The sequence below is a fragment of the Methanobacteriaceae archaeon genome, from assembly GCA_029219465.1.
In the GTDB taxonomy this organism is placed as follows: Archaea; Methanobacteriota; Methanobacteria; order Methanobacteriales; family Methanobacteriaceae; genus Methanocatella.
The window spans coordinates 1-57,671 of the sequence record JAQXTL010000015.1; the positions used below are offsets into that span (position 1 = coordinate 1).

61 protein-coding genes (1 of these 61 running past the window's edge) are annotated in these 57,671 nt (G+C 28.3%); 45 read left to right on the forward strand and 16 right to left on the reverse strand.

The window, feature by feature from the left end; genetic code table 11:
• Positions 1-223, forward strand: a 223-nt coding sequence (locus PUD86_07285; protein ID MDD6777081.1) for a transposase family protein, incomplete at its 5' end; no start/stop codon positions are given.
• A 265-nt stretch (positions 224-488) separates the two neighbouring features.
• The gene (locus tag PUD86_07290) at positions 489-2,714 is read left to right on the forward strand and encodes a sensor histidine kinase (protein MDD6777082.1); all 2,226 of its coding nucleotides are present in this window, start codon (positions 489-491) and stop codon (positions 2,712-2,714) included.
• Between the two features lie 18 nt (positions 2,715-2,732).
• Here the strand turns inward: PUD86_07290 and PUD86_07295 are convergent, their stop codons facing one another.
• The 3 genes from PUD86_07295 to comD all read right to left on the reverse strand — a co-directional run bounded on the left by PUD86_07295 (position 2,733) and on the right by comD (position 4,155).
• Positions 2,733-2,993 carry a MarR family transcriptional regulator gene (locus tag PUD86_07295; protein MDD6777083.1) on the reverse strand — a complete coding sequence of 87 codons (261 nt, stop codon included), beginning with the start codon at positions 2,991-2,993 and terminating at the stop codon, positions 2,733-2,735.
• A gap of 129 nt (positions 2,994-3,122) precedes the next feature.
• Positions 3,123-3,659 carry a sulfopyruvate decarboxylase subunit beta gene (gene comE / locus PUD86_07300; protein MDD6777084.1) on the reverse strand — a complete coding sequence of 179 codons (537 nt, stop codon included), beginning with the start codon at positions 3,657-3,659 and terminating at the stop codon, positions 3,123-3,125.
• 4 nt (positions 3,660-3,663) lie between these two features.
• Complete coding sequence (gene comD / locus PUD86_07305; protein MDD6777085.1) at positions 3,664-4,155, reverse strand: sulfopyruvate decarboxylase subunit alpha; 492 nt, start codon at positions 4,153-4,155, stop codon at positions 3,664-3,666.
• A 154-nt stretch (positions 4,156-4,309) separates the two neighbouring features.
• Between comD and cofH the strand changes: the two genes are divergently transcribed.
• Both cofH and PUD86_07315 read left to right on the forward strand, forming a co-directional pair.
• Positions 4,310-5,428: a 5-amino-6-(D-ribitylamino)uracil--L-tyrosine 4-hydroxyphenyl transferase CofH gene (cofH, locus tag PUD86_07310; protein ID MDD6777086.1), complete on the forward strand. Its 1,119-nt coding sequence runs from the start codon at positions 4,310-4,312 to the stop codon at positions 5,426-5,428.
• Positions 5,429-5,440: 12 nt separating this feature from the next.
• Complete coding sequence (locus tag PUD86_07315; protein MDD6777087.1) at positions 5,441-6,025, forward strand: thymidylate kinase; 585 nt, start codon at positions 5,441-5,443, stop codon at positions 6,023-6,025.
• Here PUD86_07315 and PUD86_07320 read toward each other — a convergent pair.
• Positions 6,018-6,275, reverse strand: a complete 258-nt coding sequence (locus PUD86_07320) for a hypothetical protein (protein ID MDD6777088.1) — start codon at positions 6,273-6,275, stop codon at positions 6,018-6,020. The genes PUD86_07315 and PUD86_07320 overlap by 8 nt on opposite strands.
• Position 6,276: 1 nt before the next feature.
• The gene (gene priS / locus PUD86_07325) at positions 6,277-7,254 is read right to left on the reverse strand and encodes a DNA primase catalytic subunit PriS (protein MDD6777089.1); all 978 of its coding nucleotides are present in this window, start codon (positions 7,252-7,254) and stop codon (positions 6,277-6,279) included.
• A 105-nt stretch (positions 7,255-7,359) separates the two neighbouring features.
• On the opposite strand from priS, the gene PUD86_07330 reads away from it, so the two are divergent.
• Positions 7,360-7,875 carry a hypothetical protein gene (locus PUD86_07330; protein MDD6777090.1) on the forward strand — a complete coding sequence of 172 codons (516 nt, stop codon included), beginning with the start codon at positions 7,360-7,362 and terminating at the stop codon, positions 7,873-7,875.
• Between the two features lie 2 nt (positions 7,876-7,877).
• Here PUD86_07330 and priL read toward each other — a convergent pair whose 3' ends face one another.
• On the reverse strand, positions 7,878-9,206 hold the full coding sequence (gene priL / locus PUD86_07335) for a DNA primase large subunit PriL (GenBank protein ID MDD6777091.1): 1,329 nt from the start codon (positions 9,204-9,206) through the stop codon (positions 7,878-7,880).
• A gap of 178 nt (positions 9,207-9,384) precedes the next feature.
• On the opposite strand from priL, the gene metG reads away from it, so the two are divergent.
• From metG to PUD86_07360, 5 genes are read left to right on the forward strand one after another with little or no spacing between them, the layout of a single operon-like run.
• Positions 9,385-11,373 (forward strand): methionine--tRNA ligase, encoded by a 1,989-nt coding sequence (metG, locus tag PUD86_07340; protein MDD6777092.1) that lies wholly within the window; start codon positions 9,385-9,387, stop codon positions 11,371-11,373.
• A 17-nt stretch (positions 11,374-11,390) separates the two neighbouring features.
• On the forward strand, positions 11,391-12,968 hold the full coding sequence (locus tag PUD86_07345; protein ID MDD6777093.1) for a DUF530 domain-containing protein: 1,578 nt from the start codon (positions 11,391-11,393) through the stop codon (positions 12,966-12,968).
• A 7-nt stretch (positions 12,969-12,975) separates the two neighbouring features.
• Positions 12,976-13,440: a hypothetical protein gene (locus tag PUD86_07350; GenBank protein MDD6777094.1), complete on the forward strand. Its 465-nt coding sequence runs from the start codon at positions 12,976-12,978 to the stop codon at positions 13,438-13,440.
• Between the two features lie 36 nt (positions 13,441-13,476).
• A complete protein-coding gene (locus tag PUD86_07355) occupies positions 13,477-14,490 on the forward strand; it encodes a multidrug transporter (GenBank protein MDD6777095.1) in 1,014 nt (337 codons plus the stop codon).
• A gap of 12 nt (positions 14,491-14,502) precedes the next feature.
• Positions 14,503-15,171 (forward strand): 2,5-diamino-6-(ribosylamino)-4(3H)-pyrimidinone 5'-phosphate reductase, encoded by a 669-nt coding sequence (locus tag PUD86_07360; protein ID MDD6777096.1) that lies wholly within the window; start codon positions 14,503-14,505, stop codon positions 15,169-15,171.
• On the opposite strand, the gene PUD86_07365 is transcribed toward PUD86_07360, so the two are convergent.
• Positions 15,163-15,627 carry a DUF2115 family protein gene (locus PUD86_07365; GenBank protein ID MDD6777097.1) on the reverse strand — a complete coding sequence of 155 codons (465 nt, stop codon included), beginning with the start codon at positions 15,625-15,627 and terminating at the stop codon, positions 15,163-15,165. The genes PUD86_07360 and PUD86_07365 overlap by 9 nt on opposite strands.
• Positions 15,624-16,289: a histidinol phosphate phosphatase domain-containing protein gene (locus PUD86_07370; protein MDD6777098.1), complete on the reverse strand. Its 666-nt coding sequence runs from the start codon at positions 16,287-16,289 to the stop codon at positions 15,624-15,626. The genes PUD86_07365 and PUD86_07370 overlap by 4 nt, the downstream gene beginning before the upstream one ends.
• An 86-nt stretch (positions 16,290-16,375) precedes the next feature.
• Between PUD86_07370 and PUD86_07375 the strand changes: the two genes are divergently transcribed.
• The 4 genes from PUD86_07375 (at position 16,376) to PUD86_07390 (ending at position 19,204) form a co-directional block, all read left to right on the forward strand.
• Positions 16,376-17,599, forward strand: coding sequence for an FprA family A-type flavoprotein (locus tag PUD86_07375; protein ID MDD6777099.1), 1,224 nt, complete (start codon positions 16,376-16,378; stop codon positions 17,597-17,599).
• Positions 17,600-17,645: 46 nt separating this feature from the next.
• On the forward strand, positions 17,646-18,152 hold the full coding sequence (locus PUD86_07380; protein ID MDD6777100.1) for a flavodoxin: 507 nt from the start codon (positions 17,646-17,648) through the stop codon (positions 18,150-18,152).
• Positions 18,153-18,223: 71 nt separating this feature from the next.
• Positions 18,224-18,484: a winged helix-turn-helix domain-containing protein gene (locus PUD86_07385; GenBank protein MDD6777101.1), complete on the forward strand. Its 261-nt coding sequence runs from the start codon at positions 18,224-18,226 to the stop codon at positions 18,482-18,484.
• A 105-nt stretch (positions 18,485-18,589) separates the two neighbouring features.
• Positions 18,590-19,204, forward strand: a complete 615-nt coding sequence (locus tag PUD86_07390; GenBank protein ID MDD6777102.1) for an Ig-like domain-containing protein — start codon at positions 18,590-18,592, stop codon at positions 19,202-19,204.
• Positions 19,205-19,242: 38 nt separating this feature from the next.
• On the opposite strand, the gene PUD86_07395 is transcribed toward PUD86_07390, so the two are convergent.
• The gene (locus tag PUD86_07395; protein MDD6777103.1) at positions 19,243-19,815 is read right to left on the reverse strand and encodes a class I SAM-dependent methyltransferase; all 573 of its coding nucleotides are present in this window, start codon (positions 19,813-19,815) and stop codon (positions 19,243-19,245) included.
• 93 nt (positions 19,816-19,908) lie between these two features.
• On the opposite strand from PUD86_07395, the gene PUD86_07400 reads away from it, so the two are divergent.
• From PUD86_07400 to PUD86_07435, 8 genes are all read left to right on the forward strand, one after another.
• Positions 19,909-20,223 (forward strand): nucleotide pyrophosphohydrolase, encoded by a 315-nt coding sequence (locus PUD86_07400; protein MDD6777104.1) that lies wholly within the window; start codon positions 19,909-19,911, stop codon positions 20,221-20,223.
• Positions 20,224-20,238: 15 nt separating this feature from the next.
• Positions 20,239-20,373: a hypothetical protein gene (locus PUD86_07405; protein MDD6777105.1), complete on the forward strand. Its 135-nt coding sequence runs from the start codon at positions 20,239-20,241 to the stop codon at positions 20,371-20,373.
• 14 nt (positions 20,374-20,387) lie between these two features.
• Positions 20,388-22,226 carry a type III-A CRISPR-associated protein Cas10/Csm1 gene (gene cas10 / locus PUD86_07410; protein MDD6777106.1) on the forward strand — a complete coding sequence of 613 codons (1,839 nt, stop codon included), beginning with the start codon at positions 20,388-20,390 and terminating at the stop codon, positions 22,224-22,226.
• A 63-nt stretch (positions 22,227-22,289) separates the two neighbouring features.
• Positions 22,290-24,176 carry an ATP-dependent DNA helicase gene (locus PUD86_07415; GenBank protein ID MDD6777107.1) on the forward strand — a complete coding sequence of 629 codons (1,887 nt, stop codon included), beginning with the start codon at positions 22,290-22,292 and terminating at the stop codon, positions 24,174-24,176.
• 71 nt (positions 24,177-24,247) lie between these two features.
• The gene (locus PUD86_07420; protein ID MDD6777108.1) at positions 24,248-25,687 is read left to right on the forward strand and encodes an AAA family ATPase; all 1,440 of its coding nucleotides are present in this window, start codon (positions 24,248-24,250) and stop codon (positions 25,685-25,687) included.
• Complete coding sequence (locus PUD86_07425; protein MDD6777109.1) at positions 25,680-26,744, forward strand: hypothetical protein; 1,065 nt, start codon at positions 25,680-25,682, stop codon at positions 26,742-26,744. Before PUD86_07420 ends, PUD86_07425 begins: the two co-directional genes overlap by 8 nt.
• A 54-nt stretch (positions 26,745-26,798) precedes the next feature.
• Positions 26,799-27,689, forward strand: coding sequence for an SseB family protein (locus PUD86_07430; protein MDD6777110.1), 891 nt, complete (start codon positions 26,799-26,801; stop codon positions 27,687-27,689).
• Between the two features lie 9 nt (positions 27,690-27,698).
• Positions 27,699-28,274, forward strand: a complete 576-nt coding sequence (locus tag PUD86_07435; GenBank protein ID MDD6777111.1) for a hypothetical protein — start codon at positions 27,699-27,701, stop codon at positions 28,272-28,274.
• 31 nt (positions 28,275-28,305) lie between these two features.
• Here PUD86_07435 and PUD86_07440 read toward each other — a convergent pair whose 3' ends face one another.
• Positions 28,306-28,605, reverse strand: coding sequence for a hypothetical protein (locus PUD86_07440; protein MDD6777112.1), 300 nt, complete (start codon positions 28,603-28,605; stop codon positions 28,306-28,308).
• Positions 28,606-28,806: 201 nt separating this feature from the next.
• Between PUD86_07440 and PUD86_07445 the strand changes: the two genes are divergently transcribed.
• From PUD86_07445 to PUD86_07520, 16 genes are all read left to right on the forward strand, one after another.
• Complete coding sequence (locus tag PUD86_07445) at positions 28,807-29,097, forward strand: hypothetical protein (GenBank protein MDD6777113.1); 291 nt, start codon at positions 28,807-28,809, stop codon at positions 29,095-29,097.
• A complete protein-coding gene (locus PUD86_07450) occupies positions 29,094-29,387 on the forward strand; it encodes a hypothetical protein (protein ID MDD6777114.1) in 294 nt (97 codons plus the stop codon). The genes PUD86_07445 and PUD86_07450 overlap by 4 nt, the downstream gene beginning before the upstream one ends.
• Positions 29,388-29,477: 90 nt before the next feature.
• Positions 29,478-30,449 (forward strand): NAD(P)H-dependent glycerol-3-phosphate dehydrogenase, encoded by a 972-nt coding sequence (locus PUD86_07455; GenBank protein ID MDD6777115.1) that lies wholly within the window; start codon positions 29,478-29,480, stop codon positions 30,447-30,449.
• Positions 30,450-30,458: 9 nt separating this feature from the next.
• Positions 30,459-31,226 carry a phosphocholine cytidylyltransferase family protein gene (locus PUD86_07460; protein ID MDD6777116.1) on the forward strand — a complete coding sequence of 256 codons (768 nt, stop codon included), beginning with the start codon at positions 30,459-30,461 and terminating at the stop codon, positions 31,224-31,226.
• Between the two features lie 32 nt (positions 31,227-31,258).
• The gene (locus PUD86_07465; GenBank protein MDD6777117.1) at positions 31,259-32,956 is read left to right on the forward strand and encodes a CDP-glycerol glycerophosphotransferase family protein; all 1,698 of its coding nucleotides are present in this window, start codon (positions 31,259-31,261) and stop codon (positions 32,954-32,956) included.
• Complete coding sequence (locus PUD86_07470; protein ID MDD6777118.1) at positions 32,953-35,136, forward strand: bifunctional glycosyltransferase family 2 protein/CDP-glycerol:glycerophosphate glycerophosphotransferase; 2,184 nt, start codon at positions 32,953-32,955, stop codon at positions 35,134-35,136. Before PUD86_07465 ends, PUD86_07470 begins: the two co-directional genes overlap by 4 nt.
• A gap of 42 nt (positions 35,137-35,178) precedes the next feature.
• The gene (locus PUD86_07475; protein ID MDD6777119.1) at positions 35,179-35,607 is read left to right on the forward strand and encodes a universal stress protein; all 429 of its coding nucleotides are present in this window, start codon (positions 35,179-35,181) and stop codon (positions 35,605-35,607) included.
• A gap of 9 nt (positions 35,608-35,616) precedes the next feature.
• The gene (locus PUD86_07480) at positions 35,617-36,003 is read left to right on the forward strand and encodes a hypothetical protein (GenBank protein MDD6777120.1); all 387 of its coding nucleotides are present in this window, start codon (positions 35,617-35,619) and stop codon (positions 36,001-36,003) included.
• Positions 36,004-36,141: 138 nt separating this feature from the next.
• Positions 36,142-37,299 carry a glycosyltransferase gene (locus PUD86_07485; protein ID MDD6777121.1) on the forward strand — a complete coding sequence of 386 codons (1,158 nt, stop codon included), beginning with the start codon at positions 36,142-36,144 and terminating at the stop codon, positions 37,297-37,299.
• A 4-nt stretch (positions 37,300-37,303) separates the two neighbouring features.
• Complete coding sequence (locus PUD86_07490) at positions 37,304-38,446, forward strand: glycosyltransferase family 2 protein (protein ID MDD6777122.1); 1,143 nt, start codon at positions 37,304-37,306, stop codon at positions 38,444-38,446.
• A 169-nt stretch (positions 38,447-38,615) separates the two neighbouring features.
• On the forward strand, positions 38,616-39,431 hold the full coding sequence (locus PUD86_07495) for an amino acid ABC transporter substrate-binding protein (GenBank protein MDD6777123.1): 816 nt from the start codon (positions 38,616-38,618) through the stop codon (positions 39,429-39,431).
• A 28-nt stretch (positions 39,432-39,459) separates the two neighbouring features.
• Positions 39,460-40,110, forward strand: a complete 651-nt coding sequence (locus tag PUD86_07500; protein ID MDD6777124.1) for an amino acid ABC transporter permease — start codon at positions 39,460-39,462, stop codon at positions 40,108-40,110.
• Positions 40,111-40,120: 10 nt separating this feature from the next.
• Positions 40,121-40,804, forward strand: a complete 684-nt coding sequence (locus PUD86_07505; protein MDD6777125.1) for an amino acid ABC transporter ATP-binding protein — start codon at positions 40,121-40,123, stop codon at positions 40,802-40,804.
• Positions 40,805-40,960: 156 nt separating this feature from the next.
• Complete coding sequence (locus PUD86_07510) at positions 40,961-42,346, forward strand: hypothetical protein (GenBank protein MDD6777126.1); 1,386 nt, start codon at positions 40,961-40,963, stop codon at positions 42,344-42,346.
• A 23-nt stretch (positions 42,347-42,369) separates the two neighbouring features.
• Positions 42,370-42,840 (forward strand): hypothetical protein, encoded by a 471-nt coding sequence (locus PUD86_07515; protein ID MDD6777127.1) that lies wholly within the window; start codon positions 42,370-42,372, stop codon positions 42,838-42,840.
• Positions 42,841-42,923: 83 nt separating this feature from the next.
• Positions 42,924-43,394 (forward strand): hypothetical protein, encoded by a 471-nt coding sequence (locus PUD86_07520; protein ID MDD6777128.1) that lies wholly within the window; start codon positions 42,924-42,926, stop codon positions 43,392-43,394.
• 8 nt (positions 43,395-43,402) lie between these two features.
• On the opposite strand, the gene PUD86_07525 is transcribed toward PUD86_07520, so the two are convergent.
• Positions 43,403-44,263 (reverse strand): hypothetical protein, encoded by an 861-nt coding sequence (locus tag PUD86_07525; protein MDD6777129.1) that lies wholly within the window; start codon positions 44,261-44,263, stop codon positions 43,403-43,405.
• 280 nt (positions 44,264-44,543) lie between these two features.
• Between PUD86_07525 and PUD86_07530 the strand changes: the two genes are divergently transcribed.
• The 4 genes from PUD86_07530 to PUD86_07545 all read left to right on the forward strand — a co-directional run bounded on the left by PUD86_07530 (position 44,544) and on the right by PUD86_07545 (position 47,576).
• Entirely contained in the window at positions 44,544-45,017 is a 474-nt protein-coding gene (locus tag PUD86_07530; protein MDD6777130.1) for a MarR family transcriptional regulator, read from the forward strand.
• Positions 45,010-46,395, forward strand: coding sequence for an MATE family efflux transporter (locus PUD86_07535; protein MDD6777131.1), 1,386 nt, complete (start codon positions 45,010-45,012; stop codon positions 46,393-46,395). Before PUD86_07530 ends, PUD86_07535 begins: the two co-directional genes overlap by 8 nt.
• A 48-nt stretch (positions 46,396-46,443) precedes the next feature.
• A complete protein-coding gene (locus PUD86_07540) occupies positions 46,444-46,884 on the forward strand; it encodes a hypothetical protein (protein ID MDD6777132.1) in 441 nt (146 codons plus the stop codon).
• A 62-nt stretch (positions 46,885-46,946) separates the two neighbouring features.
• Complete coding sequence (locus PUD86_07545) at positions 46,947-47,576, forward strand: zinc ribbon domain-containing protein (protein ID MDD6777133.1); 630 nt, start codon at positions 46,947-46,949, stop codon at positions 47,574-47,576.
• A gap of 50 nt (positions 47,577-47,626) precedes the next feature.
• On the opposite strand, the gene PUD86_07550 is transcribed toward PUD86_07545, so the two are convergent.
• Positions 47,627-48,403: an ABC transporter permease gene (locus PUD86_07550; protein MDD6777134.1), complete on the reverse strand. Its 777-nt coding sequence runs from the start codon at positions 48,401-48,403 to the stop codon at positions 47,627-47,629.
• 121 nt (positions 48,404-48,524) lie between these two features.
• Here PUD86_07550 and PUD86_07555 point away from each other — a divergent pair, with 121 nt between their 5' ends.
• Positions 48,525-49,067, forward strand: coding sequence for a manganese efflux pump MntP family protein (locus tag PUD86_07555; protein MDD6777135.1), 543 nt, complete (start codon positions 48,525-48,527; stop codon positions 49,065-49,067).
• 687 nt (positions 49,068-49,754) lie between these two features.
• Here PUD86_07555 and PUD86_07560 read toward each other — a convergent pair.
• Both PUD86_07560 and PUD86_07565 read right to left on the reverse strand, forming a co-directional pair.
• Positions 49,755-50,708 carry a hypothetical protein gene (locus PUD86_07560; GenBank protein MDD6777136.1) on the reverse strand — a complete coding sequence of 318 codons (954 nt, stop codon included), beginning with the start codon at positions 50,706-50,708 and terminating at the stop codon, positions 49,755-49,757.
• Between the two features lie 83 nt (positions 50,709-50,791).
• Positions 50,792-51,874: a tyrosine-type recombinase/integrase gene (locus PUD86_07565; GenBank protein ID MDD6777137.1), complete on the reverse strand. Its 1,083-nt coding sequence runs from the start codon at positions 51,872-51,874 to the stop codon at positions 50,792-50,794.
• A gap of 295 nt (positions 51,875-52,169) precedes the next feature.
• Between PUD86_07565 and cas2 the strand changes: the two genes are divergently transcribed.
• Positions 52,170-52,445, forward strand: a complete 276-nt coding sequence (gene cas2 / locus PUD86_07570; protein MDD6777138.1) for a CRISPR-associated endonuclease Cas2 — start codon at positions 52,170-52,172, stop codon at positions 52,443-52,445.
• Positions 52,445-53,440, forward strand: a complete 996-nt coding sequence (gene cas1, locus PUD86_07575; protein MDD6777139.1) for a CRISPR-associated endonuclease Cas1 — start codon at positions 52,445-52,447, stop codon at positions 53,438-53,440. Before cas2 ends, cas1 begins: the two co-directional genes overlap by 1 nt.
• Positions 53,441-53,695: 255 nt before the next feature.
• On the opposite strand, the gene PUD86_07580 is transcribed toward cas1, so the two are convergent.
• Both PUD86_07580 and PUD86_07585 read right to left on the reverse strand, forming a co-directional pair.
• Complete coding sequence (locus PUD86_07580) at positions 53,696-54,715, reverse strand: linear amide C-N hydrolase (protein ID MDD6777140.1); 1,020 nt, start codon at positions 54,713-54,715, stop codon at positions 53,696-53,698.
• 640 nt (positions 54,716-55,355) lie between these two features.
• Positions 55,356-57,671, reverse strand: partial view of a hypothetical protein gene (locus PUD86_07585; protein ID MDD6777141.1) — the 3' portion only. Its footprint extends 393 nt past the window's final position; only the last 2,316 of its 2,709 coding nucleotides appear in the window; the start codon falls outside the window, past its right edge — the gene reads right to left on this strand; the stop codon is at positions 55,356-55,358.

Sequence of the window (57,671 nt, forward strand, 5' to 3'; positions counted from 1 at the left end):
AAAATCAATCACTCCACGATATAAAAGCTTCATTTATCACTTAAAAGATAAACGAGTTGAAAAAACAAGTAACAAAATTGAAAATGCATTTCAAAAAACAATGCCAAAATCAAGAAAACGAACATTCAAGACTAAACGAGGTGTTTTAAAACGAATCTATCGCAGGGATCTCATTTGGAATGACAATCGCAAAAAGGATTTTGAAAATCAACAAAGTTTTTGAAAGAGTCATATATTGCTTATTAAAACTTTTAAACATTTAATAGAAATTTGGAAATCATTTAAATTAAGTGATAAAACATTGATTTTTGAATAAACTTTTAATAATATTATCTAAAATTAGTTTTTTATTTAGTTAAAAAGTGAATAATTTATAAAATTTTCATAAAATTCTATTATTATGTCATTGTTTAATTTTCACAATCTTTATAATATATAAAGTAGATAATGTAGCATATATTAATTTAAATATGGGTATAGGGATTTGAATGGTGTATAAAGTAAAATATGATGAAAAAAATTACTCCGTAGTCATCACCAAAACTGGAAAAGAAGACTGGTTTACTCCCGGTAAGGTTCTTTATGATGTTAAGCCCTATGACGGTTTTCTAAAGGACATGTCTACAAATTTGGATATTGTAATTCCAGTTAATGATTTTAAAGATTATACACATATTTATTCAAATGTTTTCATTGAAGAGTTAGAGATTAGTATACCTAATAACATTATTGGTACTAGCTTTGGAGACAATTACCGTAAATTGAAGGATATCATATATCCTATTTTTGAACAAGTCTACAAAACCAAAACCAAAAAGAAACTACACTTTTATTTTGAAAATGGGGAAGGTCAGGTAAAATACATATTTTTAGATATAATTTATGCTGAAGAAAGTATTGTAATTGTTTATAATAATACAACTGATCCATTGCTTAATTCCCAGCAGCAAATTCATACATCTAAAGAATTCAATGAAGTTTCTTACAACTATATTAAAGATATCAATGGAAATTATTTCTATGATTCAAATATCTATGAGCTTGTTGAAAGAGAGTTCTGCCAAGATGACTTTAAAAGAGATATTATTTGCGATTTAGTCGTTCCTGAAGATAAAGAATTATATAACTCACTAATTACAGGAGATACTCAGTATAGTAATACAACTCATAATAATGTTTATATCCAAACTAAAAAAGGAACTAGAAAAAGTCTGGTTATTACTTCAAGTAAGTTATATGTTGGTAAAGAATTATCACAAGTTGCAGTTACAATAACTGATATTAGTAAAAATATTGAGAGAAAAAATAAACTTCTCATGAATAAACTGTTAACTATAATTGATAATAAATTAGGTGTTGGTACATACATTAAAGATAAAAAAACTGGTGCATATATTATTTCAAATGCACTTTATGACAAGTTACACCTTTCTAAACCAGAAGCACATAATTTAGATATGAATTATAAGAAATATCTTATTGATGAAGAAGATCATAAATATTTCGATGATTTTTACAATGGTAAAATCCAATGTTTAGAACGTGAAGTAAGATATAAATCTCCTAACTGTGATAAAAATCAACATTTATTTGTTTATTTAAACAGATATATTGAAGATGATAGTGATATATTCTTCATGGGTATTAAAGAGATTAGTCGTGAAATTAAAATTCAAAAGAATTTACTTTCACAAAACCATGAATTAATGTTCTTAACATCTGTAGTAAAAGATATCCAGGAATCCACTTCATTAGCTATTAGTTATATGGATTCTAAAGGTAAATTCCACTGGAGTGATGAAATTTATAGAATTATTGATCGCTATCCAAGACCAGAAGATGAAGATATTAATATTTTAGCACCATTGGTTTCTTATGATGATCAAATTAAAATGGAATCTATAATTTATAATTCAATTGATGATGAATTATTCCATAATGACTTCTTAATAACAACTGAAACAGGAAAAGAAAAGTATATAAGAACTACAGCACGTAAAATCTTTGATGATGAAGGTAATTTCCTTCGTTTAAGTATGTCTGCTCAAGACATTTCCAAACAAAAAGAATACGAAAAACAGTTAGTTAGAAATACTGAAGAGAAAAATGTTTTGGTCCAGGAAGTTCACCATCGTGTGAAAAATAATCTCCAGATTATTATGAGTTTCATCAACTTGGAGAAAAAGTTCCATAAAGGAAACTATGAGAAAATCCTTGATGTAACTGAAAGACGTATTGGTGCACTTGCTTTAATTCACGAACGTACATATAAAGACGAAAATATGAATTATATGAATGTTCCAGTATTCTTAGAAGATTTGGACAAACAATTATATGCTCGTTCAAGAAAAAGAGGATACAAATTTGTCACAAGTATTGATGAAGATTTAACATTCTCTATTAATACTGTTACTCCATTATCTTTAATTATTAATGAGTTAACTGCAAATACATTCAAATATGCTTTTGATGATGAGGATGAATCTTCTAAAATAATTTTTAAATCTTTAGAATTATTTGAAAAAGATGGTAAAAAATTCTGTAAATTTAAATACAAGGATAATGGTAGTGGATTGCCTGAAGGATTTGACTTAACAGAATACAAAGGATTAGGTTGGCAAATTATTACTTCCCTTGCAAGACAAATGGACGCAGAATATGAAATTATCGATGATAACGGCGTTGGAATGTCTTTAACATTCCCTGTCGTTTAAATTTTTTTTAAAATAAGATTATAATTTTTTTGCAACAGATTTTCCTAAATCTGTGCATTTATATAATCTGCCTTTTCTTACATCTTCATTAATACAGATAACTAAATTTTTCTTTTTTAAATCAGAAAGAGCAGATGAAACTTGACTTGTATTTACATTTATTTCTTTAGCAATTTGTGATGGCATTTTCAAATCATTGTTTATTGATTTTAATGTAGCTGTCCTATAAGCAGATACTTTAACAAAACCAAGAAGTTCATATATTTGAGTATTATCCATATTATTATTTTTTTAATTATTCTTTTTAATGTTTATATATTAGTTATATGGATTTATATTCGTTTAATAACAAGTTTTACATATTTATTAAACATTTTATAATAAAAAATAAAAAGAGAAATAGGTTATTTAAATAATATCCATAAACCTATTTTTAATTTCAACAGGAGTTAAATCAATGATTGGTGCTTTTGAGTTTCCGGATTCAGTATTATATACAATAAAACTAGCATCCTCGCTTTTAATAAACTCTTTTAAATTGATATCTTTAAAGTTATAGCTGTTTTTAAATCCTACACCTCTTGCAACATCAACTAAATCTAATTCCTGTGCATAAGTATCCTGATTTCCTGTTGAACCATAAGCACCATTGTCTATAACAATCCATGTTAAATTTCTAGGATTATTAGCAAATACAGTTACTAGAGAACCCATATTCATTAAAAGTGCACCGTCACCATCAATTACAACAATATCTCTGTTTGGCTGTGATAGGGCAAGACCTAAACCGATAGATGATGCAAGTCCCATTGATCCAATCATGTAGAAGTTTTCATTTCTGTCTTTAATGTCATATAATTCTCTTGATGGAAATCCAATGTTACAAACTACTAATTCATCGTCAATGTATTTCATTATATCTTCAATAGCTTCTCTTCTTGCCATATTATCACCAATATTTGATTTCAAGTAAAACACTTGTTGGTTTTCCACTTTCAACAGATAAGTTCCAAGCTTCTTTTACATTTTCATATGCTTGTTCAGGAATTTGCGGTTTGAAAAATGTATAATTCATTGCTTCTAAGATTAATGGAGTTGATTCTCCCATTGGAACTTGTCCACAGATGTTTTCTCCTTCAGTTCCTCTGTGACTCATTATCATTAATAATGGGAATTCATATAATTCAGTAAGGGATTTTAATGCATTAATTGAGTTTCCAAGACCTGAATTTTGCATTAAAATAGCTACTTTTTTACCTCCAAGATATGCCCCAGCACATATTCCAATTCCTTCTTCTTCACGGGTAACTGGAACGTGGGTTATATCAGGGTCTTCATCAATCATATTTAATAATTTTGATAGATTAACGCAGGGAACACTTACAATAAAATCGATTCCTGCATCTTTAAGTCCATTAAATATAGCTTCACTACTATCCATTATATCACTTAAATTCTTTTTTTATAAATATTTGTTAGATTTATTATAAAAAACTATTTAATTACTTGAAATTCTTTAATATTTGAATTTAATAAAATAAATTCCAAAAATCGAATAGTAACCTTTTTATTTAACTTGAAACTAAAATAGGATTATGTTTGATAAACTACCAATTTCTTCTAAAACAGAACAAATCTTAACTAAATCTTTAGATGAACAGATTTCTGTTGAAGAAGCAAATTACTTAATGAATCTTAAAGGATCTGATGTTTATCCTTTACTTGCCACTGCTGATTATTTAAGACAAGATATTGTTGGAGACAACATTACATTCATTAATAATTGTAATATCAACTTTACAAATATTTGTACTGTTAGATGTGGTTTTTGTGCATTTGGAAAGGATGAAGACGATCATGATGCATATATATTGGATGATGAAGCAATTTTAGAAAAAGCTCATGGTGCTGTTGAAAAAGGAGCACGTGAATTTTGTGTAATGGGAGGAGTACTTCCTGATGCTGATATTAGCTATTATGAACACTTGCTTACATTATTAAAAGATGAATATCCTGATGTGATGATTCATGGTTTTTCACCAACTATGATTAAGGATGCATGTGAAGTATCTAAAATGGACATTGCTGAAGGTTTTGAAATATTAAAAGATGCAGGTCTTGACACCCTTCCGGGAACAGCTGCTGAAATATTAACAGACCGTTCAAGAGAAATAATTTGTCCTGAGAAAGTTAGTGTTTCCGAGTGGATAGATATCGTTAAAACAGCTCATGAAGTTGGAATCAAAGGATCATCCACTATCATGTATGGGCACGTCGAAACTTTAGAAGAAAGAGTGCAACATATTGATATTATTAGAAAATTACAAGAAGAAACTCATGGTTTTACCGAGTTTATTCCAATGACTTTTATGCATGAATATTCTCCAATCTTTTTGGAAGGACAATCAAACCTTGGAGCTACTGGAATGCAGGATTTAAAATTATATGCAGTATCCAGATTAATGCTTAGAGATTTAATTCCAAATATTCAAGTATCCTGGGTAAAAATGGGTTTCAGATTTGCTCAAGTTTCCCTTATGGCTGGTGCTAACGATTTAGGTGGTACCTTAGGTGGAGACGAATTATCCGCTGCTTCAGGTGCTCCGGATGGAGTTGAAGCATCAATTGCAAGTTTAAGTAAAATTATTAAGGATTTAGGTAGAAATCCTCTTGAGAGAAACTCCGAATACTCTGAGTTTTATCCAGTTGATTAATTAGGTGTTTAAATGAATAAATTTATTGTCATAGATGGATTAGATGGGTCTGGAAAAGATACACAGGCGAATTTACTTGCTGATATGTATGAAAAGCAAGGATGTAATGTCGTTGTTCGCTCCCACCCATGTCCAGACAATAAATATGGTAGAAAATCAAAAGAAGCACTTTTAAAAACTGGAAAAATTAATCATTTACTTGCAACTATTTATTTTGGTCTTGATGCAGTCAGATCTGTTGTGAAATATTGTCGTGATGACAGTATTGACGTATTAATCTTTTCAAGATATATCTTAGCAGTTATGTATCTTCCAGATGGGATTAATACAATGGTCTATAAAATAGTGTCATTTATTCTTCCAACATCTGATTGTATGTTCTTTTTAGACGTTAGCCCAGAAGAATCACTTAGAAGAATTGGTTCTCGTAATGAAGAAACAGAAATGTTTGAAAATATAGAATGTTTACGCGAAAACCGTTTAAGATCACAAAAGTTTACCTACAACTGGAATGTTATTCCTGGTGATGATTCTGCGGAGGTAATTTCACAAAAAATAAAAATGAAATGTCTTGAAACAGACAATTTAATTAAATAACTTCTTTTATTCCTTCATTTGTTATAATCATTAATGAATTAAGGTTATCTAAAACAAGTGACACAATAGGATGAGTTTGAATATCCTTGTGCATAAATACTATCTCATTTTCAACAATATCAATCCAGTTAACGTGATATACAACAACACCGTTAACAATTAATCCTAAAAACTCAGGAACATACCTGTCAGGGTTTATTTCTTCAAAATATTTATTGTTTTTTAGTATTTCTCTTAAGACATTTTCCATATTATACACCTTTTCTTTCATAAACAAATTTTGGAACAGCTTTATCTAGTGGATCAAAACTTTCTCTATTTTTAACTTCCATACATTTCATACTTACCTTTGAGTGAAGTGATGAAGGAAGTCTTAGAATTCTTTTTAAATCAATTGATACTTTAGCATCAATAGTTGATAAGTTAACACGTGCCATTGCTCCAACCAGGTTTTTATATCTTCTAGGTCCAATATCTCTTTTAAAATAACCCCAGTTATCGTTATCCAAGTGATGTCTTGAAGCCATGATGTCTTTCATTAATTTAGGGTTTATTCCATCAATTTTTTCATTACCTACTAAATGTTGAATATTGAATTTTACTTTATCTGTAAATATCTTTGAATATCCAATTGGTATTGTGAAATGCTCAAAGTTAAAGCTTTTATTTGAAATTTCAGGGTTTACAAATTGAGATTTTGGAACTTCAGCACCAGCAACATACTTTAAGACTTCAGATCTAAGTTCACTATTAGCACTCATCATTTCTTCATCTAAAATCCTAATGTGATATCCTCTTCCAGAATAAATCAAATGTATGTTTTTTAAGCCTAAATCTGATTGCAATGTGTCTATTAATGAGTTAACTATCTCTAAAGCTTCACCAAGACAAACTTCACAAACTCCATTGCATTGACAAGACCTGATTGGAATATCTTTAGCATCTACATCAAAGATATACTCTGCTTTTAACCAATCTTCTCTTCTTTTTGGATTATTATAGAATGCTACTGAGATATATGATGCAAATGGAGCTTTAAATCTTAAGAATTTTCCTAAAGCTTCAGGTCCTCCAAATGTTTTATATCTGTCGTTTGGTCCTCTTCCGTTATGGTCAAAACCAAATTCTCTTTTTTTTAAATCAGTAGCTATGAATTCTGGTAAGTCTTTTACTGACCATTCTTCACGATAGTATTGTCTTCTTTCTTTAAGTGTCGCTTTAGAAAACATAATAATATGTTACTTTTTTAAAGTATTTATTTTATAGGTATGTGTGCATCTGCAAAGTAATGATTTAGCACACTTTTATTAATTAAGATATTTAAAAATAAATTCATGGACGATGTAGTTGAAGTAATCGGAATTGAACATTTAAAAGTAATTTTATCTGGTCTTTCTCCTGAAGAGATTATAATGCCTGCTTATGAAAACTGGCAAACTTGTATGAAAACAGGATATACCAGATTAAACCTTGAAACTGGTGAGATTTATGGTGTTGGAGTAGAATTAAATGATCTTCCACTACCATCTACAATATACATTGAGTTATACAAAATTGATGCATATGATGAGCCAATAAGCGAAGAAGAATTTTTCTCTCAAAGTGAATATGATAAGTTTTTAGAATTCAGTGCCAGTGAGCCTAGTGAATATATTCCAGATATTATATCTGAATTTTGCCAAATAAACGGAATTGATGAAGATAAACGTAAAATTGGAATATTAGCTTATAATTTTGAAAAAAAAGAAAGAAGTAATTATAATATGTGGGAATCATCTGTTTTAAACAAGTATTATGATGCAATTTATGAAGACCATAATCCATTTATGTTTTCACAAAATTCATTATAGTCTTATTCTTTTTGCTGCTTGTCTAATTGGAATTTTTTACGCCCATAACATGATAATGGGTTATTTATTCCTTTACAGGACTTGTCTGGATGACATAAGCTAGGTAAATGTATTTTAATTTTCTCACAGCTCATAGGAGTATACCATTTGGTTTCTCCTTCATGATTTATATCTACTCTATCATGCATTCCAAATCCTAATTTTGATATAATATTAATTTTTTCCTGAGGCTGGTCTTCAAATAACGGTGGTGTACAGTTATCTGCAGCATCAAAAATCAAAGGTAATATCTCATTTTCAGTAATAGTTAAGTCTGGATCCATATCAGATACTTTAACTGTTTCTTCTGAGGCAAATATTCTTGGATATAATCTTGCATAAGATGCAAAAGAAGTTAATAATAAAACAATAGCATCGTTACGCCCGCCTGAAGATACTCCTTCAACAGTTGCCTTAATACATGGTGGAAATGCATCTGGATTTAGTTTTCCAGCCTGAACTGTACCGTAAATACCACCACTGCCTGCATAATATTGGTTGTATTTACTAATTTCAGTTGGAATAAATTCTTTTAGTTCTTCACCTATTTTAATAATTGCTGGGTGAATTTCAACTCTTTTAGACATTTCCTTGATTCTTTTAATGTATTCTTCTGTTTTTTGCATAATTAATCTGGATAATATTTGTTCTTTAACGCTGTCTCCGATTAATATGTTATACATTCTCTCAGGGTTTCTGTCTGTGAATTTATCACTAAATCTGTTTAAAAAATCATCTTCCTGAAGTATAATTTCACCATTATCAATCAACAAATCAGTTAATTTTAGTTTTTTAGTTGCAACAATCTCTTTAAGTGATTTCCAGTGAATACTATTGTCAACCTTAACATCATCAAGCACTTCATCAATGATTTCAGCTCTTGACATTGGAGGTATTTTAGCAAGTCTTTCTAAAATAAGAGAACCCTGTGATTCAACAAATAGTCTTGTTTCACGTGAACCAAGGTTAAACTGAATAGCTATTGCCTGACAGAGAATATGAAATGTTACAACATCTTGTTTAAATAATTCTTCATTTGTTAAATATTCAAATTCTGCCTGTGTGAAGTTTTTATTGTTCTTTTTTTCAATAGCCCACTGTATACGTTTAAGGGCTAAATCATGAAAAGATTTAGGTATAATATTATAATCCGAAAGCCTTTGATTTGTGGTTCTGGTACAAATTTCAATTAAGGATTCATCTTCATCAAATATTTGATTTAAATCTCCATAATTGCGGATTATTCCTTTTCCTTCGTTTGATAATGGATTAATATAAGAAACTTCAGCCATAATTTTAATTTTTTATTTTATGTATTAAATAACTAACTCATATTCAAAAACAATATTGATTTTATTATGTTTTAATTATGGAATTTATCCTATTTTTTATTGTAAAAAAGCTAATTTTATTATATAGGAGTAACATAATTATTAAATGTTTAAATTTAAATAAAGGGGATTATATTAAATGTCAAAAATTTTTATTTCATGTGCACTTCCTTATGCAAATGGACCTTGTCATTTAGGTCATATCCGTTCTACATATTTACCGGCTGATATCTATGCAAGATACAATCGTATGGCTGGAAATGATGTATTAATGGTTTGTGCTACTGATGAGCATGGTACTCCAATTGCTGTTAAAGCAGATAAGGAAAATAAAAAACCTATTGAAATTTCTAAAAGATATCATGACATGATTGTTCGTGATGTGGAATCTATGAACATATCTCTTGATAACTTTTCAAGAACTACTGATGAAAAACATTATGAAATTGCTCAAAAATTCTTTAAAGATTTATATGATAAAGGATTTATTTACAGACAAGATTTAGAGCAATTATACTGTCCTGAATGTAAAAAATTCTTACCTGACAGATATGTTGAAGGTTTATGCCCTGTTTGTGGTGCAGAAGCTCGTGGAGATCACTGTGAAAAATGTGGAAGAGCTTTAGATCCAACAGAACTTGATGAACCACACTGTATTACCTGTGGAACCACTCCTGTTATTAAGGACACTTATCAATATGCATTTAAGTTATCTGAATTTGAAGATGAACTTAAAGACTACATTGACAATAATGAAAACCTTCCTGCAAATGTTAAAAACTATGCTTCAAACTGGCTTAAAGAAGGATTAAATGATTGGATTTTAACCAGAGATATGGATTGGGGTATTCCTGTACCTCTTGATGAAGCTAAAGGTAAAGTATTATATGTATGGATTGAAGCATTTTTAGGTTATATTTCATCTGCTTCTCAATGGTCTGAAAAGTCTGGTAAAAAATGGGAAGAATATTGGAGCGATTTTGTTGTTCACTTCATTGGAAAAGACATTATCTACCACCACTCAATCTTCTGGCCAGGTTTATTAAAAGCATATGGATGCAAATTACCTGATAAAATTTACGCTGGAGAATTTTTATCTCTTGAAGGAGAAAAAATGTCCACCAGTAAAAATTGGGTTATTTGGATTGACGATTTTGTAAAAGACTATGATCCTGATTTACTTAGATACTTCTTAACAATCAATGCACCTTTAAACAAGGATTCTGATTTCTCATGGGATGATTTCCAAAAAAGAAACAATGACGAATTGGCTGATGTAATTGGAAACTTCTTACACAGAACATTTACATTTACCCGTAAATTCTTCGATAACAAAATCCCAGAATATGCAAATCCTTCCAATGAAGATGAAGAATTTAGAAAAGCTATTGAAGAGTTACCACAAAACGCTGGTGAATACATATCTAATTTCGAATTCAGAGAAGGTTTACTTGAAATATTTAAAGTTGCTAAAAAAGGAAACAAATATTTCAACGATCAAGAACCTTGGAAAGCTGTTAAAGAAGACAAACAAAAAGCAGCAAACTGTTTATACTTATCAAATCAATTAGCTAAAATATTGGCTTTCACTTTAAAACCTTATTTACCAACCAAAGCTGATGACATAGCTAAAATATTAAATATTGATGATTTATCCAACTGGGACGATGCAGCAGTATTCCTCCCTACAGGATATGAAATCAATAAATCCAAACCTTTATTTAAAAAGATTGAAGACGATGAGATTGCTCTTCAAAAAGAAAAATTACAAGAAAACTTAAAAACTACTGAGGATGAAAATATGAGTGATTTAATTACTATTGACAAATTTGACGAAATTGAAATTAAAATTGGACAAATCAAAGAAGCTGAAAAAATTGAAAAATCCGACAAATTATTAAAATTACAAATCGATGTAGGAGAAGAAAAACCTAGACAAATCGTTTCAGGTCTTGCTAAAGTTTACAACCCAGAAGACTTAATTGATAAAAAAGTATGTGTAATCGTAAACTTAGAACCTGCTAAATTGTTCGGAACCTTATCTGAAGGTATGGTACTTGCAGCTGGAGATTCCTGTGCATTATTAACTCCTGATGAACAAGGTAAAGTCGGCGAAAGAATTCAATAAATATATTTTAGATTAAAATGCCTGAATCTGTCCTAGTAAACAAAGCGGAAAACTTCCTAAAAGAGATAGCAAACGATGCTATTAGTCTTGAGAATATCGAAGATTTCGATACTTTTAAAGACCTCTACTTTAAACTAGATGACAGATTAGACTTTTTACAAAACTTAAAAGATGATATGGATGCACAGGGTTACACAACCCCTTTTACATCCTTAAATAAATATGGTGCAAAATCAGTAGCTGACGTTGATGTTGAGGAGATGGGTGAAAATAGTCGCCACAACAAAATATTTAGAATGAAAGCAAATACTAAGAAAAACATTCTAGATAGAGTTAAATCAGCTATTGACTCACATAAAATTGCTATTGGAAACTTGGAGCAATTTGGATATGTAAAATGCAATTCATGTTATAAAAAATATTCAATGAGTGACTACAAACAAATGGACGGTAAATGTAGTTGTGGAAGTACTGGTTTTTCATTTAAAGTCCAAAAAGATGCTACTCATAGAATAGAAATAATCCCATACTTACCATTGTCCGGTAACTATATGGTTTTAAGAAACCAACTTTCTGCTTTTGGTCGTGAATCTCTTAAAAAAGTTTTAAATATCTTAAAACAGGAACGTAGGGGTGTTGTTAAAACAATAGCTTTAGTAATTCGTTTTAGAGATAAAAACAACAGATTGGTTAGAAAAAACATTACTCTTGATTCAGAATATGTAAATAACTATGAAGAAGAAGTAAGAAGATTATATGGAAATCGTGTGAGAATTGAAGCATTGAGATTCCATAGAACAAAACCTGCTATTATTGATGATAATCATGCAAGAACTGCTCTTGCTATTGGTTATGTAAGATATAGTGAAAAGATAATCCAAGAGATTGAAGACGACATATTAAAAAGAAAACTTACTGATTTTAAACGAATCAACAAATACGATGAAATCATTGCGGAATATGAAAATAAAAACCCTGATTTCATTGATGATTATGATTTGGATGCTATTGAGAAATGGAGAAAATCTCAAATTGAAGATAATTTCAAACGCCTAGGATTTTATGACAAATTTGGAAACATAAACAGATCCCTTAGTCGTGATTTGAAAAAAAGAGAAAGTGTCTATAAAAATATCTTTAGAAATATCGCTCCTACATTGATTATTTGGGATATATTCAGATATTACCTTACTACTTCAAACAATTCACGTAAGATTGATATTAGTCCATTCCCGTATATTAGGGTAGAATTAGACAGAGAACAAAGAAAAGTATTCCAGGCTACTAACAGAAAGGTAATTGAGACTTTAAATAACTTCACCAATATCAAAATTATTCCTGTTTGTGAAATGGACTTACTTTTGTATGATAAATTCAAATTTGAAAAAGAAATCAAAAGTTCCAATATTAAATTTAACAATGTTGCTTTAGGTGCTGCACTGATTCATGAAAACTCTGATATTGACCTTGAAAGTATCAGTAATGCGTTTAATATTAATGAATCCAAAATTAAAAAGGAAATAAAAAATATTGACAATATTAAAAATCCAAAAAGCGACAAATCCAAGAAATTTTTAGATTTAATTAAGAAATAGTGATTATATGGATGAAGATGTAACAACAATTCATATAACAAAAGCCTTAAGTTCTGCAATTATTGTGGATTTAATGGAAAAATATCCTAATTTAGAGACTATTACATGTTCTCCTAGTGTTTATAACAGAACTTCAGATACATATATTGATGCACTATCACAGCTTGATATTGAAGTTGTAAAAAAATATAACTGGGGAGCGGAATCTAAAACAAACGGTGAAGAGTTTAAGGTTTTAGAATTGTCAAATGAAGGATTTAAACCTAAACAAATAGCTGAAAAATTAGATTTAAAACTTAGTCGTGTTTATTATTTATTGAAAAAAGCTGATGCTAAATTTGATAATAGAAAAAGAAAACACAATCATGTAGAGATTAAAAACCTTAAAGATGATGGTTTATCTGCAAAAGAGATTTCTGAAAAATTAGATATTCCCTTAAGGACTGTCTATTATATTTTAAATAAAAAATAATTACTTTTTTTAATAATGAACATTAAATAGTTTATTATGATGATTTTACCACAAATTCCTTTATATGGGATAGCTTTAATCTGTGGATTACTATCTTTTTTTGTAACCAGATTAACTATGCCAAGGATGATTAGAAAGCTTGAAGCCGCGAATATTGTTGGGAAAGATATTCACAAATCCTGGAAACCTATTGTTGCGGAAATGGGTGGATTTGGTATTCTTTTCGGGTTTATTATAGGAATGTTTTCTGGAATATATATGCACGATATTCTAGCATTCAAATTAGTTATTGTTTTAGTAGTAATATTGATTGTTGGAATAATCGGTATTGCTGATGATTTACTTGCTCTATCTTCAAAAGAGAAGTTTATTTTACTTTTCCTTGCAGGTCTTCCATTGATTTGGGCAGCACCACCTAATGTGGGAATATTATACTTAATTACAATTCCTATTGCATTATCTATTGGTTCTAATTTAACCAATATGCTTGCTGGTTTAAATGGTATTGAATCAGGTTTAGGTATTATTTCAATGACTTCACTTACCATTGCATGTATTATTCTTGGAAAATACGATGTAACTATCATTTCCATGAGTATGCTTGGTGCATTAATCGCATTTTTATACTACAACAAATATCCTGCTAAGATTTTCCCAGGAGATACTGGTACATTAATTATTGGTGCAGCTATTGTTTGTATTGCGTTTATTGGACGTGTAAAGCTTATTGCATTTATTGTATTGATGCCAAATATCATTGATGCTGCTTTAAAATTCTATTCTGCAGGATTTATGAACCGTCAACAGCAAAAACCAACTCAATTAAACGAAGATGGTAAATTAGTAAGACCAGATGCTGGTTTTAAATCAATGATCAGGTTAATTTTAAGAAAACCTATTGCAGAAAAAGATGCTGTTAGAATAATCTGGGCTATTGGAGTAGTATTTGGAATTATTGGTATTCTTGTAGCATTAATAATGCCTGGTGCACTTGAAAACCAGACTTTAGTTAACTTCTTACAGATTAAAGAGATGTTTTATTATATTTAGGTGTTTAATATGATGAGACCATACACAATTTTAAATGCTGCTATGACTTTAGATGGTAAAATCGCAACAAAAACCGGAAGTTCTAATATTTCAGGAAAAAAAGATTTAGAAAGAGTTCATGAGCTTAGAAAAGAATGTGACGCAATTATGGTTGGAATTGGAACTGTACTTGCAGATGATCCAAGATTAACTGTTCACAAAATTGATGCAAATCCTGAAGATAATCCTGTTCGTATTGTAGTTGACAGCAAATGCAGAACACCTGAAGATGCTAGAATTACAAATTTTGATGCTAAAACAATTATAGCCTGTGCAAGAGAATTTAAAGAGGATTTTGAAGCATCTGATAAATATGAAACATTTAAAAAAAGAGGTGTTAAGTTTATTTATTCTGGAAGTGACAGGGTTGATTTAAAGCTTTTAATGAGTTATCTTCATGAGGAAGGTATTGATAAGTTAATGCTTGAAGGTGGATCAACTTTAAACTTTTCTATGATAAAAGCAGGTCTTATTGATGAAATAAGAATATGTGTTGCTCCAATGGTTGTTGGAGGCAGTGAATCTAAAACATTTTTTGATGGTGAAGGTTTTGATTTAATGGATGAAGCAGTTAAACTTGAATTAACTGATTCATACACTTTGGATAAGGATTTGATTTTAACTTACAAAGTTTTAAAATAAATCCATGAAACTTGCATTTTTACAAATACAATATTTACAAAGGGATTTTTTATCCTTGATATATTTCATTCGACCCTTGCAATAATAGGTGCCGTTTGAAATGTATACTTCTTCTTTTTTGTCTTCGCTGTATGGGTGAAGTGGTTTTTTAGCTATTAGTGCCAGGTAGAGTGTAATGTTTTTGGTGAATCGTTGCTGTTCGTCTTCACCTCCACAATACTTATCAAAATAAAAGTCAATATCTTGATTGATACTTTTAATTATTTTATCATCCACTTCAAAATCATCAAATATAACTGTCCCATATATATCATCGTATACATTTGAGTTATATTTGGCAAGTTTCTTAGTTAATGGGTCTTGATATCTATCATCAGTTACTTTATTTTTTAAATAATCAATAGGATAACTTTTCAAATCCTTTCTAATAATATCTAAAAGTTTGGATGCTTTCATAAAATCCCTTTACTTTTAAGTAACTCACGAGGATTATCAACAATAGCTTTCATTGCTTCATCATGGCTTAATCCTGCACCTAATGCAACTTCATATGATTTATCAAAAGTGATAATGTCTCCAGGTGCGTGAGTGTCTGTATCAACAAGTAATTTATTTCCAACTTCACGTGCAATATTTGCAACATGACCGTTTCCAAGACAGTGTCCTTTACGAGCTGAAATTTCAAGATAAATATCATTTTTTAAAGCAATTTCTGCTTCTTCTTTGGTAATTAAACCAGGATGTCCTATAATATCAACATATTTTGACTCAACAGCAGCACGGTTGGTTCCAGGAGTAACAGGTTCGTTTAATGTCTCACCGTGAACAACAACAATTTTTGCACCTAACTGTTTAGCTCTTTTTGCAATTCCATCAATTGATTCTACAGGAGCGTGGGTAACTTCAGCACCTAAAACAACAGTAATATCCCAGTTAGCATTAATATCATCAATAGCATCCTGAATTGAAGGAATATTATCAACATTATACCAGTCAACATGATCAGTAATAGCTATTACTTCATGATTTAATTTTAAAGCTCTTCTTGCAAGTTCTGAAGGTAATAATTCCCCGTCACTAAATAAACTATGCATATGTAAATCAATTCTTTTATTCAAAATTAGACCTCATTTTAATTAATATGATAATATTTTATATAATACATACAATATAAATTTATATAACTATATAGGAGGTTATTAAAATGAAAGCAAAAGCATTTAAAATTGCAGATGGAGTATATTGGGTTGGAGTAATCCACTGGAACAGCAGAACTTTCCACGGTTACGGAATTCCTGGAACTTCATACAACGCATATTTAGTATTTGGTGAAGAAAAAACTGTTTTAATCGATAACGTTTACAAAGGAATGTTTGAACAATTCGATGCAAGAGTAAAAGATGCATTCGAACAAGAAGGTAAAGAGTTCAAAATTGATGTTTTCGTACAAAACCACTCAGAAATGGACCACTCAACATTCTTAAGAGAAACTATTGAAAAATACAATCCTGATGCTGAAATATATGCATCACAAAACTGTATTAACTTCTTAGAAGCACAATACCACAACTTCTCTGATTTAGAACTCACTCCTGTTGCAACTGGAGATGAATTAGATATTGGTGGTAGAACCTTAAAATTCGTATCTGCACCAATGCTTCACTGGCCTGACAGCATGTTCACTTTCCTTGCAGAAGACGGAATTTTATTCTCAAACGATGCATTTGGTCAACACCTTGCTTGTTCAAAAAGATATGACACTGATTACTCACTTGACCACATTATAAGAGAAGCACAAAAATACTACGCTAATCTTGTAACTTTAGGTTCCCCAATGCTTAGAATGAAACTTGAGGAATTAACAAACAGCGGTGTTTTAGAACAAGTTAAAATGATTGCACCATGTCACGGTCAAATCTGGACTAACCCAGCACCTATTGTAGAAAAATACTCTGAATGGGGATCAGGTGTATGTAAAGACAAAATCACTGTTATCTACGACACTATGCACCACTCAACCGAAAAACTCGCATTCCAAATTGCAGAAGGTATTATGAGTGAAGGTGTAGAAGTTGCAATGTACTTTATGCAAGAAGACGGTCCTGATGATGTAATTACCGACATTTTAGACTCAAAAGCTATTGCACTTGGTGCACCTACAATGATGAACAAACCGTTCCCAAGAATCGGAAACATGATGTACTGGTTAGATTGTGTTAACTTCAAAGGAACCGGAAGTGAAAAAGATGCTTTAATCTTCTCATCCAAAGGATGGGGTGGAGGAGCAGTAGCTAAACTCCAAAAAGATTTAGAAGAAGCTGGATTTAACGTAACTGACACTATGGACGTATTATTTGTACCTGATGAAGATGTGCTTGCAGAAGCATTCGAAAAAGGTGCACAACTTGCACGTTCCATCAAAGAATAATTTCTAATTATTCTTACTTTTTTTCTTTTTTTATAAGGTTTTTATAATGTCTAATTTAATTATTTATTTTTCAAGAGCTAATGAAAACTATTTTAGTGGCGAGACTAAAATTGTTGAAAAAGGCAATACCCGCCATATTGTAGACATTATCCGAAAACATATTGATGCTGATTTATTTGAAGTAATTCCAAAAACAGATTATCCTCATGATTATTTGGAATGCACACAGGTTGCTAAAAAAGAGTTAAAAAATAAAACAAGACCAGAACTTGAAAAAACACTTACAGATATTTCTTCTTATGATGTAATCTATATCTGTTTTCCTATCTGGTGGGGAACACTTCCAATGGCAATGTGGACACAACTCGAAAAGTTAGATTTTACTGGCAAAATTATTAAACCATTTGTAACACATGAAGGATCCAAGTTTGGTAAATCTCTTAAAGATTTAAAAAAACTATGTAAAGGTGCAGAAATTAAAAAAGGATTTGAAATTTCAGGATCAAACATTAAAAATGCAACTTGTATGGTTGAAATCTGGTTAAAAGAGTAATATAAATTCACCATTTAAACACAATTTATTTATACTTATTGTTAATATATTAATAATAAGGAGTGTTAATAGTGGATGATGAAACATTAAAAAAATACGCATACGTAACAATTTCAAAATACAGGAAAAACACAGTAAAATCACTAAAAGATGATGTTAAAATTCCAACACAAATAGCAAAAGACACAGGAATTAGAAGAAACCACATATCCAAAGTATTAAGAGAACTAAAAGACTGTGGTGTTGTTGAATGTATAAATGAAGAAGCAAAAAGAGGAAGAATTTATCGTTTAACAAAATCTGGTGAAGCTATTGTTGAGCATCTTGACTGAATCTTAATTCACTACTTTTTTTAGAATAATTTTATTTAAATTTAAATAAATGATATATCCAAATTTATAAATAACAATTAATTTGACTTATAAATGGGAGATAATTTGGATAAAAATAAACTCATTATTATCGGATTAATTATCATAATAATTGCATTATTAATAGGTATTTTCCTATCACTACAACCAACAAAAGAAGATACAAAAATAATTATTATTGGTAATTCTACAATGAATGGGGGAGAATATATTGTTTTTAAACTTTTTGACTCCAATAATGTGCCTATTGCCAATCAGACTTTAAATGCAACTATAACTTGTAATGGAAATACCAGTTCTTATCCTATCATTACTGATAATAATGGTAGTTATAAATTCACATTAAATGATTTTGATGGCAATATAACTATTAATGTCACATTTAATGGGAATGAAAACTATTCTGGAAATAATACCATAAAAAATATATTTGTTATAAAAAATGTTGCTCAATCATCTTATCAATCTGTTTCTTCAGGAAATGATGAACCTGAATATGGAACTGATGAATATGTTGATAAATGGGACCAATCATTAAGAGGAGATGGTTCCTGGGCATATACTCATGATCAACCAGTTAAAAAGGACAAACATGGAAATGAATACAAAAGAATGTATGATCCTGAGACTCACGAAAATTACTGGTATAATATGGGAAAAAGAGATTGGATAGTAGATTAAATATATAAAAATTTGGAATAAAACATTTATTCCAAAAATTATTCCTTTTTAACAATAATATTTGTCCATTTCAAATCGCTGCGTTCTTTTCTAACATCATCACTTAGCCATGTTTTTATAACTTTAAAACCTACTTTTTCAAATAGTTCAGCAGCTACTTCTTCAGTTAAGTCAGTATAGTATCTTCCTTCACGCTGTCCTTCAAATTCACCATGTTTAAATGATGCGCAAAAGATTCCATCACTTTTAAGTGCTTTTTTAAGTTTTAACAATACTGATTCTAATTCATCACTTGGAACATGTAAAAGTGATGCATAAGCCCATATTCCATCAAATTCATCTTCAAAATCAATATCTTGAACTAGCATATGTTTAACATCAATACCAGTATGTTTACTTGCAAGTTTACACATCTCAACAGACCCGTCAAATGCAAATACATTAAATCCAAGGTCCATAAAAACCTTTGTTTCTCTTCCAGATCCACATCCAACATCTAAAATATATGCATTTTCAGGAAGTAATTCTACAAACTTTTCATAGTTGTGACTTATATCTGCATTAACAGTTCCATTAAAAAATTCTTGGGCATTTTCATCATAAAAATTCATTTTTACGTCTCAATTTAACATATTTGTTTTTTTAGAAATAAGTAAATATTGATAAGAAGATATAATATTGTAGATATTATTGAAGGTTTTTATATGGAAGAATTAAGATCAGAAATTATTAAATTTCAAAAAGAAAGGGATTGGAAACAGTTTCATACTCCTGAGAATTTAGCAAAATCAATTTCTATTGAAGCTGCAGAACTTTTAGAACATTTTCAATGGAATAAAGAATATGATGTTAGTGAAGTTGCTGATGAACTTGCAGATGTTTTAAATTATTGTATTTTAATGGCTGATGCTCTTGATTTGGATATTAAAGAGATTGTATTAAATAAAATGAAGAAAAATGCCATTAAATATCCTGTAAGTAAATCATATGGTACTTCAAAAAAGTATACTGAGTTTTAAAAAAGGTAGATTTCAATGGATGATTATGGAAATTTAAAATTTGCAAGTCTCTTTCATGATATTGGTAAATTTTACCAAAGAACAAACAAATGCAATAATACTCATTGTGAATTGTCTGCGGCTTTTGTTAAAGACAAATTGATGATTTAGTTGAAAATTTAGTATTGTATCACCACAATCCTTCTAAATCTATAAACCCCGAATTATGTGTAATACTTCAAAAAGCAGATTATCATTCATCAAAAGAATGTATTGGGCTTGATGATGAATCAGTGATGCCTTTAACATCTATTTTTTCAAGAATCTCATTTGATGATGAAACTGGTGATGATCATTATGTTCCATTAGTTGAACTTGACTTTAATAAACCGTTACATGCTCAAAATAAAGATGTTATGAGTGAATGGGATTTAGTTCAAAAATATGAAGATATATTGATTAAATTTGAAAAAGAATTTGAAAACTTAGAAAATAATGATTTAGAAACTGTATTGGCTATTTTAAAAAAATACACATCAACAATTCCTGCTTCAACTCACTACTCTAAAAGTGATATTTCATTATATGATCATCTAAAAACAACCCTTGCTATTTCTAATTGCAGATATTTATTCTCAAAAGAAGAAAACTTAACTAAAAGCGATGATGAGGAAGTTTACAGAGTAATTAACGGTGAACTTTCAGGTATTTCTGATGTTTTATATGACATTCAAACATGTGATAATGATATGGTTAAACGTTTGCGTGGCCGTTCTCTTTATTTAAATTTATTAACAGAAGCAGTTGCTTCTAGAATTATCTTTGATTTAAATTTAGACTCTTCAAACATCATATATTGCAGTGGAGGACGTTTTATAATCATTGCACCAAACATTAAAAAAACAGAAGAGATTATTAATAAAATCAGTTTATTTGAGGAATTTGGTGCAGATTTGTTCTTAAATATTGTTTCAAAACCTGCATGTGGAGATGAGCTTGGAGAATTTGATAAAGTATTATCAAGGCTTAATTTATTGTCTGATGAAAACAGAAAACATAAATTTACAAATCAAATCAATGAATTAATCACTAAAAACAATTCCAATTCATTATCAGAATTTGATGAATCTAAAATAGGTGATGTGGCTGCAAATGCCAAATATTTAATTAAGTATATTTGTGATGAGAAAATTACAAATTCACTATTCTATTCCAAATTAAACATTGGATACATATTTAAAAAAGATAAAAAAGGTATTGACAGCATTATATGTGAAAATAAAGATATTCAATTTACTGTTTATAAATTAAATGATACTGATTTTCTTGATATAGATATTGTATCTAATAATGTTTCATTTGACTTTAAAGTTATGGGAAACAGTGTTCCAAATATTGATGGAAAACCATTGTTTCTTAATCATTTAGCCAAATTAGCAGATGGTGCAGATAAGATTGGAGTAGTAAAAATAGATGCTGATAACCTTGATTTGATCTTTTCAAAAGGTTTAGGTGAAGGTGCTAAAAGCATTTCCAGAATATCTTCTCTAAGTTTTTATATTGATTTATATCTCTCAGGTAGGGTTAATCAGGTTGCAAGCAGATTTAATTTCGCAACTGAACAGCCAAAAGACATAGAAAGTGAAATTATAGAACTTGAATTTAATGATTTAGATAAAAAAACAATTTTTAAACCAAAAGGAAAACTTCCAAAAGGCGAAGGTGTATCTTCAATATATGTTATTTACTCAGGTGAAGATGATTTACTTGCTGTAGGTCCATATGATGATGTAATTAAGTTTGCATTGGAGTTTAGAAATAAATTCAAAAAATGGGCAACGAATAATGATTTAATTAATCTTTCAGCAGGAATTGTAATTGTTAAACCAGAATTTTCAATAGGAAAAGCAGCAATAATGGCTGATAGAGAACTTAAAATATCAAAAAGCAGTGGAAAAAATAAAATTACAATGTTTAATGAACCGTTAAGCTGGGAAGAATTTGAAAAGATATTTGACTTTTAATATTACTTTTCAAATGCTCTTGGAATAATTGGTTTAAGTATAAAATCTAAATAATATGATATAATGATGGACTGGCAATATAGTAATTACTCAAAAATCAACTCTGATATTCAAAAACATTTTCCTTTTGAAAATCCACGAGCTGATCAATTAGAGACAATTTCCGAGATTATTGAAGCTATAAATCAGGGTTATGAGTATATTGTACTGGAGGCTGGTACTGGAACTGGTAAATCTGCCATTGCAGCTACTTTATCCAATATGTCAGAATCATCATACATTTTAACCATCACCAAACAACTTCAAGACCAGTATTTAAGAGATTTTAAAGATTTTAGAGTAGTTAAAGGCAGATCCAATTTTAATTGCCAGAATTACTTAAATCAATCATGTTCTGAAGGTAAATGCATCACAGAAGGCATTGACTGTAAGTTTTCTCTTAAAAATAGAGAAAATGAAATAAGACGTGACAATACCTGTCCATATTATTATCAAAAATATCTGGCCTTGAATTCCAAAACTGTCATTTCAAATTATTATTACATGTTTTTAGAGCTTAATTATGTAAAAGACTTTGAAAAAAGAGAGTTATTAATCTTTGATGAAGCACATAACCTTGAATTAACTTTAATGGATGAATTAACATTGGAGTTTTCCAAAGGGGATTTGAAGGAATATCTTAATTATAATTTAACTTATGAAAAAATAGATGAGTTAAACAATTCAAAGTATACTAATTGGATTGATTTTATTAATGAAATTAAGCAAGGATACATTGAAGAGTTAGAAAAGCTTGAAAGCTTAAATAAAATTGAGTTAATTGAAAAAATAGCTTTTGTAAGACATCAGATTGGCGATTGTAACAGGTTTATTGATAATTTAACTCTTGATCCTGAAACATGGATTTTTGATTGGGATGAAGATAATCAGATAGCTCAGTTTAAGCCCTTAAAAATCAATAACTACACCAGAACTACTCTTTTTGATTATGCTGATGTTTGTATTTTTATGAGTGCTACAATTCTTGACTGGAAGCTATTTTCTAAATGGCTTGGAATTCCAGAAGATAAGATTTATGCAATCAGACGTAAAAGCCCATTTGATATTAAAAATAATCCAATTACTGCTTTTGAGGATTATAATTTATCCAGAAGTTTCATCAAGGCTAATGCTCCAAGAAGTATTAAAACAATTGATGAAATTTTAAATAAACATAAAAATGAAAAGGGAATTATACATACTGTCAGTTTAAAATGCAGAGATTTAATTATGGATAAATTAGATAATCCCCGATTAATCACACATGATAAAGAAAATAAAACAGAAGTAATTGAGAAATTTATCAAATCAGATGAACCTCTGGTTTTAATATCTCCTTCAATGGGTGAAGGTGTTGATTTACCTGGTGATTTGTGTCGTTTTCAAATAATTTATAAATTACCGTTTCCTGATTGGGGAGATAAACAAATAAATCAAAGAACCGGCATTGACAGAGAATGGTATGATTATAAAACCTGTCTTAACCTTGTTCAAACTCACGGAAGAGGAATGAGATACCTAGATGATTATTGTCATACTTATGTAATTGACAATCGTTTTAAATCATATATTAAAGAATCATATCCACGTAATTTCCTGCCAGACAGATTTAGAGAATCTATTGAAGGAATGGAAATTGATTTAGAAGAAAAAAACAGATTAATGAAAATCGGCGATGAATATCTAAACAATAATGACTATGAAAATGGTATTAGGTTTTTCAAACAGTTATTGGATGATGATTTGTTTTTAAATGATATATATCCATATATGAGTTTATCAAGACTTTACCATGAAACTGAGTTATATGAAAGCGAAGTTCAAATAATAATGAAATATTTAAGTTCAGGAAATAAATCTGAGCATTTCAATAAGCAATTAGCTAAGCTTTCAGATATGGGTTATTATTAAATCAATTAAACACAACTTATATTAACTTTTCAAACTAGACATAATACTAAAAAGTTAATTAGGTATTTCATATGTTAGAGTGGACTGTTTGTAAAAATTGCGGCACAATACTGGATAATTCTCAAAATATCTGTTCAAATTGCAAAAGCAATGTTGAAAAAGTAGATATTGATTATTTGAGAAATTATCTGAATAATTTGAATTTTATTTTAAAAACATTGGATATTTTTACTCCTTATTCTTCAATGGAGCAGTTAAAAAACAATAGCTTAGAAGACATTATTCAAAAAGATTTGTTTAATTATTTTTCCTATCTTGGATGGGGCGATGGAAAAATAACTGATAATGAATTGGAGTTTATTAATTTAATTTTAGATAAAAATTTCACAAAAGAAGATATTGCAAAACAAACTATTGATGAAATACCAGTATCTTTTAGTTGTCTTAAAGAAATTGATGATGTTGCCAAAAATCTTGATATGTGTCAAGTAAACTCATGTAATGAGTTATTTAGCTGTTTTAAGATTTTTGGGAAATTCTTTATTACAGTTGATGATGATTTAAATGAAGATGTTTTAAAACTATATGCTAACTACATCTCAAAATTAGAAAGCACTCTAACCAATGAAAATATTACTTTAAAACCGGCGAAACTTCCAGATAGTGATGAAATAAATAAACAAGAAGATCAACACTCCCTTGAAGAGTACCTTGATGAATTAAACAAACTTGTTGGTCTTGAAAAGGTTAAAAAAGATGTTAATTCCCTTATTAATCTTGTTAGAATTAGAAAATTAAGAAGTGAGCGTGGAATTAAACAGCCTCCAATGAGTCTTCATTTGGTGTTTTCCGGAAATCCTGGAACTGGTAAGACTACTGTTGCAAGACTCTTATCTAAAATATACTGTGAAATTGGACTTTTATCAAAAGGACATTTAGTTGAAACAGACCGTTCAGGACTTGTTGGTGGTTTTGTTGGTCAAACTGCAATTAAAACCCAAGAAGTAATCCAGTCTGCTCTTGGTGGAATATTATTTATTGATGAAGCTTACAGCTTAACATCAAAAAGTGAAAATGATTATGGAGCTGAAGCTATTGATACTCTTCTAAAAGCAATGGAAGATCATCGTGACGATTTAATTGTAATTGTTGCTGGTTATCCTGCACTTATGGATAAGTTTTTATACTCAAATCCTGGTTTAGAGTCCAGATTTAACAAATTCATATACTTTGAAGATTATAATGAAGAAGAATTGTATAATATCTTCCAGCTTATGAGTAAAGAGTCAAATCTAACTATTAATGAAGCAGGAGATAATTATTTAAAAGAGTATTTTAAGAAAGTATATGAAAACAGATTCTCAAATTTTGCTAACGGAAGAGCAGTTCGTAATTTATTTGAAGAAGTAATTACAAACCAAGCTAACAGATTAGCTAATAAAAGCGAAATAACCGATGATGAATTAAACACTTTAACATATGAAGATTTTTTAGTTGATGAAAATGAGTGAGAAAATTTGTATTAAATGTGGAAATAAAGTAGATAGCAGCGTAAATTTCTGTCCACGCTGTAAATCACAGTCATTTAAAAATGTTAATGAACTTGTAAAACCCAAAGGAAATATAATTCATAAATTGTTTTATACTTATAAAGACAGCTACTTTGTACTCTCAAAGTCCAAACTCCTTGCAATAATTACCTTTATCATATTTGCAGTGTCATTTTTACAGTTTAGTGTTCCAATAATTTTTGCAATTATAATTGCATTTTTAATTTATGTAATTGGTTTTTCACTAAGAAGAATTATTGATGATAAAAGACCTAATAAAAAATACTTCAAAAACAATAATTTAGGAGTAATTACTGATTTAAAACATTTAATTGGATATTGGCAGGATAAATATACTGGTGAGTTTGTCTTATCAAAAACTAAATTAATTTCATGGTTAGTGTTCTTTTTATTTGCATTTTCAGCAAGTACAATCAAAAATGCAACTTTATTCAGTGTTGTATTAACTGCTTTAATATTTGCAGCACCAACTTTTGGAATTGGTTATGCAATTCACAGATTTATCACATCCAGACCTGTTAAGAAAGTTGTTGAAAAAACAGAACCTCTTCTTAACAAAGCTGTTAAAGTTAAAACTCCAAAAGAAACTAAAATTAACAAGGACATTCCTGATTTTAGTAAATACGAAAAGCAGCTTAAAGAATTATGTACAATGTATGAAATTAAAGAGAATAATGCTCGTAAATTAATTGAAAAACGTTTTACTCCACCTCAATTAACCTATGACAGGTTCATTAAGTCTGTAGATAACTCAACTAAAATGTTTAATATGCACAGTGAAGCTATTTCCAATATTTTAGAAATGGCATCTCATGAAAGTGAAAAAATAGACAAAGAAATCAACAACCGTTTAGATATTCTTAAATCTCTTGTTAAAAAGATGGATGAACTTGTTGATGAATTGGTTATTAGTTTAAATGAGAGTGATGATGAAGGAAATGTCGACACTGTATTTGGTGATATGGACGATTTAATTGACTCTGTTAAAGACTATTAACTCATTTGTATTTATCATTATTAGTAAATAGTATAATCTACAAATTTACTAGTAATGACTAATCATAAACACTTGCGTACAGTAATTGAAGATATATATTCAAATGAAAATCAACTAACCGAAGAGCTTACTGCTCGTTTAATTCACGAGTTTAGATATTCTAATCTTTATATTCCTGCTAAAAGGGAAAATGATACTTTAAATTTTATTATTTATGAAGATGAAGGATCTAAACTCACACCGTTATTTACTGATATGGATGAATTCAGGAAGTTTTACAAAAACGATGAAAACATTCAGGTATTGCAAAATCCATTTGAATTATATCAAAATGTGCTTAAAACAACAGATATTGATGGTTATGTTTTAAATCCATCAACTGAGAAGTATCTTTTTAAAAAAGAATTTATTTTAGCAATAAAAAACATTCCTAAAACTAATTTTTATACAACCAACCCATATTCACAAGAGGAATTGTTATCTTTGAAAAAATCCGTTGACAATACTGATTTAGAGTCATTTATTGGGGATAGATCTTATGTTGGAGATTATGAAAGTTTATTTGAAAAAATGGCTAATTCACAATTGCTTGGATTGATGCTTTCTGATTTAAGCATTGATAAAGAGATTATTTCACTTAAACAAAGCGGACCTATCGCTTCAATGTATACTGATAATATTGGTGGTGTTTATGCAACAGTATTTACATCAGAAAGTAAAATGGATGTAATTAACACTGATAAAAACAAGTATTCCCAACTTGTTAATCTTGCAACTCTTGTAAACTTTATTTTAACTGAAGATATGGATGGACTTATTTTAAATCCTGAAAGTGATAATGTTTTAATTCCAAGAGTTACTCTTTTGAGATATTCGCTAGGTTTTGAAATGTATGCAAATAATGATAGATTATCTGAAGCAATGTATTATTTATTTAAAATTTAAGGTGATGCAATGTCTGAATTATCACAATTAATTCAAATTAATAAGAATATTGAAAAACAAAACGAAGAAATTATTCGTCTTTTAAAAATAATAGCTAATGAAGCAGAAGATGAAGAAATTGAAGAAAGTATTGAAGAAGAGTTAAACGAAGAATATTTGGATGAAAATACTCTTTTTAGATATGGTGTAGGCAAATCAATTGAAGGTAAAATGGGTGTTGGTGAGGTTTATTTTATTGAAGATAAAAACATGTTTAAACTTTCAGTTGACAAAAACAACACAACCATTGATAATTTAACAGGTAGTGCTAAGCCTAGCTCATTTGCTTTAGAGCAATTAATAGCAAATGAATCCATGAAAAATAATGTTAGTTTAGAAGATGGTACAGTAATCATTAGTTTGGATAATTCAAACAATTTGGCTGAAAGTTTAAAGATTTGTGTAGAGCAAAGTGCAAAAAAAGTATTTATTCCAGTATCAGCATCAACACAACTAATTGGTGCTCCTCAGCAGATTATGCAATTAGTTAAACTTGATGTTTATAAAAACGAAGAAAATTTAATTGAAAAATTGTTTAATAAGTAAAAAGAGTGAAAGGACATTTTTTAATGTCCATTTAATTTTTTAAATACTGTTTACTACTTACCTTTTTGTTTTTTAAAAGATGAGTATCTGCTTTTTTGTTTTTAGAGTGATGATTATTGTCTGTTTTTTTATTTTTTAAAACATGATTATTCAAATAATGAATATAATCTGCAGAAACTTCAGGAATTTCATAATGATTATCACCTAAAGGACAATAATGAATTTCATCATTAAGTTCTAAAAGATTACTAGAAGAACTGTCATTTAAATCAATTGAATGATTATTTGCATTGTCACTTGCTGCTGCAACAAATCCGATTGAACTAATCATAATTACGCTAAATAATAATATTAATTTTATTTTTTTAAAATTCAAAGTTTTTCACCATATTAATAATATCTTTTTTAATAACCCAATTGATTTAGGTTTACCTAAATAAATATTGTATCCTCATAGCATATAAATATTTAGGCATAACTAAAAAATTAATATTAGAAATATTTTTAAAAATCAAAAGAAAAATGATTAACTATGAATATTAAAGAAAGAATAATCCAATTAAACTTAGAACATACTGGACAAACAAAAGACATAAATGATGTTCTTATTACCATTATTTCCAAATTCCAATTATTCGAACCATGCTTATACTTATCAGAAGACGATGACTGGCTTAATGTTTCAATGATTTCTCTTGAAAATGAAGATTTCTCACAATCAATGTCAATTCTTAAAAAAGAAATTACTGCATTTGGTGTTTTCAACAAAGAAGATGTTGACATTAATGTTCCACCAGTAGGATCACAGGACTTGTACCAATGAAAGAAATATTTGTAGATGCTGATTTTGATGTAGAAGAAATTACATCAAAAATCAACAATTTAATGTCAAAATGGTCAATTCAACTTTTAGATATAAATGGACCAAACTGGATAGTTTTTGACTATGAAATGGAAATCAAATACGTATTCATATTTGATGTTGATTTTAATGATTTAGAAACCCGTATCAAACTTGAAGACTTAAAACTAAATGTTATTTATCATATCAAAAGCTTAAAAGATGAAACAAGATACAGAGACAACCTTATTAATGCAGTTTTTTTTGATTAAAAAAACTTGCTCTTTTTTTATTATAAACAAATACTTTATTTAATTAAAAAAATATAATTATAAATATACAAATTTTTTATAGGTGTATTAATGGATTTAAATGTAGGTGTTATTGGAGCAGGCGCATTAGGTACTGCTATTTCTCAACAGATTAGTGAAAATATATCCGAGTTAATATTGCTTTTAAGAAACAAGGAGCTTTGTGATGATATTAATAATCTGGGATATAATACCCAATACTACCCTAATTCAAAATTAAATGACAATATTAAAGCTACCATTGACATTAATGATTTATCAAATTGTGATATTATCTTTTTGGCAATACCATCATCTGCTTTTAGAAAAACTCTTGAAGATTTAAAACCTATTGTTAAAAAGGATGTTATTATAGTAACTACTGCTAAAGGAATTGAATATCCTTCCCTAAAAACTATGGGTAAAATAATTGAAGAGTATTTTGATGATAATTATGTTGCATTGTCAGGACCAAATTTTGCATCAGAAATAATGCTTAATTTACCAACAGTAACCAATATTGCTTCCAAATCCTATGAAAACTCACTTAAAGTTAAAAAGGTGCTTACAACCAAACAGTTTAAAGTGAAAATCATTGATGATATTTGCGGAATTGAACTTTGTGGTATTCTCAAAAACATCAATGCAATAGCTAACGGTATTTGTGAAGGTATGAATGTTAATGAAAATGCTCGTTTTGGTATTTTAACCAGAGGATTTAAGGATACAATAATGATTATTGAAGCTATGGGTGGTAAATCCGAAACAGTGCATGAATACTGTGGATTTGGAGATTTAATTTTAACTTCAACATCACATGAAAGCAGAAACCATACTTTAGGAATATTATATGGTCAAAGATTAATCATTGATGAAAATGCAAGTGGTATTGTATTTGAAGGTAAAAATTCAATTAAAGCTATAAAAGAGATTTGTTCAAACAACAACATCAGCAGTGGTACTGTAAACTTTGTATATGATGTAATTATTAAGAAAATAACTCCTACAAAAGCGTTTAATAAATTATGGGAAAATATTGAATAGGTGATAATGATGATTGGCGTAATTTTATCTGCAGGAATGGGAACAAGATTAAGACCTCTTACTGACGAAATTCCAAAACCTTTACTCGAGATTAATGACATGACATTACTTGAAAGAATGATTAAAAACTGTATGGGTGCTGGAATTCGCGAATTCATTTTAATTGTAGGTTATAAAAAGCAAAAAGTTTATGAAATCGCTCCTGAGTTTGAAGAAAAATTAGATATCTCAATTAAAATTGTAGAAAACAATGAATACAACGAAACAAATACTTCCGTTTCAACATACATTGCAACTTCTTTAATTGAAAAAGAATGTTTGGATGATTTTATTTTAATAAACGGAGATAATGTTGTAGATCCTGAAATCATTACAAGAGTTGCTGCTACAAAAAATACCAGTTTAATTGTTGATAACTTCAAACAACTAAATGAAGAATCATTTAAATTAATTTTAGATGATGTAAAAACCAATGAAGATAACTCAATAGCTAACGGTATTATCTCTGAAATTGGAAAAGAAATTGATATCGCATTATCAACCGGAGAGTTTATTGGTGTTTCAAAAGTTGTTAAAAGTGATGTAGCTAGTTTTAATGAGATATTAGTTGATTTAATTGATGATGACAGGCAAAACTATTATGATTTTGCATACAAAACCTTATCAAACAAAACAACTATCGATTATGTATTAACCAATGGTCTTAAATGGACTGAAATCGATGATTACAATGACTGGAAAATAGCTAATGAACTTGTTAGTGAATTTGAAAATTAATTTTAACCATTATTTATTGAAAATGTGATATAATGGCCTTTAAAAACAAAATTAATAATTTAAAAGAGTGTTTAGAAAACAATACTCTTTATGATAATTATTATAAATGTGATATTGATGATGATATCATATATTTAGAGTCAAGAAACGGTCAGGATTTCACAGGAAACATTTTTAGAATAGTTGAAGAAATATCTAGTGGAGATTATGGTAATTTTAAGATATATGTCTATGCAACTGAAGATGTTAAAAGTAAAATTGAATTATTTCAAAAAAATTACAATTTAGACATATATAAAGTTATTAGTGATAAAAAAGAAGCTGTTAAAATATTGTTTAGAGCCAAATACATTTTTACTGACTCAAATATTCAATATAAATTTATTAAAAAACCAGGACAAATTTTTGTTAATACATGGCACGGTACACCATTAAAACTTATGGGTTTTGATAATCCGTCAGAGAGATTATCTATTGGAATAATTCAAAGAGCATTCTTTTTTAGTGATTATCTTTTATATCCAAATGATTTTATGATGGATAAGATGACTACTTCTTATATGATTGATAAGATTTATCCTGGAAAAATTTTACTTGAAGGATATCCAAGAAACAGTGTTTTTCTAAATAAATCAACACTTAAAGACAAATTAGGATTATCTGATAAAGAAGTTTTCATTTATATGCCTACATATAAGGGAACTGTTGCCAATAGAAAAGATGAAAAGCAAAAAAGAGATGTTAATGCTTTTTTAAATAAATTGGATTTGAAATTAAATGACAATCAGGTTTTGTTTGTTAAGTTTCATCCATTTAACCAGTCACAAATTGACTTTTCTTCATTTTCACATATTAAAGCATTTCCTGAAGGCTTTGAAAATTATGATGTTTTAAATACTGCTGATGTTCTTATTACTGATTATTCTAGTGTATTTTTTGATTTTGCAAATACTAAAAGAAAGATTATTCTTTTTAACTATGATGAGCAGGAATATTTAAAAGACCGTGGAATTTACATCCCTCTTGAGGATTTGCCTTTTCCTAAGGTTCAAAGTATTGATGATTTAATCCATGAGCTAAATACACCTAAAAATTATGATGACAGTGAATTTGTTAGCGAATTTTGCAAATATGAGTCAGTTGATAGTGTAAAACGTATATGTAACAGAGTACTTAACAATGAAAATGACAGCAAATATAAAATAATTGAAAATTCAAAAAAGAATATATTAATTTATGTTGGATCTATGGAAAATAATAAAGCATTAAATCAACTTATTCAAATGCTTAGACAGTTAGATGAAAATGTTAATGTTTTCATTTCATATAAACCATGGAGCCAAAACATAAAAGAAAACTATATGACAATATTTGAAGATTTCCCAGACAATATTGAATTTTTACCATTGAGCTTTAACATAGCCCCATCATTAAATGAAAAAATTGATTTGAATAAATTTATTAAAAAAGACAATAAAAATATTGGTGAAAAACTAATAAATTTATTTAAACGTTCATACAAAAGACAATATGGAGATTTTCAATTTGATTTAGTATTGGATTTTCTAAGTAATGACTTTGAACAATCCTTATTATTCGCCCATTCAGGCTTAAAAAACGCAATAGTAATTGACAAAAATACTAAAACTAAAGCTTATACACAATTTAGTGAAATTTACGAAATATCAGAAGTTAACTTAAAAGAAATTATATATGGTGAGAATAAATGACCTTTATAAGTATTATCATCCCATTTAACAGTGCTCAAAGATATCTAAGAGACTGTTTAGACAGTATCAGTGAAGAAAAATTAGATGATGCTGAAATCATATTAATATCAAATGGAATAGATGAACCACTTGATGAATTTTTAGAAGACTACGAGGATTTAAACATAAAAAGAATTGATTTTAAAGACAATATTGGTGTTGCTCGAGCACGTAATATTGGAATTGAAAATGCACAGGGAGAATATGTTTATTTCATAGACTGTGATGATTATGTTGATAAAGATTCATTAAATAAACTTATCCAAGCTGCTAAAAGCACTAAAGCAGATTTTGTTAATGGAGAACGTATAACTACTCCATATATCAGAAGCAGATTTAATGAAGAACTTGAAAAACCACACGCTGTACCTCATAAAAAAGGTGATTTAAGCGATATGGAATATTCATTATTACTTCTTGCAAGAGATAAAACCAAAAAACACGAATTTATGTCCTGTTTACATGCTTTAATCAAAAAAGATAAAATTTCAGATATCAGATTTGACGAAACTCAAAGATATTTCACAGATTATTACTTTATGATTGATGTTTTGGAAAATATTGAATCATTTTATGGTGTTGAAGGTGCATGGTATGCTAAAAGACACAGAGATGATCCAATAAACTTAACTTCTCTAAGCCAGGAACTTAAAGATGAGAAGTTCGTATTGTATTTTGACCAATATTTCAAAGTGAAAGACATATTAGCTAAAAAACAAGAAAAAAAATTTAAAATACTCTCAAAACATATCACAATAGCATTATACAAATATTACTACTATAGATATTCCTTATTATTCTTAAATAATAAAAAAGAATGTATTAGGACAGTCTATTTTGATAAAATGTGTGAAATTTCAAAAGACTTCGATGAATTGGTAAACTGGAAAAGTAAAAGAGAAGTCAAAGCACTACAATCAAAAGATATGGTAAAATATGAAAAATTGCTTAGATTCCGTTACGGTTATGTTCAAACCAAAAAAATCATGAAAAAACCGTCAAAATTGAATTTATGGTTTTATAATGAAGTTTATAATAAAAAACCAACTCAAGATAACAAGATAATATTTATCAGTTTTGGAGGTAAATACTACTCAGACAGTCCAAAATACTTATATGAATATTTATACAACAATTATGGGGATAAATTTGAATATGTATGGGTTATTAATGATCCGACCGTTGAAATTCCTGGAAATCCAAAGAAAGTAAAAAGATATTCCCGCGAATACTACAAAGAAGTTGCACAATCAAAATATTGGGTAACCAACGGAAGACATCCTGAAAGATTAAGGAAAAAAGAAGACCAGGTTATTGTATCCACATGGCACGGTACTCCTCTTAAAAGATTAGGATTGGATATTGGAGATATCTACACTAAAAACCCTAGAATTAAAGAATCATATATTAAAAATGGTGAAGAATGGGATTATTTAATTTCTCCAAACCGTTACACAACAAATATTTTGAAAAGCTGTTTTGCATATCCACGTGACATTTTAGAAAGTGGATATCCAAGAAACGATATCTTATATAATGCTACTGACAGCCAGGTTAATCAGATAAAAGAGAATTTAAGCATTCCTAATGATAAAAAAATCATTCTTTATGCTCCAACATGGAGAGATGATGAGTTTTATGATACTGGATCTATTAAATTTACATTAAAACTTGAATTGGATAAATTAAAAGAAGCTATTAGTGATGAATATATTGTACTAGTTAGAACACATTATTTCATTTCAAATAATCTTGATTTAACACCATATGAAGGCTTTGCTTTTGATGTAAGTAGCTACAATGATATTGCAGAATTATATTTAATCAGTGATATGTTAATTACCGATTATTCCAGTGTATTTTTCGATTTTGCAAACCTTAAAAGACCAATTTTATACTACACTTATGATTTGGACAAATATGAAGGTATGCTTAGAGGATTCTACATAGATATTCACGAAGAAGTCCCAGGACCATTATTATTTACAACCGAAGAGGTAATTGATAGTATCAAAAATATTGATGAAATTAATGATAAGTACAAAGAAAAATATGATAAATTTTATGAAACCTACTGTAATGTTGATGATGGAAATGCATCAAAAAGAATAGTAGAGGCAGTTTGGAAAAATAATTTATAAACTATTAAAATCTTATATAATAATAATATAAAGGTGTTTTAAATGTATAAAAAAATTTTACTCCCAACCGATGGGTCAGGATATGCTAATCAGGAAATCGATAGAGTAACTAAATTAATTGCAGATGATGGAGAAATCATAATCTTATCAGTTGCTGGAAAATTAAGTCCTAATGCATTCCAACGCAGAAAACATGTTAAAGAAGTAAATGAAGGCATGTATGATGAAGCTAAAGAAAATGCAGAACTAATGGCAAAAGAATTCCCTGAAGGATACAATATTAAAACCATGGTAAAAACCGGTTTTCCTGCTGAAACAATTAATAAAGTCGCTGAAGAAGAAGGCGTTGAATTAATTGTTATTTCTGCTTCAGGTAAAAGCGGACTTCACAAATTCATCATTGGAAGTGTAGCTGAAAAAGTTTTAAAAACTTCCGAAATCGATGTTTTATTAGTTCACAATACTGATTAAGGAGTAAGTATGAATTCAAGAAACATAATTATTTCCATTATCATAATAATTTTGGTTCTTGGAGGTATTTTTGTATATATTTCAGCAAATACACAGGAAACAAAAATAGCATTTGTTTCAAATACCACCGTTCAAAATGGAGATAATCTTACAATCCAACTTAAAGGACTATATAAAAACGCTATTCCAGATCAAGAAATTAATTTAAAAATATTAGATGATTCTGGATGGGCGCACAAGTATAATGTAACCACTAATGAAACCGGTGAAGGTAGTATTCAAATTTTAGGATTTGATAATGGAAACTACACTTTACATGCAGATTATAACGGTACATTATTCTTAAAAGAATCACATCAAAGATTCCCATTTACTATTGATGATGGATATTCATAATATCCATAACTTTTTTTATTTTTATTAAAACTAATTTAGCTATTTTTTTACTTTATTTAAGAAACAATTAATATATTGAAAAAATAGAAATATAATTAATATATTGAAAAAATAGAAATATAATTAATTGGTGAAATTATGGCTTTAGTTTCTGTTATAATTCCAATATTTAATGTTGAGAATTATTTGAAAAAATGTTTAAAAAGCATTATAAATCAAACATTGAAAGATATTGAGATAATTTGTATAAATGATGGATCTAGTGACAGTTCTCTTAACATATTAAATGATTTTGCTAGTAGTGATGAAAGAATAATTGTATTGTCACAAAAAAATCACGGACCTGCAAAAAGTAGAAATGAAGGTTTAAAAATAGCTAAAGGCAAATATATCTTTTTTGTTGATTCAGATGACTATATTCAAGATTATACTTTAGAAAAGCTATATGAAAATGCAAAAAATAATGATTCTGATATTGTAATGTTTAAAATGTCCGAATTTATCCGTGAAGATGAATTACTTCAAACAAATAGATTTAATCTTGATGAAGTGTTTGAAGATACTGATTTTAACAATTTCACATTCACATATAAAGATATTAAACCATATGTTTTAAATAATAGCTTTTCTGCTTGCTCTAAATTCTATAAAAAGAGTTTTTTAGATAGTTATGATGATTTTACATTTCCTGAAAACTTGATATTTGAAGATGTTCCATTTCATGTTAAATCTTTAATTAGATCATCCAAAATATCATTCGTTAGCGATTATCTTTATAATTACCGTGTGTCAAATTCAAACTCCATTATGCATTCTGATAAAAACAGAAATGACATATTTAAGATATGTAACCTTGTAGAAAATGATTTGAAAAATGAAGACTGTTTTGAAGAGTTTGAAAGAGAATTTAGTGAGCTTAAAACAAATCAGATTTATCATTATGCAATGCAGGCTAAATCAGAAGACTATTTAAAGACTGCTAAAGAAGAAATTAGTAAATTAGATTTAGATAAACTTTCAAACAGATTATTTAGTAAAGCTAATGTAATTTTAGAGTGTGAAGATATTGCTGATTTTATTGTTAAAAAATATGAACTTGAAATAAGTGAATTAAAAAGTGCAAATGAAATCATAATAGAAAAAAACAAAAAACTTAAACAAAAAAATGCAAAACTAAAAGATAAGAACTCTAAATTAAAAGAGAAAAATAAAATTTTATCTGATAAAAATGAAGAGATATTATCTTCTAGAAGTTGGAAAATAACCAAGCCACTTAGAAAAATAAAAAAAAGGTGATTGATTGAGTATAGATAAACCTGCTGTTAGTATTATAATTCCTGTATATAATACTGAAGAATATCTTGAGGAATGTTTGGATAGTGTATTGAATCAGACATTAAAAGATATTGAAATTATTTGTATTGATGACAAGTCCAGTGACAAATCACTTGATATATTATTGGAATATGCAAAAAAAGACAATAGATTAAAATTAATACAGCACAAGGAAAATAAAGGCCAGTCAATTGCAAGAAATACTGCACTTAAACAGGTAAATGGTGAATATATCTCATTTTTAGATAGTGATGATAAACTTGATCTTGATGCATATGAAAAACTTTATGACTTTACAAAGGACACTAAACAGGATGTAATATTATATAATATTGTTAGATTTAATGAAAAAAAGGTCCAGGAAAGTGAATTACATATTAAATCAGAAAATAATATTAAAAAAACTAATCTTTTAGAAAATCCTGATTTAATATATGATACAGTATGTAATAAATTCATTAAAACTAGTTTTTTGGTTGAAAATGATCTTGAATTTGTAGATAAATTATATGAAGATATACTCTTTTCAATGCAGATACTAACAAAAACAAAATCAATTGGTGTGTATAACGACACTAATTATTACTGGAGAAAGCGTAAAAACACAAATAAGTCAGTTACACAAAAAAGAACTGATATTAAAAACATCAAAGACCGCATATTCATAATAAAAGAAGTAATTAGCTTATTCGAGAATAGTGAATATAACTTCATTATGGATAATTTATATAAAAAATTACTTGAGATTGACTTTAGATTATATATAAATCAAATTGACAGAGCTAATGATGAATATAAAAAGATAATCATTGATGAAATGCTTCCTATATTAAAAACAATTCCTGATAATGTCTTTGAAAACTTAAATTCACTTGAAAAAATCAAATATGATTTACTGTTAAGTGAAAAAATAGATGAATTGGAATATCTCACATCTAAACAAAGAGAACATAAAAAACTAAAAAAACAGAACTCTAAATTAACTAAAAAGACTAAAAAACAAAAAGATAAGAATAAAAAGTTAAAAAAGGAAATTAAAGTCTTAAAATCAACAAAAGGTTGGATTAAATATAAATTGAATAATATTTACAACAGACTATTTAAATAATTATTTTATTCTATTTTTACATAAAAATGCTATTAAATTTATTATCATCACCATTAATAGTATTTAAATAAGCAATAAGGAAATAATAATACATAAATATATTAAAACATAAAAAATATTATGTAGATTAGAAAAAAAGTTCTTTTCTATAAAAATACTGGTGTTTTTTATGAATAAAAAAATAGGTTTTATTTTAGCTTTAGTAATAGTATCTTTAATGATGGTATCTACTGTAAGCGCAGGTTTTTTTGATTTTTTAGGAGGAAATGACTCATCTGCAAACGATGACAGTACTTTCATTGTTGGTTTTGATGCAGAATTCCCACCTTACGGATATAAAGATGACAGTGGAAACTACACTGGTTTCGACTTAGACTTAGCAAAAGAAGTTTGTGAAAGAAACAACTGGACTTTTAAAGCACAACCAATTGATTGGGATGCTAAAGACGCAGAATTAGACTCTGGATCTATCGATTGTATCTGGAACGGATTCACAATTGATGGAAGAGAAGACAACTACACCTGGTCTGAACCTTACTTTGACAACAAACAAGTATTTGTTGTTAAAACCGATGCAGGTATTAATTCCCCTGCTGACTTAAAAGGTAAAACCGTTGAAGTACAAAAAGATTCTTCAGCATTAGCTGCTCTTCAAGGAGATAACAAAACTTTAGCAGATACTTTTGGAACTTTAACTGAAGTTGCTGATTACAACACCGCTTTCATGGATTTAGAAGGTGGAGCTTGTGATGCTATTGCAATGGATATTGGTGTTGGAGAATATAACATTAAAACCAAAAACGCAACTGACAAATTCCAAATCTTAAAAGAATCAATTACCAGTGAAAAATATGGTATCGGATTCAAATTAGGAAACACTGCATTAAAAGACCAAGTACAATCCACATTAGATGAAATGTTTGCTGATGGTACTGTTTCTAAAATTGCAGCAAAATACGGTATCTCTGAAGATGCTTTAATATAAGGTTAAATTAGTTGAAGGGAGACTCTAAATGATATTAAGTAATGTAATTGCACAATTATTAGGAGGTATGGTTACCTCAATTGAAATATTCTTACTTACATTATTATTCTCTCTTCCTCTCGGTTTAGTTGTAGCCGGAGGAAGAATGAGTAGATTTGCACCATTAAGATGGTTAATGAGAATTTATATTTCAGTTATGAGAGGAACACCATTAATGTTACAATTAATTATTGTATTTTTTGCACCGTATTATGTATTTGGTATAAATTTAACTCCAGAATATAGATTTATAGCTGTTATCATTGCATTTACAATAAATTACGCAGCATACTTTGCTGAAATTTATAGAGGTGGAATTGAAGCTATTCCTAAAGGACAATACGAAGCAGCGAAAGTATTGGGATATAATAAATTTGAAACATTTTTCATAATTGTATTGCCACAGGTATTTAAAATAGTTCTTCCTTCAATTACCAATGAAGTAATTACTCTTGTAAAAGATACTTCTCTTTCATTTGTTATTGCAATTCCAGAAATGTTTACTGTTGCAAAACAAATTGCAGCTGCAGACGCATCAATTGCAGCATTACTCGTTGCAGGAGTATTCTACTACATATTAAATGCAATTGTTGCATTTGTAATGGAATATATAGAAAAAAGATTAAGCTATTATGACTAGAGGGGATCTTATGAGTTTACTTGAAATAAAACATCTAAAAAAAAGCTTTGGAGATAATGTTGTTTTAAAAGATATCTCCTTAAGTATAGACAAAGGTGAAGTATTAGCCATTATCGGACCGTCAGGATCTGGTAAATCAACATTACTTAGATGTATTACAAATCTTGAAGAGGAAGATAGTGGAGATATTAATTTTGATGGGACTTTTGGATTAGTATTCCAGGATTTTAATTTATTCCCACATCATTCTGTTATAAAAAATATTACAAATGCTCCTTTAAGAGTCCAAAAAAGAAGTAAAGATGAAGTTTTCAAACATGCACGTTATTTACTTAAAAAAATGGGACTTGAAGATAAGGAAAATGCTTATCCTTGTGAGTTATCAGGTGGTCAGCAACAAAGAGTATCAATTGCAAGAGCACTTGCAATGAATCCGGATATTTTATTCTTTGATGAACCAACATCTGCACTTGACCCAGAGTTAACTGGTGAAATTTTAGAAGTAATTAAACAGTTAGCTGCAGATAACATGACCATGGTTATTGTTACTCACGAGATGAATTTCGCTCGTAAAGTTTCTGATTCAATTATCTTTATGGAAAATGGAGTAATTGTTGAACAAGGAACTCCTGAAGAAGTATTTTCATCTGAAAATCAAAGGATGAAAGAATTCTTAGGAAAATTTGATGATTAAATTTTTATTTAATCCATCTTTTACTTTTTTTAAATAAATTAATTCTTATTTTTAAACTTATTTTACCAAATAAACACAATTTTGCCACTTATATGCAAAATAACGAAATATATTTTAATTACCATTGACATAATTTAACATAATATAGGTGATTGAATGGACAAACAGGTAGATACATTAGTTATTTCTTTTAAATTTCCACCAACAATTGATACTAGCGGAATTGTTGCTGCAAAAAGAATTATCAAAAACAATTCAATTGTAGATGTTTTACATAATATGGATGAAGATGATACTTCTTTAAATTTTAAAGGATTAGATGAACTTATTAACGAAAGATTAACCACAAATATTAAAGGATCCTGTAGTACCATAAAAAATATGACTAAATTTACTAATCAGGGTATGAAATTGATTGATGATAAAGAATATAAAAATCTTTACACTAGGACATGGTGTATGGCGAATAATTTCCTTGCAATGGAATATAAGTTTAATAATCCTGATGTTTGCTGGACAGCTGAATTTTCAGATCCTATCTTAATTAACATCCATGGGGAAAAAAGAATAACACCTATAGAAAATGAAGAGTTTATTAATAGAGTTAATTTAAACATAGACAAATTCAATGAAATTAATGATACTAATCTTAATCATATAAAAAATGAAGCAAATATATATTATCTTGCTGAATTATTAACATTTATCTTTTCAGATAAGTTAATTTTTACAAATGAAAATCAAAGAAAAGTAATGCTTGAACATCACAGCGAAGAAATCTGTGAAATGGTTATGAATAAATCCACAATTAGTCATCATCCAACACTTGATTCTGAATATTATCATTTAGTTGAAACCAATCCAGATTTAAATGATGATGAAATTAATATTGCTTATTTTGGAAATTTCTATTACACAAAAAGACATTTTGAAGCAATATTTTTTGCATTTGATTCATTAAACCATAAATATAAAGATAAAATCAAATTCCATTTATTCTTAAACAAAAGTAAATATTTCGATAGATTAATTGAAGAATTAGAAATTAAAGAAAATATAATTATAAAAGAACCTATTGATTACTTTGAATTTTTAAATTCAACATCAAAATATGATATTCTACTTATCAATGATACAATAACTGAAGGTTGTTTTAGTGTTAATCCATACTTACCTTCCAAATTTTCAGATTATAAAGGCTCTGGCAGTGATATTTGGGCAATTTATGAACAAAACAGTACATTATCAACAATGGATTTTAAATATAAATCTTCAATGACCAGTTATAAACAATCAAGAGATGTTTTAGTTGATATATTAAATGAATATGGATATAGTGATGAAGATTGCTCTTTTAGCGATAATTACTATGAACAAAGGATTACTCAATTAAATAAAATAATTGATGAACAAAATACCAAAATTAAAAGGCAGAAAAAGACCATAAAGAAATTAAAAAAATTAAATAAGAAAATAATGAAATCCAAAAGCTGGAAAATTACAAAACCACTTAGAAAAGGTATTTCATTATTTAAAAAATAGCTATTTAATTAAGGAGGATTATAATGTTAAAAAAATTAATGAAAAATACTATTCAATTAACAATTCCTGAAATAATTGAATATGATTTCCCAATGGATGAACCATTCTTTTTAAAGATTATTCATGAAGGCACAGCATATGAGTTTGTTATTAGATTAAGCAGTGATAATGATAGATTAATCTGCTTTGGAAGTGGTGCTCATCCAAGAAATTCAAAAACAAGTAAAGGAGAATTAATTAAGCCTCCATATTTTGACCGCTGGTCATGGTATGAGTTTGTTGATGAATCAATTATTGCATATGCAGATCCTAGTTTTTATTATGATGATAGAATAACATTAGGTTGGTTTGTTGGAGACGAAACATGGTATTTGGAAGTTGTTGGTAATATCATTGATAATATTGCACAAAACAGAAAAATAGCTAATGAAAATATTCTCTTTTATGGAAGTTCAGGTGGAGGATTTGCTCAATTGGTCTTGCAACATTACTAAAAGGTTCTAAAACTATTGTAAACAACAGTAGTTTTTCAATAAGAGACATTACTGATTGGCATTACGAGTATCTGCTTGGAATATTGAAAAATAAATTAAATCTTAGTGAAGAAGAACTCTTAGACAAATTAAAGCATAGAATTGATTTAATTGAACTTTTCAAATATAAAAACTATATTCCTGATATAACATATTATGTTAATTCATATTCAAAAGCAGATCTTGAAAGGTGCAATGGATTTGTTAATAATGTAATAAGCCTTCAAAAAGACAATACTCTTGATGTTCATTATTATTATGAAGAAGACCCTGAAAGTAAAGGTCATGGTCCAATGGATTTTGGAAAAACATTAAATACAATTAAAACATTTAATAATCCTAAATATGAAGAAAGTATTGAGGAAAATAATATTCTAAAACAACGGGTAAAAGAACTCAAGAAAATAACTAAGAAAAATAAAAAACTTAAAAAACAGCTTAAACAAATTAAAAACTCAAAAAGCTGGAAATTAACCGAACCACTTAGAAAGCTTAAACAGCTATTAAAAAAATAAAAAAATTATTAATTTAATAATTTTTCATCACCATTATACATTTTAATAAAAATGCAGGTTAAAACAATTAGTACATAAATAATAAATACTTCTAAACTACCAAATACTAAAAATAACACAATACCTGCTATTTTAAAGATTGATAATACTACTTTTTTATTACTTATATTACTATATGAGATTAATCCAAATACAACTGGTAAATATATTATAGCAAGTACCAACCATACACAATCAATTAATGGTGTTAAATTTACTACATTGTAACCAAGTAATCCCATAAATAAATACATCTCAAATATTGTTAAAAAGAATCCCTGAACTCCACCTGTAATAGCTTGTGCTAATGTATGTTTGTTAAGGATTACACGAGACCAGATTAACATTGGATAGATTATTCCAAATACTGCACCAATAGGTCCTAAAAGTAATATTAATGCTCCAACAGGACCTGATAATCCAGTAGTATGAATACTGATTTTCCATTTGAATGTTATTAATAAAACAACCCCTGTGTTAATAGAATAACATAAAAGAAGTGCTGTTAAGAAGTTATCAACACCAAGAACCAATGATACAATAAAACCAATGAAATAAGAGATTATTTCAACAACCAATGGTACAAAACGGTCTTGTCTGTTTGAAATATCACCATCAGTATTTAGCTTTTTAGCCCAATAAACAATAATTGCCATTGGCAGGATTGATGCAAAAACTAATGAAATTAATTCCAAAACAATAAACTTATTAAAGTTAAATAACCCATTTTCAAAAGATAAAACCAAACATATTATCATGAATAATGGAATACAGACAATAGGTGGGTTTGTTATTGTTGAAATTGTTTTAGCAATTTTTAATTTATTCATAATAATATGTTATTGCTTAAAACTAATAAATATTATTACAAAAGATTTATTTTAAAACTGTTGATTATGCAATAGTTGTCAGTGCAACATTTATATAGTAGGACATCCTAATATACTAACGTAAGTCATACACCCATGATTTTTACATAAATAAATTCGATTTTTTTTAACAACTAATAAAAATTATAGTTATTAGTTAGACAACAACACTAAAATATAATTTTTAAACACCATAAATTAAACAAAATTGAATTTAACACCACTTAAAAATTGAGATATTATGACCAGTGAAATAATAAATATCATTGACTCTTCAAATCTCCCAATTGGTAATTTAATAGTTATCATTGCCAAAAAGCAAAAACAATATCTTAATCAGTACTTAAATGATTTTGGTATTAATTCAACACAATTACACATATTGTATGAAATATCACATCAAGATAATAGCAATCAGGAAAAAATAGCTATTAGATGTAATATCAATAAAGGAGCAGTTGCAAGGTCAATTAAAAAATTAGAAGACGAGGAGTTAGTCATACGTGAAATTGATACAGATAATAGGCGTCAAAATAAACTTTCACTTACAAAAAAAGGACAGAAAACTTTAGATACATGTACTAATATCCTTAAAAACTTAGAAGACGAATTGATTGAGGGAATCTCAATTAATAAATCAGAATTACAAAACATTCTTAAAAAGATTACTATAAATATGATTAAATTAAATGAAATGGGGGTTAAAAATGAGTAAATCAAGTAATGTAAGCATGATTACTGGAGATCCAAAAAAAGCTATAATAAAATTAGCTATTCCAATGATGTTTTCAATGTTACTTATCATGTTATATAACATTGCAGATAGTATTTGGGTAGCTGGACTTGGTGCTGATGCACTTGCAGCAATAGGATTTATCACACCTTTATTTATGATTCTTGTTGGACTTGGAAACGGAATTGGTGCTGGTGCAAATTCATTAATTGCAAGAAATATTGGTGCTGAAAATTACGAACAGGCAAATAACGCAGCGTTACACGGAATTTTATTATCTATTGTTATATCTATTGTGTGTACAGTATTTGTTCTTATCTTTATGGTTCCAATTTTACAAATAATGGGTGCAGGATCAACTATTCAATATGCACTTGACTACAGTTATATTGTATTTGGATTTTTATTTGTATTCGTATATTCTAACGTAGCATCTGCAGTATTTAGATCAGAAGGAGATATGAGACGTGCAACAATTGCAATCGCAGTTACAGCTATTTTAAACATGATTTTAGATCCTATATTCATTTATACTTTAAATATGGGAATTGCAGGTGCAGGATGGGCAACAGCATTATCTGCAACAATGTCCTGTGTTATAATGAGTTATTGGATTTGGGGTAAAAAAGATTTATACCTTGATTTATCTCCAAAGAACTTTAAATTCGACAAACAAATCATTATTGACACATTACTTGTCGCAATTCCTTCAACATTGGAAAATATTGTAATGTCTGCACTTATGATTATTGTTAATGCTATGATTGTTATGGCAGCAGGAACTACCACAGTAGCTGTATATACTGCATCAATGAGAATTGTACAATTAGTAATGATTCCATTAATGGGTATTGGAACTGCAGTTTTAACCGTTTCTGGTGTAGCATACGGAGCACACAATCATGAGAATTTAAAAATCAGTCATTCATACTCTATTAGAATTGGATTTATCATATCAATTATCCTTGGAGTTATAATGATTATTTTCTCATCCCCAATTGCATCAATATTCTCATACACTGCAGAAAGTGCTAGTTTAGCTCCACAAATTGCATATACCGTATCTGTATTGAGCTTATTTGTTCTTGCAGTTCCTCACGGAATGATGTCTGCTATGGTATTCCAGGGAGTTGGAAAAGGAATTTATTCCTTAATTATTACACTTTTAAGATCACTTCTCTTAGAATGTGTATTTGCATATTTATTCTGCTTTGTCTTTGGATGGGGATTAAATGGTATTTACGCAGGTGTTATCTTTGGTTGTTTCATTGGAGGAACCATTGGATATATCTGGGCGAAAATATTCATTGATAGATTCAAAAAAGTTTCAATTAGAAAATATACACCAGAAGAAAACTAGTTTTATTATAAACTAGTTTTTTATACTATTTTTTATCAAATATTAATTATGGAATTTATTTTAAATAATAAAAAATATTCAATTTTAAACCACGAACTTTTTGTTAACTATTTAATTGTTGATAACTATTTTAGACATAATTATTCAAAATTCAGGTATGATATTAAATTTGATTTCGTAACACCTCTATTGGACAAAGAAAAAATCGAATTTGAAGATATACATGAAAATACCAAAGTTTTAGAAGAATTAATCGAAAAAGAAGAGATTAATTTTACACCTTTCGGCCTTGATTTAGAACAGAAAAATGAACAAACATTTAAAGTTACATATCAACAATTAATCTTTGATAACATCAATATTAGAGAAGTTATTCCCTTTTTAATAGCTTTTAGTTCTCTTTTAACATATAAACCAGTAGTTTCATTATTTCAGATTGAAGAAGAACTTGACAATTTTATTAAGAAATTTAGACAATACAATGAATAATATTTAATATTGTGAATAACATATTATTAAATAAATATATATTAAATAGGAGATATTTGAAAATGCATTGTCCAAAATGTAATTGTGAAAATAATGATTCAGCAAAATTCTGCAAAAAATGTGGAACCCCGCTGAAAAAAACAGTAACTAATATCAATACTGTTAATAATGAGAGTTCTAAAAGTGATACTACTAAATATATAATCATAGCATTAGTTATAATCGTAATTGCCCTTGCAGGAGCGTTTGCTTATATTGGATTTACAAGCCATAATAATGACCCAATTCAAAATAATGCAAATATTCTAAACCCTGGTCAGACAACATCACAATCAAGTTCAAGTTCATCATCTGGAAGTTCAAATTCAGCTCCAATGACAATCCTTGGTGGAAGTTTCTCAACAGGAAGTGGATTATCTGATAAGACCTATGCAAGTATTAATGTTGGTTCAGAACATGCAGGTAAAAGCGCAATTATACAAATTAAGTATTCCAGAGACGGATCAAGTTTGAATAATGGAAATATGGTGCCTGTAACTGTTGATTCTTCAGGATATATTGAAGTATCAAGTGCAGATGCATATAAATATTATCCAGATTATGCAGAAATTAATTTATTTGATACAAACAATAATCTCTTAGATACAAAAAGCGTTTCCCTATCACCAGACAGCAGTACTCAATCATTCTAGTTGAGTACACTTTTCTTTTTTTAAAAAAAATAAAAAATAGAAGTTAAAATTTAGAATAACTTCTTATACGCAAAAACAATTAAAATTAAAACTATCACAATAATAATTAAATAATAATAATTTTGACCATTTTCACTGTTTGAATTTGAATTAGTGCTTTTGGAGTTAACATTAGTGTTATTTGAGCTAACATTATCTGTGGAATTATCATCATTTGATAATGATAAAGCAGTTATTTTTGAAATAGATTTCATTAATGAATTGTTTGATGAATTTGAATCAGTTGATTCTTTTGTATTAGACGCATCATTACCTGATTCAGGAACATTTTTTGGTATATTTGAACCAGCTGCTCCTCCAAATGCATTTGCATAATATTTAGTATGCTTTGCATATGAAATATCAAGATTTTCATAATAAATCTCTAATTTATTATCAGGATCACTGAAATCATCATAATCAGAATCATCCCAATCATCATCCCAATCATCAGAATCATCATCAGAATCGTCCCAATCATCAGAATCATCTTCTAAATCGGAATCATCATCGAAATCATCTTCCAAATCAGACACATCATCATAATCATCATAATCAGAATCGTCTTCCAAATCAGACTCATCATCATAATCATCATAATCAGAATCGTCTTCCAAATCAGACTCATCTTCACAATCCTCAGAATCATCTAAATCATAATCTACATCAATAATTTCAGAATCATCAGATTGTATTGAGTTAAACTCATCAGATGCGCAACTAGCACCAATACAAGTCATAAGAAGTGTAAAAATAACAAATATAAATAGAATTCTTTTTATATTCATAATTTACATCCCCTATTATACTTTATAAAATATCATATATATTTGTATGTTTTATATAAAATCAATAATGTAATTAAATATAAATAAAATTATAAACAGATTTATATTAATGTCGTTTAATTTGATTTCTATTTCACTAATCGCAATAGCTCTAGCAATGGATGCTTTTAGTGTATCTATTACAAAAGGTTTTAGTCAAAAAAACCTAACTAAACCACAGATTTTATACTACGGTTTATTTTTTGGTGGTTTTCAGTTTTTAATGCCACTTTTAGGATATCTCTGTGGCAGCGCAATTTCATCAATTGTTGAGACATTAGCATCAATTATTGGTTTTACATTACTTTTAATAATTGGACTAAATATGATCCGTGAAAGTTTAGGATCTGATGAAGATGAAATTACTGATGAATTTTCATTTAAAGAAGTTACTTTACTTGCTATAGCTACAAGTATTGATGCTTTTGCAGTTGGAATTACCATTGCACTTTTAAAAGACCCAATCTTAATTTCATCAGTTATTATTGGTATTGTAGCATTCCTGTTTAGTGTAGTAGGTATATTTATTGGTAAGAAAATAGGCCATATTGTTGGAGATAAATTCCAAATTCTTGGTGGTGTTATCCTTATCTTAATTGGTATTAAAATTCTTTTAGGATTTTAATATTCTATTTTTTTAAAAATTGACAAAACTACTGAATTTAAATCATCACATATAGATGGAACAATCAATATAGGTTATTTTTGAAGATTAACATTTTAATCAGCAAAAATTTGATAAATAATTTTTAATAAAATTTAATAAATTTTATAAAATAATAGTCCATTTAACTATTATTTAACCGAGATAAATCATGTAAAATAATTAATTATAATTAATTGAAATATATAATCTTTAAATAATTAAATAACGAATTTACATTTAAATAATTAAAAAATAAGCCCATCTAATCGTTATTTTTATAGTAAATTTCGTTAGTGAAAAAGTATAGGTGTCGGAATTGTATTTCCGTATATTATACACAAATATATATTAAAAGTAATAATAGTAAAAATAGTCATAGTATAATTAATTGTTATAATTGTTATTTATGTATTAATATAATTATACCATTATATGTATTAATCATATTTATATAAAATATATACTAAATATATTATTCATCAATATGATTTATACAATTACTACACTAAATAGTGTTAGTACAAATCATATATTAAGAAAATGCTATAAATCAACACTTACATATATATCAAGTTATTGAAATATAACATTTTCTTTAAATTTCTATTTTTTAATAATTTTTATGAAATTTATTAAATTTCAAGTGTCATTTTCTAACAAATCTGACTAAATAAAACATAACAATAAATAAAATATTACTAATTCAGTAGCTGAAGTTAATATAAATTGATTATAATCATCAGAACTGTTGTCAATAAAGTCTATTGTGCCTATTTTTTTATATTTAGGAGATATAGGAATATCCTCAGCTTTGATATGTGTTTTATTTAAATAAACATCATCAGCATATCCTGCATAATCCATAGTAAATCTTGATCCTTTTTCATTAGATACATAAATATCAGTTGAATTAACAAATCGGCTTGATTTAAAGTCATAAGTGATTACATCACGTCTATCAAGACCAAATAAATCTGTTTGAGATAATTCAAGCATGAATTTAATTTTATCTGTTTTGTTATTAGGAGAAATTTCACCAACTCTTGAATATTGATAACTATTAGGCATTGAAATATAATGTCCTGGTTTTAAAGTACCTGTTTTAACCATATCTACAGTAGCAAAGCCATAATTACCATGTGGAGCTTTAACAAGAGCATGACCATATTTATATCTTTTTTTAATCTCCTGAATTTCTTTTAAAGCATCAACAGATATGGAATAATTATCATTTACCATTCCAGCAGTGATATTTTCACATATTTCATTATATTCACCATCATCAAGACCACCTAATCCAATCATCCAGCCATCATGAGTAATGATTAAATGAGTAAAGTAGCCTCCTTCATCCTTATGCTGTCTAATAGCTGATTTTCCATGCCAATTCATCTTTTCTATAGAAATATCAGCAGATAAATTAGCATCTCTTCTATATGCAAAGGTAGCATTACTGCCGTCTTCTTGAAGAATAATCGAACAGCAACCCCAGGAGGAGTTATTTGTATTATTAACCGGTTCATTTATTGTATTATCTTGATTATTAGCATAGGAAAATCCTAAAATAGCTATAAAGATTACAATAATTGACAAAATTAAAAATTTATTCTTAGAGTTCATAAATATCAAAAATTTGTTTAATACACTAATTTATGAACAACATAATATTTAAAAGTATAATAAAAAAAGAGTTGTAAAGTCAATTAACTGTTAAATCTTTTAGAATTGACTTTAAGTTTTTGTTTCATTTGTTCACGGTCAATGTGAATATATTTGTCTGTTGTTTGTGAATTAGAGTGTCCTGCAATTGATTGAACCTCCGCAACAGTTAATATTTCCGCATAATGTGAAAGTGCAGTGTGTCTTAGAATGTGAACACTGACATTTTTGCCGTAATTTACCGGACAATCAATCCCTTCACTTTCAATTCTCTCATCACATTCACGTGCATGTTTTTTAATGATATCCTGAACTCCACGTTTACCAATTCTGTTTCCCTTGATATTTGTAAATAGCTCTTCACGATTTACTTCTTCAGCAGCTTTATTTCTTTGAATAACAGGACGATAAACATTATTAGTGTTTTTTCTAAGTTTTGTAATACGATTCATCATCATATCATTTAAACTAACAAGTGTATCATAAGTTATAAAGGTTGTACGGTCCTTTAATTCACCTTTTGTTGTTTCTGCTCTTAGATAAACATCAATAAACTCATTTGTATCCTCAGGAAGGACATAAAATCCTTTTTCATCAATAGGAACTTGAATATCATCTTTGTTTAACAACACCAGTTCCTTAAGCCTCATTCCAGAGTCTATAAATGTCCTGCAAATTGCATAATCTCGAACGTTACCACTTTGTTTGATTGTATCTAAAAAGAAATTGGATTGTTGCCAAGTTAGAGATATTTTTTCAATTCTTTTTTTAGCAGTTTCAGGATCTTCTGCTTTAACTTCAATAATATCCTTCATTTTAATAGGATCATGGTGGATTTCTTCTTGAACATCTTCAGAATTTATAAATTCCAATATATTCATCATATATGTTTTTACAGTTGTCCTTTTGTTTCCACGTTGTTTTAAACAGTGTCTACGATATTTTCTTAGCTGTTTTTTAACATTATCCTCATTTAATTCTTCAACTCCATTGAATTCAAGAAATTCAATGAATTTAGATATATTGAAGGTTTGTTTTTTGATTGTTTCTTCTGTTAAGTTTTTTACCTCTTGCTTTTCTTCTAAGTATTCATCTAGGTAGTCTGTTAGCTCATCAACTTCAATCATAAGCCATTTTTCCTCCTAAATTTTTATACCTAAACCCTGATATACTATTTATTTTTTGAGTATATAAAGACTTCGTATCTTTTCTTTTTTAACGTATATTATTACATAAAATATACGTTCTCTTTATATATAAAAATCAACAAATTTGGAAGTTTTCAGATAAGTGTTGAAAGTGAAGTAATTCCCCTACATCAATCTGTTAAAAAACAGCAATTTCTCCAGATTTTAGATTTGTAATAGAAATCTTAAAAAAAGTAATAAAAAAATTTTACTTTGAAATGATAAATTTTAACTCATGTATGTGATAGTAAGTCTTGATGTAAAATTCAAAACAAATTTGGAAAAAATTGAAAGAATCATCGAATACTATGGTCTTCGAAAAATTCAAAACATATTATATGTAGGGGAGCTGGACAACAATGAAAGAAATTCACTGAAAGAAAGTATTGATAATGTCATAAAAGAATATGATAGTGTTTTGATACTTCCAGTATGTCAAAACTGCTATTTGAAAAAGGAAAGCTGTGGTCGAGAGATTAAATTTGATAATGAACTATTTAGGGTGTACTGATGAAACTAATAATCGATGGATACAATAAATCAATACATAAAAAGGATAACCGGCTTGCCATACATGAAAACTCTGAAATTATAGATTCAATTAAGGCAAGTGAAGTTAATGACATAACAATTGTTGGAAAAGGATACGTGACTTTTGATGCATTGAATTTAATAGCACAAAATAACATTAAACTGATAGCAATCAATCCAAGAGGACAATTAACCTACACATTGGAATCACCTGACTGGAGGAATGTAACATTAAGAAAACAACAATATCAACTGAGTGAAAATAAATTAGGTCTTGAAATTTCAAAAGAACTAATCAAATGTAAAATGAAAAATCAAAAAGCAACATTAACAACATTAAACAAAAACAAACAGCTAAAAAGAGTATTTAATTACAGATCAAAAATTGATGAAATAATAAAACAGATTGATGAATTAAGTTTAAATGGAGATAATGAAAAACAGAGAATAAAAATCATGGGATTAGAAGGAAAAGCCTCAAATGAATATTGGATGGGTGTAAAATACTTCATTCCAAAAGAAATTGAATTTAGAAATAGGACTAAACAGCCGACAGATTTATTGAATTCAATGCTGAATTATGGATATGCTATTCTTGCAAGTGAAATTACAAAAAGCATTTTAGTTAATGGTTTAGATCCATACTGTGGTTTCCTACACTTTGATATGGATAGAAGAACCAGCTTAACATTTGATCTAATTGAACCATTCAGGCAGCAAATAGTAGATAAGGCCGTTATAAGTTTAATCAATAGAAAACAAATCACTAATGATGATTTAGATAAAAGAAACAATACAATAAAACTAGAAGCTAGAAAACTAATCGTAAGTAAAATTCTTGGAAAAATATTCTCAACAATAACATATAACGATGAAACTGTCAGTTATGAAGATTTAATTAGAAAACAAAGCAAGAATTTAGTTGATACATTATTGAATGGTACTGAATTTAATGGATTTTATTTAAGATGGTGAGGAAATATAGATATTTTTTAGTTAAAAAATTAATGTCCTCAAAATTTATGAAAAAACTTCGATAAAATTAGTTAAAATCATATAATTTTGAGGAAACCTACCCAATAAAAAGAGTGTAAAAAGGATGTCCTCAGAAAGTTTTTAAAAGAAGAAAAAATAGATATTAAACTAAGTAAAATAAAGAAAAATAGGCAGTGTATTTACTGAATGTTTTCTAAAGTAATATCCAGAACTCACTTGAAAATTAATTTAACACTATTCATTTAATTTAAACCTTAATATATCATCCCAATGCCTTCTTAATACAATTTCACATTCTAGTTTGTCTAAATCATATGCAATAGACCATTGAGTATTACTTGCAATATCTTCAGGGTTTGGGTCTTGTGCTGATGCTTTTAATGCTTTCCATACATCAGTTATTCCATTTCCACCATTATTTATTACATCCATTATGGAGTCATACCTTTCTTTTCCTTTTCCATATATTCCATTTACTCTATTTGGTTTTACTTTATCAATATACATTCCATAGAAATTTGTTGCAGCTTTAAATTTAGTAACAACCATTGGTCTTTCTTCTTTTTCAGGATCAAATTCCACTACTCTACCATCCCCAGTCTTATCTGTTATATAGAAATGATAATCCCTCCCACTCGTAGATAAAATATCATATTGTTTGATTAATTTTATCGCTTCTTCTGTTGTTTTAGCTTTATCTAAAATTAATCTAATTAATACAGTCGTTAATAAAATAGGTTTCCCAGTTTTTTGAATTGTTGGTTTGCTTGTTTGTGTCAATACAGCTATTCCAAGCCCCTTTTCATTAATCCCATCTAAACAGATATATGGTGAAATTAAACATAATGCTTTTGTTCCCATGCTTATTTCGGGATCATTATTATAAATATGATTTAATGCTGCAAATCCTATTGATTTATATCCATTTTTAGGATTACATCTTACAAGTAGTGCTGATGAATCAAAAGAGAAATCATAGTTCCTTCCAAATAAAAATTTTTCATTATTTGGCATTGTAAATGCTGAACATCCATAATTAGGAATTTCCAATTCTAATTCTACTCCCGGAAGAGCATCTGCGAAGGTTAATTCCATCATTTGTTGATCACTTATCTCTCCTTCGACAATTGGAGTTACCTTATCGATATTATAATCATATTTTATTTCAATAGAATAAAGATTATAATCATTATATTCAGTAAGTTTTTTAATGGTTTTAATTGATTCCATTCTATCTTCTGATAATTCTAACATTCTTTCATCCTATTAATATTTTTTTCTATATTTATAAAAAAGTTCAATGAATACTGACAAATTTTAAATATTTCACCATTCCATATTTAAAGTTTATGGAAAATTACCCCTCACCCTAGTTTAAAACGAATATTACCCTAACAAACATTACATTTCAAACAAGATTAACCACAACTAATTACTCCACTTTCTGGACAAATCTTTATCATTGAACACTGTTTTTTCTTGGCATTCAGTTACTTCACTTATATTTTCCTTGAAAAATTTCAAGCAATAATCTTTTTTCGGACTGAAGTTGTCACAGTTCAAGTGAATGTTTTCTTTGCAGTTATCGCAATTTATGTCATTACCTGTTTTGTTTTTACGTTTTGAATAATTCATAAGAAAACATTCGTTTTAAACATATAAAGATACTGAAAATAGTTAGTTTTCAGTAAAATAAAAAAAGTAATTAGGATTAAAAAATCCTAATTAAAAAGTGTTTAATTGTTTTCTAATGCTCAATATATATTTAATCTTAATAATAAACAATTACACCAATTCTTTCCAGTACAATACCCAATTAACTAATCATTAGTAACTATCTAATTTTTTTCCAGTACAATACCCAAATTAAGCTAATCTACCATTAGTAAATTATTTAGTTTTTTCTTCTAGGTATAAATACACAAGAGAGTAATGTAATGATTAAGACAAGTACAGGAATACCAGTAACAGGACTATTTTCAACAAAAATAGCAGCATTATTGTTATTTAAGCCATTTTCATTATAACTATCACCAATATTACTGTTATTGTTTGCCTTATTATTATCTGCTTTATTGTTGTTATTAGTATTATTGGTACTATTGGTATTGTTTGTTCTATTGGTGTCATTTGATATGACTTGGACTTCTGTACTATTAATTGTAATATTGTCAATTTCATGGGTATTAACAACTATTGCATTAGTAAAATTACCTTCTTTTACTGCTTTAAAGTATAATGTAATGTTGGCGGTTTGATTAGGTTCTAAAGTATTAAGATAATAAAATGCATTATTTTTATCGTTCACAGTCCAGTTATCACCACTAAATTTAATATATCTTAAATTTTCTGGAATATTCTCATTAAAGTAGACTTTAGTAAGATTATAATCACCGATATTTTTAACCACAACAATATATGAAAGTTCATCACCTAATTTAACAGCAGTAAGGTTTGGGGTTTTATTTATAAAAATTTTTGCTTCAAATATAGGTAGCTCTAAAGTCTGATAATCAATAGTAGCATATAATGTGTTATTTGTAGTGCTTTTAGAATATAATGTATTTAATTTATTATTTACCAAAGCCCCGGTTTCAGGATCATACACACCGGTTTTTGCAGTGAAACTTACATTACGTATTGGTAAATATTGGTTAAAACCATTAATATTTTTACCATCAGTATATTGGGTTAAACCGGCAGTCAAATTATATGTATTACCAACAAACATAACTGTTTCATTACTTACAAAGGTCATTAAAACCCAATTATGATTAACAATACCATTTTCACTATTATTGGTATATCTGTCAATTGGATTTTTATTAGAACCCCACCAGTTATAGGTCAAATTAACACTATTTTCCCAATAACCATTGCTAACAACATCATGGTTATTATTATCAGGATTATCTATAATAACACAGTTACTAATATTACCACCACATATACTTATAGCACCTGCTTCAGGAGCGGTGTTGTTAATGAATATATTGCCTTCTATGATATCAATACCATAGTTATATTCTCCTTGTTTATTACAAGAGATTGCACCAGCTTCTGAACGTGCAGAGTTATTAACAAATGTGGAATTATATATTCTACCAAGATCCTCATCACAGATATATATTGCTCCAGCTTCTTCTGCGGTGTTATTATAAAATGTAGAATTAATTACAGTAAAATAATGATAACCATATGGTCTGTGGGAAATAGCACCACCTTGTTTAGATGCAGTACAATTAATGAATCTTGAAGATCTGACTGTAACATTAATATTAATACCATCATTAAGTATTGCACCACCATCATATGTTAATGCAGTACAATTAATAAAGGTACAGTTATTAACATTAGATGCAGTACCATCATCATACCATATTGCACCACCTCCAGAAGCGCTAGTGTTAATAAAACTGCAGTTATTAAAGTCTAGGATATTAGTTTCAGAATTTATGTATAATGCTCCACCATCATCACCACTACTTGTATTAATAAAGCTGCAATTATTAAATATTATACTTCCATCTTCAGAACCACTATATGAGTATATTGAACCACCATCAGATTCGGAATGTGAATTAATAAATTTAGAATTTGATATTGTAGTATTGTAAACATCGCTTTCTAAATAGATATCTGATCCTTCATTAGCATAATTATTATTAAACAAACAATTATTAATAATTAGGTTCTCACTTGCATCGTCGATTGTCCCATAGGAACAGTTATTATTAGTAAAGTTTGAATCAACTATTGTTGTATTGATATTATCATCAGTACAGATAGCAGATCCTGAAAACACTACGTGAGTATAATTACTGATTAAATGATTATCATTAAAGAGACAATTTGAGATATTAAGATTAGAATCTTTAGAAAAAATTCCACCACCATTAACTACAGCGTTTTCATTATATTTATTATCAGCACTGAAGTTAACATTAGAATTAGTGAAATTAGAATTATTAATGTTTGCTGTAGAATCTAAAAGATGAATAGTTCCTCCATTAACAGAGAAGGATTTAGTATAGTTAACTAAATTTATATTAACTGCATTGTTGTTAAAACTGCAGTCATCAATATTTAATTTAGCATTGTTGGCAAATATCGCTGTTCCAGATTCATTGTTCATACCATTTATTAATTTTAAATCATTTAATTCTAAAATTGAATCACTTACATTAAATATTCTGGCAAGACTTGATCC

Excerpts from the sequence above, each read along its gene's own strand:
- PUD86_07345 (MDD6777093.1), top strand. The coding sequence starts at position 11,391 with ATGCCTGAATCTGTCCTAGTAAACAAAGCGGAAAACTTCCTAAAAGAG.
- PUD86_07560 (MDD6777136.1), bottom strand. The coding sequence starts at position 50,708 with ATGAACTCTAAGAATAAATTTTTAATTTTGTCAATTATTGTAATCTTT.
- PUD86_07580 (MDD6777140.1), bottom strand. The coding sequence starts at position 54,715 with ATGTTAGAATTATCAGAAGATAGAATGGAATCAATTAAAACCATTAAA.
- PUD86_07535 (MDD6777131.1), top strand. The coding sequence starts at position 45,010 with ATGAGTAAATCAAGTAATGTAAGCATGATTACTGGAGATCCAAAAAAA.
- priL (MDD6777091.1), bottom strand. The coding sequence starts at position 9,206 with ATGGCTGAAGTTTCTTATATTAATCCATTATCAAACGAAGGAAAAGGA.
- PUD86_07465 (MDD6777117.1), top strand. The coding sequence starts at position 31,259 with ATGGCCTTTAAAAACAAAATTAATAATTTAAAAGAGTGTTTAGAAAAC.
- PUD86_07380 (MDD6777100.1), top strand. The coding sequence starts at position 17,646 with ATGTCTAATTTAATTATTTATTTTTCAAGAGCTAATGAAAACTATTTT.
- PUD86_07365 (MDD6777097.1), bottom strand. The coding sequence starts at position 15,627 with ATGAAAGCATCCAAACTTTTAGATATTATTAGAAAGGATTTGAAAAGT.
- PUD86_07525 (MDD6777129.1), bottom strand. The coding sequence starts at position 44,263 with ATGAATAAATTAAAAATTGCTAAAACAATTTCAACAATAACAAACCCA.
- PUD86_07360 (MDD6777096.1), top strand. The coding sequence starts at position 14,503 with ATGAGACCATACACAATTTTAAATGCTGCTATGACTTTAGATGGTAAA.
- comD (MDD6777085.1), bottom strand. The coding sequence starts at position 4,155 with ATGGATAGTAGTGAAGCTATATTTAATGGACTTAAAGATGCAGGAATC.
- PUD86_07290 (MDD6777082.1), top strand. The coding sequence starts at position 489 with ATGGTGTATAAAGTAAAATATGATGAAAAAAATTACTCCGTAGTCATC.
- PUD86_07565 (MDD6777137.1), bottom strand. The coding sequence starts at position 51,874 with ATGATTGAAGTTGATGAGCTAACAGACTACCTAGATGAATACTTAGAA.
- PUD86_07470 (MDD6777118.1), top strand. The coding sequence starts at position 32,953 with ATGACCTTTATAAGTATTATCATCCCATTTAACAGTGCTCAAAGATAT.
- PUD86_07375 (MDD6777099.1), top strand. The coding sequence starts at position 16,376 with ATGAAAGCAAAAGCATTTAAAATTGCAGATGGAGTATATTGGGTTGGA.
- cofH (MDD6777086.1), top strand. The coding sequence starts at position 4,310 with ATGTTTGATAAACTACCAATTTCTTCTAAAACAGAACAAATCTTAACT.
- PUD86_07515 (MDD6777127.1), top strand. The coding sequence starts at position 42,370 with ATGTTAAAAAAATTAATGAAAAATACTATTCAATTAACAATTCCTGAA.
- PUD86_07315 (MDD6777087.1), top strand. The coding sequence starts at position 5,441 with ATGAATAAATTTATTGTCATAGATGGATTAGATGGGTCTGGAAAAGAT.
- PUD86_07455 (MDD6777115.1), top strand. The coding sequence starts at position 29,478 with ATGGATTTAAATGTAGGTGTTATTGGAGCAGGCGCATTAGGTACTGCT.
- PUD86_07400 (MDD6777104.1), top strand. The coding sequence starts at position 19,909 with ATGGAAGAATTAAGATCAGAAATTATTAAATTTCAAAAAGAAAGGGAT.
- PUD86_07355 (MDD6777095.1), top strand. The coding sequence starts at position 13,477 with ATGATGATTTTACCACAAATTCCTTTATATGGGATAGCTTTAATCTGT.
- PUD86_07550 (MDD6777134.1), bottom strand. The coding sequence starts at position 48,403 with ATGAATATAAAAAGAATTCTATTTATATTTGTTATTTTTACACTTCTT.
- PUD86_07420 (MDD6777108.1), top strand. The coding sequence starts at position 24,248 with ATGTTAGAGTGGACTGTTTGTAAAAATTGCGGCACAATACTGGATAAT.
- PUD86_07475 (MDD6777119.1), top strand. The coding sequence starts at position 35,179 with ATGTATAAAAAAATTTTACTCCCAACCGATGGGTCAGGATATGCTAAT.
- PUD86_07440 (MDD6777112.1), bottom strand. The coding sequence starts at position 28,605 with ATGATTAGTTCAATCGGATTTGTTGCAGCAGCAAGTGACAATGCAAAT.
- PUD86_07450 (MDD6777114.1), top strand. The coding sequence starts at position 29,094 with ATGAAAGAAATATTTGTAGATGCTGATTTTGATGTAGAAGAAATTACA.
- PUD86_07540 (MDD6777132.1), top strand. The coding sequence starts at position 46,444 with ATGGAATTTATTTTAAATAATAAAAAATATTCAATTTTAAACCACGAA.
- PUD86_07510 (MDD6777126.1), top strand. The coding sequence starts at position 40,961 with ATGGACAAACAGGTAGATACATTAGTTATTTCTTTTAAATTTCCACCA.
- PUD86_07430 (MDD6777110.1), top strand. The coding sequence starts at position 26,799 with ATGACTAATCATAAACACTTGCGTACAGTAATTGAAGATATATATTCA.
- priS (MDD6777089.1), bottom strand. The coding sequence starts at position 7,254 with ATGTTTTCTAAAGCGACACTTAAAGAAAGAAGACAATACTATCGTGAA.
- cas1 (MDD6777139.1), top strand. The coding sequence starts at position 52,445 with ATGAAACTAATAATCGATGGATACAATAAATCAATACATAAAAAGGAT.
- PUD86_07460 (MDD6777116.1), top strand. The coding sequence starts at position 30,459 with ATGATTGGCGTAATTTTATCTGCAGGAATGGGAACAAGATTAAGACCT.
- PUD86_07545 (MDD6777133.1), top strand. The coding sequence starts at position 46,947 with ATGCATTGTCCAAAATGTAATTGTGAAAATAATGATTCAGCAAAATTC.
- metG (MDD6777092.1), top strand. The coding sequence starts at position 9,385 with ATGTCAAAAATTTTTATTTCATGTGCACTTCCTTATGCAAATGGACCT.
- PUD86_07415 (MDD6777107.1), top strand. The coding sequence starts at position 22,290 with ATGATGGACTGGCAATATAGTAATTACTCAAAAATCAACTCTGATATT.
- PUD86_07330 (MDD6777090.1), top strand. The coding sequence starts at position 7,360 with ATGGACGATGTAGTTGAAGTAATCGGAATTGAACATTTAAAAGTAATT.
- PUD86_07295 (MDD6777083.1), bottom strand. The coding sequence starts at position 2,993 with ATGGATAATACTCAAATATATGAACTTCTTGGTTTTGTTAAAGTATCT.
- PUD86_07320 (MDD6777088.1), bottom strand. The coding sequence starts at position 6,275 with ATGGAAAATGTCTTAAGAGAAATACTAAAAAACAATAAATATTTTGAA.
- cas2 (MDD6777138.1), top strand. The coding sequence starts at position 52,170 with ATGTATGTGATAGTAAGTCTTGATGTAAAATTCAAAACAAATTTGGAA.
- PUD86_07445 (MDD6777113.1), top strand. The coding sequence starts at position 28,807 with ATGAATATTAAAGAAAGAATAATCCAATTAAACTTAGAACATACTGGA.
- comE (MDD6777084.1), bottom strand. The coding sequence starts at position 3,659 with ATGGCAAGAAGAGAAGCTATTGAAGATATAATGAAATACATTGACGAT.
- PUD86_07495 (MDD6777123.1), top strand. The coding sequence starts at position 38,616 with ATGAATAAAAAAATAGGTTTTATTTTAGCTTTAGTAATAGTATCTTTA.
- PUD86_07435 (MDD6777111.1), top strand. The coding sequence starts at position 27,699 with ATGTCTGAATTATCACAATTAATTCAAATTAATAAGAATATTGAAAAA.
- PUD86_07350 (MDD6777094.1), top strand. The coding sequence starts at position 12,976 with ATGGATGAAGATGTAACAACAATTCATATAACAAAAGCCTTAAGTTCT.
- PUD86_07395 (MDD6777103.1), bottom strand. The coding sequence starts at position 19,815 with ATGAATTTTTATGATGAAAATGCCCAAGAATTTTTTAATGGAACTGTT.
- PUD86_07485 (MDD6777121.1), top strand. The coding sequence starts at position 36,142 with ATGGCTTTAGTTTCTGTTATAATTCCAATATTTAATGTTGAGAATTAT.
- PUD86_07405 (MDD6777105.1), top strand. The coding sequence starts at position 20,239 with ATGGATGATTATGGAAATTTAAAATTTGCAAGTCTCTTTCATGATATT.
- PUD86_07500 (MDD6777124.1), top strand. The coding sequence starts at position 39,460 with ATGATATTAAGTAATGTAATTGCACAATTATTAGGAGGTATGGTTACC.
- PUD86_07505 (MDD6777125.1), top strand. The coding sequence starts at position 40,121 with ATGAGTTTACTTGAAATAAAACATCTAAAAAAAAGCTTTGGAGATAAT.
- PUD86_07425 (MDD6777109.1), top strand. The coding sequence starts at position 25,680 with ATGAGTGAGAAAATTTGTATTAAATGTGGAAATAAAGTAGATAGCAGC.
- PUD86_07480 (MDD6777120.1), top strand. The coding sequence starts at position 35,617 with ATGAATTCAAGAAACATAATTATTTCCATTATCATAATAATTTTGGTT.
- PUD86_07530 (MDD6777130.1), top strand. The coding sequence starts at position 44,544 with ATGACCAGTGAAATAATAAATATCATTGACTCTTCAAATCTCCCAATT.